The organism is Micromonospora sp. NPDC005291 (assembly GCF_040607415.1).
In the GTDB taxonomy this organism is placed as follows: Bacteria; Actinomycetota; Actinomycetes; order Mycobacteriales; family Micromonosporaceae; genus Micromonospora.
In genome coordinates this window covers 57,672-112,275 of the sequence record NZ_JBEXGR010000013.1, presented here as the reverse complement: position 1 = coordinate 112,275, position 54,604 = coordinate 57,672, and the positions used below count along the sequence as shown (strand labels likewise).

General features: G+C 69.1%; 61 protein-coding genes and 1 pseudogene (2 of these 62 only partly in view). 33 read left to right on the top strand and 29 right to left on the bottom strand.

Features of this window, described 5'->3' with window-relative positions; genetic code table 11:
• A protein-coding gene (locus ABZT18_RS18955) for an ATP-dependent Clp protease ATP-binding subunit (protein ID WP_354996028.1) crosses the window boundary here: on the top strand, positions 1 to 2,062 show its 3' portion. It extends 494 nt beyond the left edge of the window; 2,062 of the gene's 2,556 nt are visible here — the last part of the coding sequence; its start codon lies beyond the left edge, outside the window; it ends in the stop codon at positions 2,060 to 2,062.
• A gap of 200 nt (positions 2,063 to 2,262) precedes the next feature.
• Positions 2,263 to 2,613: a DUF3140 domain-containing protein gene (locus ABZT18_RS18950; protein WP_354996027.1), complete on the top strand. Its 351-nt coding sequence runs from the start codon at positions 2,263 to 2,265 to the stop codon at positions 2,611 to 2,613.
• A 53-nt stretch (positions 2,614 to 2,666) separates the two neighbouring features.
• Here the strand turns inward: ABZT18_RS18950 and ABZT18_RS18945 are convergent, their stop codons facing one another.
• The 3 genes from ABZT18_RS18945 to ABZT18_RS18935 all read right to left on the bottom strand — a co-directional run bounded on the left by ABZT18_RS18945 (position 2,667) and on the right by ABZT18_RS18935 (position 4,648).
• The gene (locus ABZT18_RS18945; RefSeq protein ID WP_354996026.1) at positions 2,667 to 2,912 is read right to left on the bottom strand and encodes a hypothetical protein; all 246 of its coding nucleotides are present in this window, start codon (positions 2,910 to 2,912) and stop codon (positions 2,667 to 2,669) included.
• Positions 2,913 to 2,968: 56 nt separating this feature from the next.
• Positions 2,969 to 3,952: a LysR family transcriptional regulator gene (locus ABZT18_RS18940; RefSeq protein WP_354996025.1), complete on the bottom strand. Its 984-nt coding sequence runs from the start codon at positions 3,950 to 3,952 to the stop codon at positions 2,969 to 2,971.
• An 87-nt stretch (positions 3,953 to 4,039) separates the two neighbouring features.
• Positions 4,040 to 4,648, bottom strand: coding sequence for a hemerythrin domain-containing protein (locus tag ABZT18_RS18935; RefSeq protein WP_354996024.1), 609 nt, complete (start codon positions 4,646 to 4,648; stop codon positions 4,040 to 4,042).
• 206 nt (positions 4,649 to 4,854) lie between these two features.
• On the opposite strand from ABZT18_RS18935, the gene ABZT18_RS18930 reads away from it, so the two are divergent.
• Positions 4,855 to 6,183 carry a M20/M25/M40 family metallo-hydrolase gene (locus ABZT18_RS18930; RefSeq protein WP_354996023.1) on the top strand — a complete coding sequence of 443 codons (1,329 nt, stop codon included), beginning with the start codon at positions 4,855 to 4,857 and terminating at the stop codon, positions 6,181 to 6,183.
• Positions 6,184 to 6,241: 58 nt separating this feature from the next.
• Positions 6,242 to 6,907, top strand: a complete 666-nt coding sequence (locus ABZT18_RS18925) for a hypothetical protein (RefSeq protein WP_354996093.1) — start codon at positions 6,242 to 6,244, stop codon at positions 6,905 to 6,907.
• Positions 6,908 to 6,982: 75 nt separating this feature from the next.
• Here ABZT18_RS18925 and ABZT18_RS18920 read toward each other — a convergent pair whose 3' ends face one another.
• From ABZT18_RS18920 to ABZT18_RS18910, 3 genes are all read right to left on the bottom strand, one after another.
• The gene (locus tag ABZT18_RS18920; RefSeq protein ID WP_030332768.1) at positions 6,983 to 7,174 is read right to left on the bottom strand and encodes a DUF5703 family protein; all 192 of its coding nucleotides are present in this window, start codon (positions 7,172 to 7,174) and stop codon (positions 6,983 to 6,985) included.
• 118 nt (positions 7,175 to 7,292) lie between these two features.
• On the bottom strand, positions 7,293 to 8,102 hold the full coding sequence (locus ABZT18_RS18915; RefSeq protein ID WP_355252011.1) for an SseB family protein: 810 nt from the start codon (positions 8,100 to 8,102) through the stop codon (positions 7,293 to 7,295).
• Positions 8,099 to 8,518, bottom strand: coding sequence for a YbaB/EbfC family nucleoid-associated protein (locus ABZT18_RS18910; protein WP_354996021.1), 420 nt, complete (start codon positions 8,516 to 8,518; stop codon positions 8,099 to 8,101). The genes ABZT18_RS18915 and ABZT18_RS18910 overlap by 4 nt, the downstream gene beginning before the upstream one ends.
• A gap of 92 nt (positions 8,519 to 8,610) precedes the next feature.
• Between ABZT18_RS18910 and ABZT18_RS18905 the strand changes: the two genes are divergently transcribed.
• The 3 genes from ABZT18_RS18905 to ABZT18_RS18895 are packed head-to-tail and all read left to right on the top strand — an operon-like array spanning position 8,611 to position 10,921.
• The gene (locus ABZT18_RS18905; protein WP_354996020.1) at positions 8,611 to 8,943 is read left to right on the top strand and encodes a hypothetical protein; all 333 of its coding nucleotides are present in this window, start codon (positions 8,611 to 8,613) and stop codon (positions 8,941 to 8,943) included.
• Positions 8,940 to 10,001, top strand: a complete 1,062-nt coding sequence (locus tag ABZT18_RS18900) for a hypothetical protein (protein WP_354996019.1) — start codon at positions 8,940 to 8,942, stop codon at positions 9,999 to 10,001. Before ABZT18_RS18905 ends, ABZT18_RS18900 begins: the two co-directional genes overlap by 4 nt.
• A 14-nt stretch (positions 10,002 to 10,015) precedes the next feature.
• Positions 10,016 to 10,921 carry a hypothetical protein gene (locus tag ABZT18_RS18895; protein WP_354996018.1) on the top strand — a complete coding sequence of 302 codons (906 nt, stop codon included), beginning with the start codon at positions 10,016 to 10,018 and terminating at the stop codon, positions 10,919 to 10,921.
• A 13-nt stretch (positions 10,922 to 10,934) separates the two neighbouring features.
• Here the strand turns inward: ABZT18_RS18895 and ABZT18_RS18890 are convergent, their stop codons facing one another.
• The gene (locus tag ABZT18_RS18890) at positions 10,935 to 11,906 is read right to left on the bottom strand and encodes an aldo/keto reductase (RefSeq protein ID WP_354996017.1); all 972 of its coding nucleotides are present in this window, start codon (positions 11,904 to 11,906) and stop codon (positions 10,935 to 10,937) included.
• A gap of 186 nt (positions 11,907 to 12,092) precedes the next feature.
• Between ABZT18_RS18890 and ABZT18_RS18885 the strand changes: the two genes are divergently transcribed.
• The 12 genes and pseudogenes from ABZT18_RS18885 (at position 12,093) to ABZT18_RS18830 (ending at position 24,050) form a co-directional block, all read left to right on the top strand.
• Complete coding sequence (locus ABZT18_RS18885; RefSeq protein WP_354996016.1) at positions 12,093 to 13,145, top strand: LLM class F420-dependent oxidoreductase; 1,053 nt, start codon at positions 12,093 to 12,095, stop codon at positions 13,143 to 13,145.
• A complete protein-coding gene (locus ABZT18_RS18880; protein ID WP_354996015.1) occupies positions 13,142 to 13,978 on the top strand; it encodes an undecaprenyl-diphosphate phosphatase in 837 nt (278 codons plus the stop codon). The genes ABZT18_RS18885 and ABZT18_RS18880 overlap by 4 nt, the downstream gene beginning before the upstream one ends.
• A gap of 191 nt (positions 13,979 to 14,169) precedes the next feature.
• Positions 14,170 to 15,633, top strand: a complete 1,464-nt coding sequence (locus ABZT18_RS18875) for a sugar porter family MFS transporter (RefSeq protein WP_354996014.1) — start codon at positions 14,170 to 14,172, stop codon at positions 15,631 to 15,633.
• A 174-nt stretch (positions 15,634 to 15,807) separates the two neighbouring features.
• A complete protein-coding gene (locus tag ABZT18_RS18870) occupies positions 15,808 to 16,110 on the top strand; it encodes an urease subunit gamma (protein ID WP_354996013.1) in 303 nt (100 codons plus the stop codon).
• Positions 16,111 to 16,152: 42 nt separating this feature from the next.
• A pseudogene (locus ABZT18_RS18865) lies at positions 16,153 to 16,488 on the top strand (urease subunit beta); the annotation flags it as partial.
• 174 nt (positions 16,489 to 16,662) lie between these two features.
• Positions 16,663 to 18,381, top strand: a complete 1,719-nt coding sequence (locus tag ABZT18_RS18860; protein WP_354996012.1) for an urease subunit alpha — start codon at positions 16,663 to 16,665, stop codon at positions 18,379 to 18,381.
• Between the two features lie 62 nt (positions 18,382 to 18,443).
• A complete protein-coding gene (gene ureE / locus ABZT18_RS18855) occupies positions 18,444 to 19,007 on the top strand; it encodes an urease accessory protein UreE (protein ID WP_354996011.1) in 564 nt (187 codons plus the stop codon).
• A 22-nt stretch (positions 19,008 to 19,029) separates the two neighbouring features.
• Positions 19,030 to 19,707 carry an urease accessory protein UreF gene (locus ABZT18_RS18850; RefSeq protein WP_354996010.1) on the top strand — a complete coding sequence of 226 codons (678 nt, stop codon included), beginning with the start codon at positions 19,030 to 19,032 and terminating at the stop codon, positions 19,705 to 19,707.
• A gap of 65 nt (positions 19,708 to 19,772) precedes the next feature.
• Positions 19,773 to 20,402, top strand: a complete 630-nt coding sequence (gene ureG / locus ABZT18_RS18845; protein WP_354979247.1) for an urease accessory protein UreG — start codon at positions 19,773 to 19,775, stop codon at positions 20,400 to 20,402.
• A complete protein-coding gene (locus ABZT18_RS18840) occupies positions 20,399 to 21,316 on the top strand; it encodes an urease accessory protein UreD (RefSeq protein WP_355252008.1) in 918 nt (305 codons plus the stop codon). Before ureG ends, ABZT18_RS18840 begins: the two co-directional genes overlap by 4 nt.
• Before the next feature lie 16 nt (positions 21,317 to 21,332).
• On the top strand, positions 21,333 to 22,358 hold the full coding sequence (gene yut, locus ABZT18_RS18835; protein ID WP_354996008.1) for an urea transporter: 1,026 nt from the start codon (positions 21,333 to 21,335) through the stop codon (positions 22,356 to 22,358).
• A gap of 27 nt (positions 22,359 to 22,385) precedes the next feature.
• Positions 22,386 to 24,050 carry an ammonium transporter gene (locus ABZT18_RS18830; RefSeq protein WP_354996007.1) on the top strand — a complete coding sequence of 555 codons (1,665 nt, stop codon included), beginning with the start codon at positions 22,386 to 22,388 and terminating at the stop codon, positions 24,048 to 24,050.
• 12 nt (positions 24,051 to 24,062) lie between these two features.
• Here the strand turns inward: ABZT18_RS18830 and ABZT18_RS18825 are convergent, their stop codons facing one another.
• Positions 24,063 to 24,791, bottom strand: coding sequence for a YoaK family protein (locus ABZT18_RS18825; RefSeq protein WP_354996006.1), 729 nt, complete (start codon positions 24,789 to 24,791; stop codon positions 24,063 to 24,065).
• A 160-nt stretch (positions 24,792 to 24,951) separates the two neighbouring features.
• Here ABZT18_RS18825 and ABZT18_RS18820 point away from each other — a divergent pair, with 160 nt between their 5' ends.
• From ABZT18_RS18820 to mshC, 4 genes are all read left to right on the top strand, one after another.
• On the top strand, positions 24,952 to 25,674 hold the full coding sequence (locus ABZT18_RS18820) for an MSMEG_4193 family putative phosphomutase (RefSeq protein WP_354996005.1): 723 nt from the start codon (positions 24,952 to 24,954) through the stop codon (positions 25,672 to 25,674).
• Positions 25,675 to 25,792: 118 nt separating this feature from the next.
• A complete protein-coding gene (locus ABZT18_RS18815) occupies positions 25,793 to 26,377 on the top strand; it encodes a DUF3090 domain-containing protein (protein ID WP_354996004.1) in 585 nt (194 codons plus the stop codon).
• A complete protein-coding gene (locus tag ABZT18_RS18810; RefSeq protein WP_354996003.1) occupies positions 26,374 to 27,192 on the top strand; it encodes an SCO1664 family protein in 819 nt (272 codons plus the stop codon). Before ABZT18_RS18815 ends, ABZT18_RS18810 begins: the two co-directional genes overlap by 4 nt.
• Positions 27,193 to 27,258: 66 nt before the next feature.
• Positions 27,259 to 28,497, top strand: a complete 1,239-nt coding sequence (gene mshC / locus ABZT18_RS18805; RefSeq protein WP_354996002.1) for a cysteine--1-D-myo-inosityl 2-amino-2-deoxy-alpha-D-glucopyranoside ligase — start codon at positions 27,259 to 27,261, stop codon at positions 28,495 to 28,497.
• A gap of 294 nt (positions 28,498 to 28,791) precedes the next feature.
• Here mshC and ABZT18_RS18800 read toward each other — a convergent pair whose 3' ends face one another.
• Together ABZT18_RS18800 and ABZT18_RS18795 are read right to left on the bottom strand one after the other, a co-directional pair.
• Positions 28,792 to 29,583: a GntR family transcriptional regulator gene (locus ABZT18_RS18800; RefSeq protein WP_354996001.1), complete on the bottom strand. Its 792-nt coding sequence runs from the start codon at positions 29,581 to 29,583 to the stop codon at positions 28,792 to 28,794.
• A gap of 123 nt (positions 29,584 to 29,706) precedes the next feature.
• Positions 29,707 to 30,576 (bottom strand): PAC2 family protein, encoded by an 870-nt coding sequence (locus ABZT18_RS18795; RefSeq protein ID WP_354996000.1) that lies wholly within the window; start codon positions 30,574 to 30,576, stop codon positions 29,707 to 29,709.
• 262 nt (positions 30,577 to 30,838) lie between these two features.
• Between ABZT18_RS18795 and metH the strand changes: the two genes are divergently transcribed.
• A complete protein-coding gene (gene metH, locus ABZT18_RS18790; RefSeq protein WP_355252005.1) occupies positions 30,839 to 34,354 on the top strand; it encodes a methionine synthase in 3,516 nt (1,171 codons plus the stop codon).
• A 57-nt stretch (positions 34,355 to 34,411) separates the two neighbouring features.
• On the opposite strand, the gene ABZT18_RS18785 is transcribed toward metH, so the two are convergent.
• From ABZT18_RS18785 to ABZT18_RS18730, 12 genes are all read right to left on the bottom strand, one after another.
• On the bottom strand, positions 34,412 to 35,653 hold the full coding sequence (locus tag ABZT18_RS18785; protein ID WP_355252002.1) for a site-specific integrase: 1,242 nt from the start codon (positions 35,651 to 35,653) through the stop codon (positions 34,412 to 34,414).
• Between the two features lies 1 nt (position 35,654).
• Positions 35,655 to 35,846 (bottom strand): helix-turn-helix domain-containing protein, encoded by a 192-nt coding sequence (locus tag ABZT18_RS18780; protein ID WP_355251999.1) that lies wholly within the window; start codon positions 35,844 to 35,846, stop codon positions 35,655 to 35,657.
• Positions 35,847 to 35,868: 22 nt separating this feature from the next.
• Complete coding sequence (locus ABZT18_RS18775; protein WP_355251996.1) at positions 35,869 to 37,665, bottom strand: replication initiator; 1,797 nt, start codon at positions 37,663 to 37,665, stop codon at positions 35,869 to 35,871.
• A complete protein-coding gene (locus ABZT18_RS18770) occupies positions 37,665 to 37,931 on the bottom strand; it encodes a hypothetical protein (protein WP_355251994.1) in 267 nt (88 codons plus the stop codon). The genes ABZT18_RS18775 and ABZT18_RS18770 overlap by 1 nt, the downstream gene beginning before the upstream one ends.
• The gene (locus ABZT18_RS18765; RefSeq protein ID WP_355251991.1) at positions 37,928 to 38,656 is read right to left on the bottom strand and encodes a hypothetical protein; all 729 of its coding nucleotides are present in this window, start codon (positions 38,654 to 38,656) and stop codon (positions 37,928 to 37,930) included. The genes ABZT18_RS18770 and ABZT18_RS18765 overlap by 4 nt, the downstream gene beginning before the upstream one ends.
• Positions 38,656 to 39,060, bottom strand: coding sequence for an RRQRL motif-containing zinc-binding protein (locus ABZT18_RS18760; RefSeq protein WP_355251988.1), 405 nt, complete (start codon positions 39,058 to 39,060; stop codon positions 38,656 to 38,658). Before ABZT18_RS18760 ends, ABZT18_RS18765 begins: the two co-directional genes overlap by 1 nt.
• Positions 39,057 to 39,356 (bottom strand): hypothetical protein, encoded by a 300-nt coding sequence (locus tag ABZT18_RS18755; protein ID WP_355251985.1) that lies wholly within the window; start codon positions 39,354 to 39,356, stop codon positions 39,057 to 39,059. The genes ABZT18_RS18760 and ABZT18_RS18755 overlap by 4 nt, the downstream gene beginning before the upstream one ends.
• Positions 39,353 to 39,793, bottom strand: a complete 441-nt coding sequence (locus ABZT18_RS18750) for a hypothetical protein (protein ID WP_355251982.1) — start codon at positions 39,791 to 39,793, stop codon at positions 39,353 to 39,355. Before ABZT18_RS18750 ends, ABZT18_RS18755 begins: the two co-directional genes overlap by 4 nt.
• Before the next feature lie 85 nt (positions 39,794 to 39,878).
• A complete protein-coding gene (locus ABZT18_RS18745; RefSeq protein ID WP_121655337.1) occupies positions 39,879 to 40,088 on the bottom strand; it encodes a hypothetical protein in 210 nt (69 codons plus the stop codon).
• Positions 40,085 to 40,951, bottom strand: coding sequence for an FtsK/SpoIIIE domain-containing protein (locus tag ABZT18_RS18740; RefSeq protein WP_355251979.1), 867 nt, complete (start codon positions 40,949 to 40,951; stop codon positions 40,085 to 40,087). The genes ABZT18_RS18745 and ABZT18_RS18740 overlap by 4 nt, the downstream gene beginning before the upstream one ends.
• Positions 40,952 to 41,033: 82 nt before the next feature.
• Positions 41,034 to 41,918, bottom strand: coding sequence for a hypothetical protein (locus ABZT18_RS18735; protein WP_355252054.1), 885 nt, complete (start codon positions 41,916 to 41,918; stop codon positions 41,034 to 41,036).
• 277 nt (positions 41,919 to 42,195) lie between these two features.
• The gene (locus tag ABZT18_RS18730; protein WP_089021118.1) at positions 42,196 to 42,516 is read right to left on the bottom strand and encodes a hypothetical protein; all 321 of its coding nucleotides are present in this window, start codon (positions 42,514 to 42,516) and stop codon (positions 42,196 to 42,198) included.
• Between the two features lie 138 nt (positions 42,517 to 42,654).
• On the opposite strand from ABZT18_RS18730, the gene ABZT18_RS18725 reads away from it, so the two are divergent.
• Genes ABZT18_RS18725 through ABZT18_RS18715 form a run of 3 tightly spaced genes read left to right on the top strand, consistent with a single transcriptional unit; the run spans position 42,655 to position 44,731 of the window.
• On the top strand, positions 42,655 to 43,878 hold the full coding sequence (locus tag ABZT18_RS18725; protein WP_355251975.1) for a helix-turn-helix transcriptional regulator: 1,224 nt from the start codon (positions 42,655 to 42,657) through the stop codon (positions 43,876 to 43,878).
• Between the two features lie 19 nt (positions 43,879 to 43,897).
• Positions 43,898 to 44,380, top strand: a complete 483-nt coding sequence (locus ABZT18_RS18720; protein ID WP_355251972.1) for an NUDIX hydrolase — start codon at positions 43,898 to 43,900, stop codon at positions 44,378 to 44,380.
• A gap of 36 nt (positions 44,381 to 44,416) precedes the next feature.
• Positions 44,417 to 44,731, top strand: coding sequence for a hypothetical protein (locus ABZT18_RS18715; RefSeq protein WP_355251969.1), 315 nt, complete (start codon positions 44,417 to 44,419; stop codon positions 44,729 to 44,731).
• A gap of 638 nt (positions 44,732 to 45,369) precedes the next feature.
• Here the strand turns inward: ABZT18_RS18715 and ABZT18_RS18710 are convergent.
• On the bottom strand, positions 45,370 to 46,056 hold the full coding sequence (locus ABZT18_RS18710; protein ID WP_355251967.1) for a hypothetical protein: 687 nt from the start codon (positions 46,054 to 46,056) through the stop codon (positions 45,370 to 45,372).
• Positions 46,057 to 46,531: 475 nt separating this feature from the next.
• Here ABZT18_RS18710 and ABZT18_RS18705 point away from each other — a divergent pair, with 475 nt between their 5' ends.
• The gene (locus ABZT18_RS18705; protein ID WP_355251964.1) at positions 46,532 to 47,101 is read left to right on the top strand and encodes a hypothetical protein; all 570 of its coding nucleotides are present in this window, start codon (positions 46,532 to 46,534) and stop codon (positions 47,099 to 47,101) included.
• Between the two features lie 64 nt (positions 47,102 to 47,165).
• Complete coding sequence (locus ABZT18_RS18700) at positions 47,166 to 47,906, top strand: hypothetical protein (RefSeq protein WP_355251961.1); 741 nt, start codon at positions 47,166 to 47,168, stop codon at positions 47,904 to 47,906.
• 246 nt (positions 47,907 to 48,152) lie between these two features.
• On the opposite strand, the gene ABZT18_RS18695 is transcribed toward ABZT18_RS18700, so the two are convergent.
• Both ABZT18_RS18695 and ABZT18_RS18690 read right to left on the bottom strand, forming a co-directional pair.
• Complete coding sequence (locus ABZT18_RS18695) at positions 48,153 to 48,962, bottom strand: PH domain-containing protein (protein WP_355251958.1); 810 nt, start codon at positions 48,960 to 48,962, stop codon at positions 48,153 to 48,155.
• Positions 48,959 to 49,330, bottom strand: a complete 372-nt coding sequence (locus ABZT18_RS18690; protein ID WP_355251955.1) for a PadR family transcriptional regulator — start codon at positions 49,328 to 49,330, stop codon at positions 48,959 to 48,961. Before ABZT18_RS18690 ends, ABZT18_RS18695 begins: the two co-directional genes overlap by 4 nt.
• 468 nt (positions 49,331 to 49,798) lie before the next feature.
• Here ABZT18_RS18690 and ABZT18_RS18685 point away from each other — a divergent pair, with 468 nt between their 5' ends.
• The 3 genes from ABZT18_RS18685 (at position 49,799) to ABZT18_RS18675 (ending at position 51,401) form a co-directional block, all read left to right on the top strand.
• Positions 49,799 to 50,128 carry a hypothetical protein gene (locus ABZT18_RS18685; protein WP_355251952.1) on the top strand — a complete coding sequence of 110 codons (330 nt, stop codon included), beginning with the start codon at positions 49,799 to 49,801 and terminating at the stop codon, positions 50,126 to 50,128.
• 156 nt (positions 50,129 to 50,284) lie between these two features.
• Positions 50,285 to 50,725, top strand: coding sequence for a VOC family protein (locus ABZT18_RS18680; RefSeq protein ID WP_355251949.1), 441 nt, complete (start codon positions 50,285 to 50,287; stop codon positions 50,723 to 50,725).
• A gap of 469 nt (positions 50,726 to 51,194) precedes the next feature.
• Positions 51,195 to 51,401, top strand: coding sequence for a hypothetical protein (locus ABZT18_RS18675; RefSeq protein WP_355251946.1), 207 nt, complete (start codon positions 51,195 to 51,197; stop codon positions 51,399 to 51,401).
• Positions 51,402 to 51,437: 36 nt separating this feature from the next.
• Here ABZT18_RS18675 and ABZT18_RS18670 read toward each other — a convergent pair whose 3' ends face one another.
• Positions 51,438 to 52,349 (bottom strand): NAD-dependent epimerase/dehydratase family protein, encoded by a 912-nt coding sequence (locus ABZT18_RS18670; protein WP_355251944.1) that lies wholly within the window; start codon positions 52,347 to 52,349, stop codon positions 51,438 to 51,440.
• Positions 52,276 to 52,578, bottom strand: coding sequence for a hypothetical protein (locus ABZT18_RS18665; RefSeq protein WP_355252051.1), 303 nt, complete (start codon positions 52,576 to 52,578; stop codon positions 52,276 to 52,278). Before ABZT18_RS18665 ends, ABZT18_RS18670 begins: the two co-directional genes overlap by 74 nt.
• Positions 52,579 to 52,604: 26 nt before the next feature.
• On the opposite strand from ABZT18_RS18665, the gene ABZT18_RS18660 reads away from it, so the two are divergent.
• On the top strand, positions 52,605 to 52,967 hold the full coding sequence (locus tag ABZT18_RS18660) for a hypothetical protein (RefSeq protein ID WP_355251941.1): 363 nt from the start codon (positions 52,605 to 52,607) through the stop codon (positions 52,965 to 52,967).
• A 59-nt stretch (positions 52,968 to 53,026) separates the two neighbouring features.
• Here the strand turns inward: ABZT18_RS18660 and ABZT18_RS18655 are convergent, their stop codons facing one another.
• Together ABZT18_RS18655 and ABZT18_RS18650 are read right to left on the bottom strand one after the other, a co-directional pair.
• Positions 53,027 to 54,205 carry a ThuA domain-containing protein gene (locus ABZT18_RS18655; RefSeq protein WP_354995994.1) on the bottom strand — a complete coding sequence of 393 codons (1,179 nt, stop codon included), beginning with the start codon at positions 54,203 to 54,205 and terminating at the stop codon, positions 53,027 to 53,029.
• A 268-nt stretch (positions 54,206 to 54,473) separates the two neighbouring features.
• Positions 54,474 to 54,604, bottom strand: the 3' portion of a protein-coding gene (locus tag ABZT18_RS18650; RefSeq protein ID WP_354995993.1) for an AsnC family transcriptional regulator. 850 nt of this gene lie beyond the right edge of the window; only the last 131 of its 981 coding nucleotides appear in the window; its start codon lies off the right edge, out of view; the stop codon is at positions 54,474 to 54,476.

Below are 54,604 nucleotides of genomic sequence, written 5' to 3'. Positions count from 1 at the left end.
GTCGTTGCAGGCGGCCAACGCCGAGCGTGGGCCGATGACCGGCCCGAAGCCCGACCGCGGCACCCCCACCCTCGACCAGTACGGGCAGGACCTCACCGACCTCGCCCGCAACGATCAGATCGACCCGGTTATCGGACGGGCCGACGAGATCGAACAGGCCGTGGAGATCCTGTCCCGGCGTACCAAGAACAACCCGGTGCTGATCGGTGAGGCCGGCGTCGGCAAGACCGCCATCGTCGAGGGGTTGGCCGAACGGATCTGCGACGGCGACGTCCCGCAGACCCTGCTCGGCAAGCGGGTCGTCCAACTCGACCTGGCCGGCCTGGTCGCCGGCACCCGGTACCGGGGCGACTTCGAGGAGCGGCTGAAGAAGGTGATCGACGAGATCCGGGCGCACCGGGACGAGCTGATCATCTTCATGGACGAGATTCACACGCTGGTCGGGGCGGGTGGCGCCGGCAGCGAGGGCGGAATGGACGCGTCCAACATGCTCAAACCCGCGCTGGCCCGGGGCGAGTTGCGGGTGATCGGCGCGACGACGCTGGACGAGTACCGCAAGACCATCGAGAAGGACGCCGCGCTGGCGCGGCGCTTCCAGCCGGTGCTGGTGCCCGAGCCGAGCGTCGACGACACGATCGCCATCCTGCGCGGCCTGCGCGACCGGTACGAGGCACACCATCAGGTGCGCTTCACCGACGAGGCACTGGTCGCCGCCGCCGAGCTGTCCGACCGGTACGTCACCGACCGGTTCCTGCCGGACAAGGCCATCGACCTCATGGACCAGTCCGGCGCGCGGGTGCGACTGCGTACCCGCACTCCCGCCTCCGACGTGCGGGAGCTGGAGCAGCAGCTCGACGAGGTGCGCCGCGACAAGGAACAGGCCGTCACCGACGAGCAGTACGAGCGGGCCTCCGCGCTGCGCGACCGGATCTCCGAGCTGGAGGAGGCGATGCGTCGGGCGAACGGCGACGACGGATCCGCCTCGCAGGTGCCCGAGGTGGGTCCACAGGAGATCGCCGAGGTGGTCTCCCGGGCCACCGGCATCCCGGTCAGCCAGCTCACCGAGGAGGAACGGGACCGGCTGTTGCGCCTGGAGGGTCACCTGCACCAGAAGGTGGTCGGCCAGGACGACGCCGTCACCGCGGTCGCCGAGGCCGTCCGTCGCTCCCGAGCCGGGCTGGCAGACCCGGAGCGGCCGATGGGCAGCTTCCTGTTCCTCGGCCCGACCGGCGTCGGCAAGACCGAGCTGGCCCGCGCCCTGGCCGAGGCGTTGTTCGGCGAGGCGGACCGGATGGTCCGGGTCGACATGAGCGAGTTCCAGGAACGGCACACGGTCAGCCGGCTGGTCGGCGCCCCACCCGGGTACGTTGGCTACGAGGAGGCCGGCCAGCTCACCGAGGCGGTGCGTCGCCGCCCGTACGCGGTGGTGCTGCTCGACGAGATCGAGAAGGCCCACCCGGACGTGTTCAACATCCTGCTCCAGGTGCTCGACGACGGGCGGCTCACCGACAGCCAGGGCCGGACGGTGAACTTCAAGAACACCGTCCTGATCATGACGAGCAACCTCGGCTCCGAGCTGATCACCGGTGCCCAGCGCTCGGTCGGCTTCGGCACCGGTGACGTGGGCAGCGAGCAGGAGAGCGAGGAGCTGCGTGAGCGGCTGATGCGCCGCCTGCAGGAGAACTTCCGCCCGGAGTTCCTCAACCGCATCGACGAGGTCATCATCTTCCGACGGCTGGAGGCCGAGCAGTTGCGCGACATCACCGCGCTGCTGCTGGAGGAGACCCGCCGGCGCATGCACGCCCAGGACCTCCAGGTGGAGTTCACCACCGCCGGCATCGACTGGCTCGCCGAGCACGGCTACCAGCCGGAGTTCGGCGCACGCCCGCTGCGCCGCGTGATCCAGCGGGAGGTGGACAACCACCTGTCCCGGATGCTGCTGGAGTCGGCGATCTCACCCGGGCAGAAGGTCATCGTGGACGTCCGCGACGGCGCGCTCACCTTCGACGTGACCGCGGGCGAGCGGGGGTACACCGCCGCCACGACCACGCACCCGCGATGAGTGGGCCGGCGCGACGAGGCGAACCCGAAGAGCCGCACGAGCCCGCGGAGACCCGGGACGAGGACCACCATCCCGACCCGATCCTGGCGTCGCCCACCGCGAACCCCCGCAGGACGCGGGTGCCCGCGGAGGGCCTGCATCCGAAGACCGACCAGGACGACCCGGAGACGTCCGGGCCGCCGCCTGCGAGAGGAGACCTGATGGTACGCGAAGCGCGGCTCGACCCCGAGGTGGAAGTGCTCTGGGAGGACTTCCACGCCGAGGTCAACGTCCCGTCGGAGCAGCTGCGCACCTGGCTGCTGACCCGGGGTTCCGGGGAGGAGGCGTTCAGCCCGAGCCCGAACCTCGACCTGCCCCAGCCGGGCCGGGAGATCCTCAAGGTGCTGAACAAGCGCAAGGTCGACCTCACCCCGGAGGACATCGAGGTGATGCGGGAGGCGGTCGAGCGGATCCGCGAGCTGATGGACGCCAAGCCGTCGCGCGGCAGCGCAGACGACAACTGGCGGCACTCGCTGCTCGACCTGGGTCACGACCCGCTCGTCGAACTCTGAGGTGCCACGCTCGACGGTGCCGTCCCGGGCAGGGACGGCACCGTCGCGTCACGCTACTGGCCCTGGTCGGGCTCCAGGCTGCCGATGGTCAGACCCGCCGCGTCGGCGGCGGCGTCCCGGTCGCCACGGGTCTGGTCCTCCCGGCTGAGCAGGTTGGCGTACTCGGTGACGTCGGCCGGGTCGGGAACCTCCGGCAGTCGGCGCAGGAACGCCTCCACCTGACGAGTGGCGGCGGTGTGCGCGGCAGCCGCCTGGCGGAGCAGTTCGCGGTCGTCGGCGGGCGGGTAGAGGTCGGTCATGTCCGCCAGATACCCGGACAACGGCGGTTCGCACCGCCACCGGCCGGGAATACCTCTCACTCAGCCCGGCTGGACCCCGCTGGCTGCCGGACGCCGAACCCCGGATTGCGCAGCAGCCAGGCCAGGTACGCGGGATGCGGGGCCAACGAGTCGACGTACGCCGCCTTGGCCGTCTCCAACACCAGTTCGGCCTCCCGGGCGGCGGGGGCGTCCGGGTGCCAGCCGAGCAACAGCCGCCAGCGCAGCGGTATCCCGGCGAGCCGACGGGTGACCAACCCGGCCACCGGGCGGAACGTCGCCTGGCACAGCGCCACTCCCACGCCGGCGTCCACCAGGTCGAGGCAGCCGCGGATGTCGGTCTCGTACACCTTGCGAGGGGTGAAGCCGGCGCGGGCGCAGGCGGCGGCGAAGCAGTCGCTGAAGCAGCCGTCGCCCGGCGCGGCCACCCACTGCTCGTGACGCAGGTCCGCCAGGCGCACCTCGTCGTGCGCCGCGAGGGGGTGCGTCTCCGGCAGCAGCACCAGCACCGGGTCGATGGCCACCTCCTGCCAGCTCAGACCGAACCCGACCGACGGGCTCGCGTCACCGCACACACCGGTGAGCGCGAAGTCCAGTCGGCCGCCGGTCACCAACTGCGCCAACTCGTCCACCGACCAGGAGGCGTACGTGGTGATCTGGGCGGGGGGCTGCTCGGCGGCCAACCGGTGCACCAACCTGCCGAGGATCGGGCTGTTCACCCCGCCGAACCGGTAGCAGGGCGGCGCGTCGCCGGCCCCGGCCAGACGGGCCGCCTCGTCCTGCAGCCCCTTCATCGCCGGCAGCAGCACCCGGGCACGGGCCAGCACCAGCTCACCGAGCGCCGTGGGCCGGGCACCGCGCCGATCCCGGTCGAACAGCGGGCCGCCCAGTGTCCGCTCGATGCGCTGGAGCTGGGCGGTGAGCGCCGGCTGGGCCAGGCCGAGCGCCGACGCCGCCTTCGTCACACTCCCCGTCTCCGCGATCGCGCAGACCACCCGCAGGTGACGCAGCTCCAGGTTCATACCGTGACGGTAGGACTACTAGTCAGCTGGCGGAATAGCCCGACCGGATCGGTGACAATGAATGCATTAGGCGGGGGTCGCCGCCCGTCAGCCGCGGGGCGGCTCCGGCAGGTCCGCCAGGTACGTCGGCCGCCGGGTCACCGCGTCGAGCACCTTGTCCACCACCCCGACCGCCGGCTCCACGATCCGGTTCCACGGAGGCGTGGCCGGCGTGCCCGGGTGCGGTCGGGTCGGCGCCGCCTCCTCGGCGATCTCCAGCCGGTTGCCGAGCCGGATCAGCTCCTCCTCGGTCGCGACCGTGCGCAGCTCGGTGACGAGTGCACCCACCCCGTCGACGTGCCGGCGGACGCGCTCGGTGACATCGATCAGCGCCTCCTCGGTCATCCCCTTGAGAGTGGACAGCAGGCCGGCGTCGGCGTTGATCTCGGCGTCCACCCGCTCGGTGGCGGTCGGCAGCGCGGCGCGCACCGCCGGCAGCAGGTACTGCTCCTCGGCGGACAGGTGCCGCGACAGCGAGGCGGTGAGCACCGCCAGCCCTTCCTGCGGCGTGGTGTCCGGGCCGGTCAGCTGGTCCAGCAGCGCCAGCAGTTGCCGGTGCTCGCGGTCCACGATGTCGGCGATGCTGCGGCCACCGGGCCGGTAGCCCTCCTCGGGTGCGGGCGTGGGCGGCAGCGGCGGCAGGGGAACGGCGGACATGGTGCCCTCCTCAACTGGCGGGCGGAAGCTCCGGCAGGGGATGTGCGGTCGTGGGCGGCGGTACCCGAACGAGGCCCCGGCGAAACCGACCCGTCGATGCGTTGGTGCGCCTGCGACAGGTGCGCCGGACTGTCGGCACCGGTACGCCGGACTGTCTGCGCCGGTGCGCCGGCCTGTCGGCCGTCTCGGGCTGGTATGAAGAGGCGATGACGAGCGATGCCGCCTCCGCCCGACCCGACCCCACCGCAGAGGTCGTGGACCTCTGCCGCGACCTGCTGCGTATCGACACCACCAACACGGGCGACAACGACACCAGTGTCGGCGAGCGCCGCGCGGCCGAGTACGTGGCGGAGAAGCTCGCCGAGGTGGGCGTCGAGTCCGTCCTGCACGAGTCCGCGCCGGGCCGGGCGAACGTGGTGGCCCGCATCCCGGGCACCGACCCGAGCCGGGGTGCGCTGCTGGTGCACGGCCACCTGGACGTGGTGCCCGCCGACGCCGACGAGTGGTCGGTGCACCCGTTCTCCGGCGAGCTGCGCGACGGCTACCTGTGGGGCCGGGGCGCGATCGACATGAAGGACTTCGACGCGATGGTGCTCGCCGTGGTGCGGCACTGGCAGCGCACCGGGGTACGACCCCCGCGCGACATCGTGCTCGCGTACACCGCCGACGAGGAGGCGGGCAGCGACTACGGCGCGCGCTTCCTGGTGGACAACCACCGGGGCCTCTTCGATGGCTGCACCGAGGCGATCGGCGAGGTCGGCGGCTTCTCCTACTCGGTCAACGACAGCCAGCGGCTCTACCTCATCGAGACCGCCGAGAAGGGCATCGACTGGCTGCGGCTGCACGCCAAGGGGCGCCCGGGGCACGGCTCGATGATGCACGACGACAACGCGGTCACCGCCCTGGCCGAGGCGGTGGCCCGGATCGGCCGGCACCGCTTCCCGGTGGTGGTCACCGACACCGTGCGGGCGTTCCTGGAGGAGGTCTCCGACCTGCTCGGCGTCGAGCTGGACCCGGAGGACCCGGAGACGGCCATCGCCAAGCTCGGCCCGATCGCCAACATCATCGGTGCGACCATCCGCAACACCGCCAACCCGACCCGTCTGAGCGCCGGCTACAAGGACAACGTCATCCCCGGTCGGGCCACCGCCACCATCGACTGCCGCAGCCTGCCCGGCCAGTCCGAGTTGCTGGAGCGTCAGCTGCGCGAGCTGGTCGGCCCGGACATCGCGATCGAGTACGTCCAGCGGCAGCCGGCCTTGGAGACCACCTTCGACGGTGATCTGGTCGAGGCCATGTCGGCGGCCCTGCGAGCGGAGGACCCGGGGGCGCGGCCGGTTCCGTACATGCTCTCCGGGGGCACCGACGCCAAGGCGTTCTCGCAGCTCGGCATCCGCTGCTTCGGGTTCGCCCCGCTTCGACTGCCCGCCGACCTGAACTTCTCGGCGTTGTTCCACGGCATCGACGAGCGCGTTCCGGTGGACGGACTACAGTTCGGCGTGCGGGTTCTCGACCGGTTCCTCCGCACCTGCTAGCCGTGTCCGGCAGCTGCAGCCGGCGCGCAACCTCCCCATCGTGAAGGGACTGCCCCACATGACCGACCAGAACGGTGAGCTGGACGCCGCTCTTGAGCGCGTGATCGAAGCGGCCCGCCACCACCTGGCCGCCGTACGTGCCGCTCAGGGCCGCGTCGACGACGACGACGTCTGGCAGGCGTACGTGGCGTTGAACAACGCCTCCTACGCGTACGACGAGCGGCTGCTCGACGCCTTCGGCGAGGTGACGCCATGGGACGTCGACTCGATCGACCCGGACGAGGCCGACGAGCGCTTCGGCGGTGCCGAGGGAGTCGAGGCCAGCGACCCGCACCCCCGGGTGATCTCGGTGCGCCAGCGCCGTGACTACCGGGTGCCGAGCGTCTCCGCGCTGCTGCGTGTGGCCGAGGCGGCCCGCCGCGAGGGCACCCCGGAGGACGACGAGCCGGCACCGGTGGAGGGCGTCGGCGAGGCGGTGCTGGAGCTGCTGCAGAGCGGCGACGGCTCGCTCGGCGCGCTGGACGTCCCCGAGTTGGAACCGCTCGACGGGGTGGTCATGGTCAGCGAGGTGGGCACCCCGGTCGACCTGGAGTCGTTCGAGGACGACGACGCGGTCGGCCCGTTCCAGCCAGCGGCCGACGACCGGCTGGTCGGCCGGCTCGACGAGCACCCGTTCCTGGAGCTCGACGACGACGACCACGACCACGCCGGGCACCAGCACTAGGCCGGGCACCAACACCAGCACCAGGCCGGGTGACGCCCGGGGCCCGCACGGGCCTCGGGCGTCACCGCCCGGCGCTCAGTACGACAGGCCCGGCTGCGGCTGGTTGATCCGCCGACGCCGCAGCACCACCTGCCGCGTGCCGTCCCGGTACAGCCGCACCCGGGCCAACTCCCATCCGGAGAACTCCGCCTGGATCGCCAACTGCGCCGCCGCGGTCAACCGGTCGACGTTCGGCGGCAGCCGCAATGGCGCGTATTCGTAGTCCATGCCATCCATGCTGCCCAGCCCAGCGGCTGTTCGCCACCCCCTCCGGGGTGACCAACGACGCTGCCGTGGGCGGTTCGTGCCATCCTGTGCGTGCCCGCGTGTTCTCAGGTGCGGGGCGTCAGCCGGTGGGGACGTTGGCCGTCAGCAGGGCCGCCAGCGCCGGCGCGGCCAGGGCGACCGCCCGCGCGCTGCCCGGGTCGACTGCCAGCCCCCACGACGGGTCCGGCCACTCCTCGAGCAGCTCGGCGCAGGGCAGCGCGACGAACGGCACGCCCTCCCCGGCGAACGCGGCGAGCGCCCGGGGGGAGGTGAAGACCGGCAGCAGCGGCGCGCCGGTCGCATCGCCGACCACCGTCCACGGGAAGTCGGCGTCCGCCGCCGGTTCCCCGGCCAGCGGGACGCACACCGTGGCGCCGGCCAGCACCGAGAGGTAGCCGGGCAGGTCACGCCGGTCGGCGGCCGCGGCGAGCAGCGCCACCACCGCTGGCTCCGCCGCTGCGGCTGACAGCGCCGCTGCGGCAGGTGCCGCCACCTCGGCAGGTGCCGATCGGGCGACGGTCGGCCTGGCCCGCCGCGCCGCCGGTCCGGGGTGGGTGGCCGGTGGCACCGTCCGGCAGGAGAGCGCGCCCGGCTCGTCGGTCAGCACCTCGGCGGCGGTACGGGCCACGAACACGCTGAGCCGCTCCAACTGGTCCGGAGTGCGCGGTGCCTCGTACCACCAGCCCGTGTCGTCGGTCGGACGGTGCCAGCCGAGCGCGGCCAGGCGTGCCTCGTCGTGGCCCGGGCAGACCACCCGGACCACCTCGCGGCGCACCAGCAGCCGGAGCCCGCGCGGACCGGCGGAGAGCTCCAGGTCGGTGTCACGGTCGCAGCGGGCGACTGTGTCCCGCAGCCGCGTGACGATCTCCGGCCAGGTCGGCGACGTCACGCCGGTGTGCCCGGCAGGCGGTCGTCCAACCGCCCGAGCCGGGCGACGGTCTCCTCCAACCGGCCCAGCGCCGAGAAGTCACCGGGCTTGCCGAACAGGTCGGTGAGGCCCGTGCCGAGCGCGGTCTCCAACCCGTCGGTGTGCTCCTCGACGTGCGCGGCGGCCGACCTACGGGCCCGCCGGTACGCATCGAGCACCAGCTCGGCCAACCCCTCCGTGCCGGCGCGCAGGGCTGCGGGCGCGACGGTGAGGCCGGTCAGCGCACCGGTGGCGTCGACGGTCGCCGAGACCAGCCCGCTCTCGTCGGTCGCGGTGCCGGACAGTTCGGCCAGATCGTCGCGGAGCCCCGCGAACCGGCTTTCGATGTCGGCGACCCGCCCGGCGAGCGCGTCGAACGCGGACGTCGGGTCAGTCATGAGATCCCTCCCCCGTGGACCGTGCGACCGGGTGGTGCCGGTGGCCGGGAGATCGTATCGTCGGTGCGCTCGACACATGGGGGAGGAACGGCATGCCGCCGGATATCGATGTCGACGTGCAGGCGGTCCGTCGACTGGAGACAGCCGCCACGCACGTCGCCAGCTCGCTCGCCGCGCTGGAGGGCCAGATCGTCTCGGCCGGCGACGTGCCCTCGGGTGCCTTCGGCCACCTGCCGTTCGCCAGCGACATGCTCCGCGCCAAGTACGCCGAGCAGGTCACCGGCGGCGTGGAGCTGTTCGGCGCCGCGAACGCCGCGTTCGGCCGGGTCGCCGGCGCGCTGGGTGACACGGTCGAGGCGTACGAGGGCACCGAGAAGGACCTCGACGCCGGGTTCAAGGCCATCCAGTCGGGGCTGCCCGGATGAGCGGGCCGGCCGGTAGCGCCGTCCAGCTGTGGAACGGCCTCGACAACGCGCTCTCCGGGGTGCAGGAGGCGGTCGACACCGTCTGCCGCACCCTGGCCTGGCCGCTCATCCAGGTTGTCGACATGGTCGACGGCGAGCCGGCAGTCCTGCGCGCGAAAGCCGCCGAGTGGGACGCGTTGGGCGCACAGGTGCGTGACCTGGCGCAGGGGCACCGCAGTGTGCGAGAGGCCGCGCAGCCCGGGTGGCGCTCGCCCGCCGGCGAGGCGTACGGCCAGCGGCTGGCCGAGGTCGAAGAGCAACTGCTCGGCGTCGCCGACCAGTTCACCGCCACGGCGGAGTACCTGCGCGGTGTCGCCGACGGCCTGCAGACCGTGCACGACGTGCTCGTCGACCTCTGCGTCGAGTTCGTCAACTGGCTCCTGGTGACGCTGGTGACGGCGCTTCTGATGGCGCCGGTGACCATGGGAGCCTCGTGGGCGGCCGGCGTGGGCGTGGCCGTGACCAGGGGCCTGATCGTGGTCACCCGGATGCTGAAGGTCATCCGGCCTCTCGCCGTGCACCTGCAGAAGGTCATCCGCCTGCTTCAGCGGGTCATGCTGTATCTGCGCAAGCTGCGTACGCACCTCGACAAGCTGGTCGACTTGCAGAAGGGGCTGCGCACCGGCCAGAAGTACGCCGACAAGCGGCAGGCCGCCGGCAAGGCCGACAAGTGGTTCCACAAGCTCGTCGACCCGACGAAGGGCACCTACAAGCTGGGCAAGTCCGGTTCGCCGTTCGACATGGGCGCTCTCGAACGGGCCGCCGCGCTGCGGACACATGGCGTCGCCGACGGCGCCCGGGTGATTGCCCGGGACTGGGCGACCAACCTGCCGTGGAACGTGCCGAATTCGGTCGTGCACGGCGTCACCTGGGGGGCCGTCGCGTTCACCAGCGGCCTCTCCGTTCCCGGTAGTGACCAGGTCAAGGACCAGGTCGACCAGGCGGTACAGGGCGGCGCCGACTGGATCGACCAGAATGTCTTCGGGCAGCCGCCGGCAGGCCAGCCGGCGGGCCGCTAGGGAGGGAACGCGTGATGTCAGGGGAGCGAAGCCGGCTCGGTCGGTTCACCGACGCGGTGCTCGGCGGCGCTCGGGCGGCCCGCGACAAGGCCCGTGAGCTGCGCGACGAGTTCCGTACCAGCGACGAGCCCGAACGTGCCCTCGTCGCGCCGGTGCTGCCCGGGCAGGAGCTCCGCTACGTGGGGCTCGCACCGGTCCGTGCCCCGGAGACGCACAGGGCCGGCCGGCAGCTCGCCGACGAGGTGGCGGGCGAGATGGCCGACGCGCTCGACCCGAAGGTGTTGTTCGGGCTGCTCAACATCGTCAATCCGGTGGTCTGGGTCGACGCGGTGCTGACGCCGGTCCGGCTGGCGGCTGGCGTGCTGCTGCTGCCCGGCAAGGCCGGTGCCGTCGCCGTGGGTCTCCCGGAGGCCGTCGCGCCGGAGCCGGGTCCGCCGCACCAGCCGGTGCGGCGGGAGCCGATCCCGCTCACCGAGGAGCAGGAGGCGTTCCGGGCGCTGTTCCGCCTCAGCCTGTATCGGCCGCTGGCCGACCAGCTCGCCGAGATCGCCTACCGGCGCCGGTACGTCTTCAGCGGCGACCTCGCCACCCTCGCCGGCAGCCTGCTGCTCTTCCTGGAGCGCTACACGGGCACACCCCTGGCGGTGACCGACACCCACCTGCACCTGCTGCGGATGGGGCCCCGCCCCGACGCCGACCGGCCCGACCGGCGCCAACCACGGGTGCTGTGGAGTGTGCCGCGCAGCCGGGTGGCCCGGGTCGACTCCGAGCGGGGTGTGGCCGGGCTGGTGCAGTTCTCGTCCACCATCGTCTTCGACGACGGCTCGTGGATCCGCATCGACCAGCCCGCACTCCGGGACGACCAGTCACGCTTCCTGGCCGCGATCCACGAACTCCCGGGCCAGCGCCCCGCGCCCTGACCCGGCCGGCGGGTCAGCCGTCGCGCTCGGGGTAGCCCACGGGCACCGCCGAGACGTCGTCCAGCGCGGTGGTGATCTCCTCGGGCAGTGTGATCCGTTCCACTTGCAGCGCGCCGAGCAGCTGCCCCACCGTCCGGGCGCCGAGGATCGGCGCGGTCACCCCGGGCCGGTCCCGGATCCAGGCCAACGCCACCTCCAGCGGCGACACACCCAGCCCACCGGCCGCGGTCGCCACCGCCTCGACGATGCTGGAGCAACGCGGCTCCAGGTACGTCGCGACGAACCGTTCGAAGTGCGGCGAGGCGGCCCGGGAATCCGCCGGACGGCCGTGCCGGTACTTGCCGGTGAGCACTCCCCGGCCCAGCGGTGACCAGGGCAGCACGCCGAGACCGAGCGCGTCACAGGCGGGCAGCACCTCCCGCTCCACGCCCCGCTCCAGCAGCGAATATTCCACCTGGGCGGCGACCACCGGTGCCCGCCCGGGCCAGGCGGTCTGCCAGGCGGCGGCCCGTGCGGTCTGCCAGCCGGAGAAGTTCGACACCCCGACATAGCGGACCTTGCCGCTGGACACCGCGTGGTCCAGTGCCGCGAGGGTCTCCTCGAGCGGGGTGTCCGGGTCGTACCCGTGCACCTGGAACAGGTCGACGTGGTCCGTGCCGAGCCGGCGCAACGACGCGTCCAGCGTCCGCAGCAGGTGCCCCCGGGAGCCGTCACGGCGTCGGCCGCTGCCTGGGCGCAACCCCGCCTTGGTGGCGATCAGCAGGTCGTCGCGGGGCACGAGGGTGCCCAGCAGCGAGCCGATCACCGACTCGGCGTCACCGTCGCCGTACACGTCGGCGGTGTCGATCAGGTTGCCGCCCGCGTCCAGGAAGCTCTTCAGCTGGGCGGCCGCGTCGTCGGCGTCGGTGTCCCGACCCCAGGTCATGGTGCCGAGCGCGAGCCGGGAAACCGCCAGCCCGCTTCGGCCGAGCGGTCGCTGCTGCATGGGTGAACCTTATTTCGAACCTGCCGATACGGATATCCTCGCTCCCGTCATCTCTGCCGGTTCTGCCGGTTCCGCCGACGGCGGGCACCGCGACGGACGGGGATCATTGGTGGAGAGCCGGTGATCGAGTCCGTTATCGGCATTGCGTAACCTGGTGCGACCTGTGCCACGGATGGGGGAGGACCAGTGCGACTCGGGCTCAGTCTTGGATATCAGACAGCGTGGAGCACACCGGCCGACCACTTGGCGCTGGCCCAGGAGGCGGACCGGCTGGGTTACTCGGTGGTGTGGGCGGCGGAGGCCTACGGCTCCGACTCGCCCAGCATGCTCGCCTGGATGGCCGGCCAGACCGAACGGATCGACGTCGGCGCCGCGGTGATGCAGATCCCCGCCCGTACGCCGGCCGCCACCGCGATGACCGCCGCCACCATCGACGCGCTCTCCGGCGGCCGGTTCCGGCTCGGCCTGGGCGTTTCCGGCCCGCAGGTCTCCGAGGGCTGGCACGGTGTGCGCTTCGCCAAGCCCCTCGCCCGGACCCGTGAGTTCGTCGACATCGTCAAGCTGGCCATCGCCCGTAAGGAGGTGGCGTACGACGGCGAGCACTACACGCTGCCGCTGCCGGACGGTCCCGGTAAGGCCCTGCGGCTGGGCTTCCACCCACCGCGCGAGCACATACCGATCTACCTGGCCGCGGTCGGCCCGAAGAACCTGGAGCTGGCCGGCGAGATCGCCGACGGCTGGTTGGCGGTGTTCTACTCCCCGGAGTTCGCCGACGAGCAGCTCGCCTCGGTGAGCGCCGGGCGGGCCAAGGTCGGCAAGGAGCTGGCCGGGTTCGACGTGGTGCCGTCGGTGCCCGTGGTGATCGGCGACGACGTGGCCTCCTGCGCCGAGCTGGTGCGCTGGTACGCCGCTCTGTACGTGGGCGGGATGGGCAGCCGCCAGCAGAACTTCTACAACCAGCTCGCCACCCGGATGGGCTACGGCGACGCCGCCCGCGAGGTGCAGGACCTGTACCTGGCCAAGCGGCAGCGCGACGCGGCGGCGGCGGTGCCGATGGAGTTCATCGACCGCACCTCGCTGCTCGGCCCGAAGGAGCGCGTCGCCGAGCGGATGCGGGAGTACGCCGCCGCCGGTGTCACCACCCTGTCGGTGACCCTGTTCGTGGCAGACCGGGACAGCGGTGTGCAGACCCTGCGTACCGTCGCCGAGGCACTCGACCTCTCGGGAGTCGGCGAGTGACCTGGGTCGAGGCCATCGTCCTGGGCATCGTCCAGGGACTGACCGAGTTCCTTCCGGTCAGCTCGTCGGGGCATCTGCGGATCACCTCGGCGATCTTCTTCGACCGCGACGCCGGCGCGTCGTTCACCGCGGTCACCCAGCTCGGCACCGAAGCCGCCGTGCTGATCTACTTCGCCAAGGACATCTGGCGGATCACCCGGACCTGGTTGGTCGGCATCAGGGACAAGTCGGTGCGTTCCAGCCTCGACTACCGGATGGGTTGGTACGTGATCGTCGGCTCGATCCCGATCGGGCTGTTCGGTTTCCTGTTCAAGGACCAGATCAAGACCGCCGGGCGCAACCTGTGGGTCGTGGCGACCACGTTGATCGTGTTCGCGTTCGTGCTGGCGTTCGCCGAGTACTGGGGGCGGCAGACCCGCACCCTGCAGAACTTCCGGATGAAGGACGGCGTGGTGATGGGCTTCGCCCAGGCCATGGCGCTGATCCCCGGGGTGTCCCGCTCCGGTGGCACGCTCACCGCCGGCCTGCTGCTCAACCTGACCCGGGAGGCGGCGGCACGGTACTCGTTCCTGCTGGCCATCCCGGCGGTGGTCATGTCCGGCGTGTTCAGTCTCGGGGACGTCTTCGAACCGTCCGCCGCGGGCACCTCAACGCCCTCCGTGGCCCAGATGGTCGTGGCGACGATCATCGCGTTCGGCATCGGCTACGCGGCCATCGCCTGGCTGCTGCGGTACGTCGCCCACCACACCCTGTACGTCTTCGTGCTGTACCGGGTCGCGCTGGGCACCCTGGTCCTCGCGCTGTTGATGACCGGTGCCATCAGCGCCACCTGATCCGCCCGTACCTTCGGCCCCCGGCCCCCGTAAGAGGGGACGGGGGTCGGTCCGTCGTGGGTGACCGTCACCCGGACCTGCCTGTCCTTCTGGTCATTCCGCACTAGCCGGATATAGCGCACATATCCTCTTGATATCGGGCTGTCTCCCGGACGGGATCTGCCGGTGGCTCGCGTCAGAGGGGGGCAACCGTGACTGCCAGCGGCGGTGGGAAGCGCGGGCGGGGCAGGCCACCGAGACGCAACCTCATCGCGGTTGTCTCCATCGTCGTCCTCTCCGGCGCGTTCTTCGGCTACGACCAGGGCGTCATCAGCGGTGCGCTGCGCGACATCCGCCAGACCTTCCACGCGGACACCTTCGCCGTCGAGGTGGCGGCGAGCTGGGTGACCCCGGGGGCGCTGGTGGGTGCGCTGCTCGGTGGTCACCTCGCGGATCGGATCGGTCGCCGGGGGGCGCTGTGGGTCGCCGCCGCCACGTTCGCGGTGGGCACCATCCTGCAGGCTGCCGCGCCGGTGATAGGGGTCATGTTCGGTGCGCGGTTGATCCTGGGGCTGGGCATCGGGGTGGCCTCGGTCGCCGGCCCGATGTACGCGGCGGAGGCCGCGCCGGAACGGATCCGCGGCAGCCTCCTGGCGATCTACCAGTTCTCCACCACGTTTGCGATCTTCATCGGCTACCTGGCCGACGAGCTGTTCGAGGCGGGCAACTCCTGGCGTTACCTGCTGGCGGCGGCGGCGCTGCTGGGGGTGGCCCTCGCACTGGTCACCACCGTGATCCCCGACTCGGCCGTCTGGTACTTCGGGCGGGGGGACAAACGCCGGGCGGAGGCGTCGCTGAAGGCGACCGTCCCGGAACAGAAGGTGCCCCAGCGGCTGCATGCCATCGAGGAGAGCCTTTCGGCCGGCAAGGCGGGCTGGCGGGAGGTGCTCTCGTCGCAGTGGCGCCGTCCGTTGGTGCTCGGTGTCGGCCTGGCCCTGTTCCAACAACTGACCGGGATCAACGGCATCATCTACTATGCCGACTCGATCTTCTCGGCAGCCGGGTTCCACACCCCGCAGGCGCAACTGGCCGCGACCACGTGGGCGATCGGCGGGGTCGACTCACTGTTCACGCTGGTCGCGGTCGCCTTCCTGGACCGGCTCGGTCGCCGGCCGCTGCTGCTGGTCGGGCTGTTGGGCATGGCGGTCTCGCTCGTGGTGGTCAGCATCAGCTTCGCGAAGATGGCCCCGGCGGCGCAGACCGCCGGAGCGACCGGGCACCATCCCACCGACGCGGGCATCTTCCTGCTGGTCGGTGTGGTCATGTTCGTGGCGTTCTACGCGATGTCGATCGGACCGGCCGCGTGGACCGTCATCAACGAGATCTTTCCGGGCCGCATCCGGGGTCGGTGCGTCGCGATCGCGTCCGCCACCCACTGGGGCACCGAGTACCTCATCACGCAGTTCTTCCTGAGCATGCTCGACGCCCTGGGGAGATCGGGGGTGTTCGCGCTCTTCGCCGGCACCTGCGTGCTCGGCTTCCTGTTCATCTGGCGGTACCTGCCGGAGACGAAGGGCAAGACCCTCGAAGAGATCCAGCAGATGTGGCAGAACGACGATCGTGCTCGTCACCCGCACCGTGCAGGCGGCCGGTCTGCCGGAACGACGGGGACGTGATTCTCGGTTCTGACCCGCGACGCAGGGGGCAGGCGTACCTTCGATCCGAAGCCGCCCAAAAAGGATCTGTCGGACAAAGTCGGTCATTTGGGTAGGACGCCAGCGCTCACCCTGTGGCGAGTCCGCTCGGCTCGATGGCGGCTCCCGACCGAACAGTCGCGAAGGACCAGGACAGTGCATCTGACACCAAGGGAACTCGAAAAGCTGACGATCCTCTCGATGGCCGTCGTCGCCAACGCCCGCAAGGCCCGGGGGGTGAAGCTCAACCACCCCGAGGCCGTCGCGGTGATCTGCGCCGCTGCCCTGGAGGGGGCCCGGGAGGGCAAGACCGTCGAAGAGGTCATGAACGACGCCCGCAGCACTCTCAGCGCCGACGACGTGATGCCGGGCGTGCCGGACATGCTGCCCATGATCCAGGTCGAGGCGGTCTTCACCGACGGCTCGCGACTGGTCACTGTGCACTCGCCGATCCGATAGGCGCAGAAGCCCGGACACGTCTCCAGGAAGGTGGAGCAGGACATGGCCAAACAACATCCCGGCCCCAATTCGAAGCACGTGCGACCCATCGGCGGCTACGTGCTGAGCGACCAGCCGCTGGAGTTGAACGCGGGTCGGCCGGTTACCGAAGTCGTCGTCCAGAACACCGGCGACCGACCGATCCAGATCGGCTCACATTTCCACTTCTTCGAAGCCAATCGGATGCTCGCCTTCGATCGCGAGGCGGCCTTCGGTAGGCGGTTGAACATTCCGGCGACGACCTCCATCCGCTTCGAGCCGGGCGACAAGAAGACGGTGGAGCTCATTCCCTTCGGCGGGCAGCAGCGCGTGTACGGGTTCAACGGGCTGGTGCAGGGGTGGAGCGGCAGCGAGTCGACTCCCAGTTACCGGCCGGACCGCACCGAGGCGATCCACAACGCCAAGACCCGTGGCTTCAAGTTCGGCCCGGAGCAGCAGGACAACCCCAAGGGCAAGAAACAGTAGATCCACTATCCCGCAGGGCTGCCAGCCTCGGGCAGGAGAGATGATTCGATGAGCCAGATTTCGCGGCAAGAGTATTCCGGCATGTTCGGCCCCACGACGGGCGACAAGATCAGGCTCGGCGACACCGACCTGTACATCGAGATCGAGAAGGATCTCCGGGTCCTCGGCGACGAGGTGATGTACGGCGGCGGCAAGACGCTGCGCGACGGCATGGGCGTCAACAACCAGTACACCAACGCCCAGGGTGGCCTGGACCTGGTCATCACCAACGTGACCATCCTCGATGCGACTCTGGGCGTGGTGAAGGCCGACGTCGGTGTCAAGGACGGCAAGATCGCCGGCATCGGCAAGGCCGGCAACCCGAACATCATGGACGGGGTCACCCCGGAGCTGGTGACCGGTCCGGGCACCGAGGCCATCTCCGGCGAGCACCTCATCCTGACCGCCGGCGGCATCGACGCGCACGTGCACCTGGTGACGCCGTTCCAGGCGCAGACCGCCCTGAGCAACGGTGTGACCACCCTGTGGGGAGGCGGCACCGGCCCGACCGACAGCACCAACGGCGTCACCATCACCCCCGGTCCGTGGAACATCCAGGCGATGATGCGGGCCTTCGAGACCATCCCGATCAACATCGGCCTGATGGCGAAGGGCAACAGCACCGGCCGTGCGCCCCTGGTGGAACAGATCATGGCGGGCGCGCCGAGCTTCAAGATCCATGAGGACTGGGGCGCGCCGCCGGCGGTGATCCGGGCCTGCCTGGACGTCGCCGACGAGTTCGACGTGCAGGTCAGCATCCACACGGACACCCTCAACGAGAGCGGCTACCTCGAGGACAGCATCGCCGCGTTCGAGGGCCGGACGATCCACACCTTCCACACGGAGGGCGCCGGTGGTGGACACGCACCGGACGTCATCAAGATCGCCAGCCAGATGAACGTGCTGCCGAGCTCGACGACGCCGACGGTGCCCTACGGCATCAACAGCCAGTCCGAGCTGTACGACATGATCATGGTCTGCCACAACTTCAACCCCCAGGTCCCCTCGGACGTGGCCTTTGTCGAGAGCCGGATCCGGACGGAGACGATCGCGGCCGAGGACGTCCTGCTCGACGAGGGCGTCATCTCGATGATGCAGAGCGACTCGCAGGCCATGGGGCGCGTGGGCGAGACCTGGCTGCGGACCATCCAGCTCGCCGGGCAGATGAAGAACGTCCGCGGCAAGCTCGCCGAGGACGCCGACGGCAACGACAACTTCCGGGTGCTGCGGTACGTGGCCAAGATGACCATCAACCCGGCGATCACCCAGGGGATCTCGCACGTGCTGGGGTCGGTCACGCCGGGCAAGATGGCCGACCTCGTGCTCTGGGAGCCGGCGTTCTTCGGTGCGAAGCCGAAGCTGGTCCTCAAGGGCGGCATGATCGCCTGGTCGATCATGGGTGACCCGAACGCCTCGCTGCCGACGCCGCAGCCGGTCACCTACCGGCCGTCGTTCGCCGCGTACGGCAACCAGCTCGCCAAGACCTGCGTGACCTTCGTGTCCCGGGCCGCGCACGAGTCCGGCATCGCCGAGCAGCTCGGTCTGCAACGGCAGGTCATGCCGGTGTACCGGACCCGGGGCCTCACCAAGCGGGACATGGTCCGCAACGACAGGACCCCAAAGCTCGAAGTCGATCCGGAGACCTTCGCCGTGAAGATGGACGGCGTGCACGCGACCGTGCCACCGGCCAGGAACCTGCCGCTGAGCCAGCTCTATTTCTTCAGCTGACATCGCCGGGACCGGTCGCACACGCGCCCGGTCCCGGCACACCCACCCGAAAGGAGAGGCCCGTGCTCGTCGAGACGGTGCTGGGCAACATGAACGAGCCGGACTGGACGCTGCGCCTGAAGGAAGCGCGCATCGACGACCTCGTCCTCGACCAGTGGGACGCCCAGAAGAGCCGCATCCGCAAGATGACCAGCTCCGGGGCGGAGCTGTCGGTCTCGCTGGAGCGGGGCGTCCGGCTGCGCGACGGCGACGTCCTCGCCTGGGACGACCTGAGCGCCACGGCGGTGGTGGCCCGGGTGCAGTTGGGCGAGGTGATGGTGGTGCACCTCGACAAGTTGCGCGGCGAGTCAGCGGAGCTGCTCATCCGCTCGGCCGTCGAGCTCGGTCACGCCATCGGCAACCAGCACTGGCCGGCCGTGGTCAAGGGGACCAAGATGTACGTCCCGCTGACCGTGGACCGCAAGGTCATGGACTCGGTGATGCGTACCCACGCGTTCACCGGGATCACCCACGAGTTCGTCCCCGGCACCGAGGTCATCGCGTATCTCGCGCCGCACGAGTCGCGGCGGTTGTTCGGTGGCGCCGACTCCACGCCGCACTCCCATCTCCCCGCCGACCTCAACTGAGCGGGGCCGGACGATGCGCACCATGGCCGAGACCCTGAAGTTGTTGCAGTTCGGCGATTCGGTCTTCCCGGTCGGCGCCTTCTCCTTCTCCAACGGGCTGGAGATGGCCGTCGAGCACGGCGTCGTCCACGACCGGACGACGCTGCAGGACTTCGTCCGGACGGTCACCCGGCTCGCCGCCACCGGGGACGGTGTCGCCCTGCTCGTCGGGCACCGTGCCGCCACCGCCGGGGACCTCGACCGGATCCGGCGCGCGGACGAGGCCGTCCACCTGCGCAAGATCAACGAAGAGATGCGCACCATGTCCGTACGCATGGGTCGCAAGCTGGCAGAGGCCGCGACCCGGATCGTCGGGGAGTCCCTGCTCAAGAAGCGGCTCGGTGAGTCGGCTACCGGCGTGCCGGTCACCTATCCGGTCGCGCTCGGGGTGGTCTTCGCCGATCTCGGCGTGCCCGAAGAGGACGCTTTCGCGGCCCACCAGAACGGCGCGGCCTCGACGGTGCTCAGTGCCGCGATCCGGTTGATGCGGATCGACCATCTCGACGCGCAGTCGATCCTCTTCGCGGTCAACGAGCAGGTCACCGACGACTACCGCGACGTACGCACCGCGGACCTCGACGACATGCAGACCTTCGGGCCCCACATCGACGTCCTGGCCGCCGCGCACCAGCACACCCACGTGCGGATGTTCATGAGCTGAGAGCCGGACTCCGCGATCCACATCTCCCTGAACCTGAAACGTCTCCCAGAAGGACAGGTCACATCATGAAGTCGGCAAGTCGTATCGGCGTCGGCGGCCCGGTGGGCAGCGGCAAGACCGCGATCATCGAGGCTGTCGTGCCCCGTTTCGTGGACAACGGACTGCGGGTCCTGGTGATCACGAACGACGTCGTCACCACGGAGGACGCGAAGCACGTACGACGCGCCCTGACCGGGGTCCTGGTCGAGGAACGGATCCTCGGGGTGGAGACCGGTGCCTGCCCGCACACGGCCGTGCGGGAGGACCCGAGCATGAACCTGGCCGCCGTGGAGGACATGGAGTCCCGGTTCCCCGACAGCGACGTGGTGCTGATCGAGAGCGGCGGAGACAACCTCACCCTGACGTTCAGCCCCGCCCTGGTCGACTACTTCATCTACGTCATCGACGTCGCCGCCGGCGACAAGATTCCGCGCAAGAACGGCCCGGGGATCTCCAAGTCCGACATCCTCGTGATCAACAAGACCGACCTGGCGCCCTACGTGGACGCCGATCTCGACCTCATGGCGAGGGACGCGGACGTGACGCGCAACGGCAAGCCGGTCATGTTCACCAACTGCAAGACGGGCGAGGGCATCGACGAGCTCGTCTCGTTGATCCGCCGCAACGCGCTCTTCGACGCCGAAGTGGTCGCATGATCACACTGGACAGTGCGCGGGAACTGGAGCCGTACCAGGACCAACCGGCCCAGTTACCCGCCGCTTCCAACGGCAAGGTCGGCGTGCTGCGCCTCGGGTTCGAGCGGCGCGGGGACCGCACGATCCTGCATGACCTCTACCGGCAGTCGCCGCTGCTGGTCCAGCGGGCGCTGTACTGGGACGAGGAGATGCCGGAGCTGCCCTGCGTCATGATCCTCACCACCTCCGGTGGTGTGCTGCAGGGCGACCGTCTGCACCTGGACGTCGACCTGGCACCCGGTAGTCAGGCGCACCTGGTCACCCAGGCCGCCACCAAGATCCAGGAGATGGACGCGAACTACGGGTCGCAGATTCAGACGTTCACCCTCGCCGAGGACACCTACCTCGAGTACCTCCCGGAACCCGTGATCCCGTACCGGGCCAGCCGGTTCGTCACCGACAGCCGGGTGCGGCTCCCGGAGAGCGCCACCATGCTCTACGGGGAGGTCCTGCAGCCCGGCCGGAAGTACTACCGCGACGGCGAACTCTTCGCCTACGACCTCTTCTCCTGCTCCGTGCGGGCGGAGCGTCCGGACGGCCGGCAGTTGTTCGTGGAGAAGTTCGTGGCGACGCCGGGGCAGTTCCCGGTGGCGCGGGTCGGTGTCATGGATCGCTTCCACATCTTCGGCAACGTCGTGCTGCTCACCAACCCCGAGCGGGCCGCCCGCGTCTTCGACCGGACCTCGACGCCTGTGTGGGACGAGGAGACGCCGCTGGCCAGCGCCGTCAGTCGGCTGCCGAACGACGCGGGGCTCATCTTCAAGGTCCTGGGGCAGGAGACGGAGCCGGTTCGTGCCGCGGTACGCGCCTTCTGCGTGGCCGCCCGCGAAGAGGTGACCGGCCGGACCTTCCCGCCGGCGTTCAGCTGGCGATGAAGCAGAGGAGACTGCCGTGACCGGAGTGACGCAGGGCTGGGACAGGCTGAGTGACCGCAACCCGCTGGTCGGGTTCGTCGACGCCTGCCTGCGCGGGCCCGCACAGGTCGTCCTGCAGAACAATCCGCTCACCGGCCTGCTCATTCTCATCGCGGTCGCGTGGGGAGCGTTCGATGACGGGCAACCACGGATCTTCGGGGGTGGTGTCCTCGGTCTTGTCGTCGGCACCGCCACGGCCGTCGCCCTCCGGGTGGACGATGCCTCGCTGCGCAAGGGTCTGTTCGGCTTCAGCCCGTTTCTGACCGGGATCGCCGTGCCGACTTTTCTCGATGACCGGCCGCTGATGTGGCTCTACCTGGTGCTCGGCGCGGTGGCCACGACGGTGGTCACGCTGGCCCTGAACGCGATCTTCAAGACCTGGGGCCTGACCGCGTTCACCATGCCGTTCGTGCTGACCACCTGGGTGCTGCTGCTGGCCGCGTACCAGTTCGACAGGTTCACCGTGCTGACCAACCTGAAGCCGATGTTTCCCGGTGAGGGGCAGTTGACCGGTGGCCGTTTCAACTGGGACCTGGTCCCCACCTTTCTGCGCGGGGTGTCCCAGGTCTTTCTGATCAACAGCTGGGTCACCGGGTTGATCATCCTGGTCGCGCTGCTGGTCAACTCCCGCTGGTCGGCGCTCTTCGCGGTGATCGGCGCCGTCGGCGCGACCCTGCTGGCGCTGTGGTTCGGCGCCGACGCGTCCTCCCTGGACAAGGGCCTGTTCGGCTTCAACGCGGTGTTGACGGCGATCGCCGTGGGCGCGGTGTTGCACCGCCCCGGCGCGCTGGTGACCGTCTACACCCTCTTCGGAATCGCGTTGACGCTCTTCGTCCAGTTGGCCCTGGCCAGCGTCCTCGCCCCGCTGGCCATCCCGGTGCTGACCGGGCCGTTCAACATCGCCACCTGGTTGCTGTTGCTGCCCAAGCGGCACTTCGCGCCGGTGCCCAACCACGAACGCGCCAAGGAGACCGTCGTCTCGACGGTAGAGCGCTCCGTCTGACCGTACCAAGAGGAGAGGTGAGCTTCCGTGCTCGCTCAGGACGCGGTGAACTCGGGCGACACCGCCTGGGTGCTGGTGTGCACCGGCCTCGTGTTGTTCATGACCCCCGGCCTGGCCGCCTTCTACGGCGGGATGGTCCGCACCCGCAACGTGCTCGCGATGTTGCAGCAGAACATCGTCGCGCTGGGGGTCGTCAGCCTGACCTGGGTGCTGGTGGGCTACACCATCGCCTTCGGCGACGACGCCGGCACCGGCCTCTTCGGCAACCTGGAGCTGTTCGGCCTGACCGACCTCCGGGTCCCGCCCGCGCCGCACCTGCACGTCGTCGCCAGCCAGGTGACCATTCCGACCCTGGCCTTCGTCGCGTACCAGATGATGTTCGCGGTGATCACCCCCGCGCTCGTCACCGGGGCCACGGCCGGTCGGCTGAAGTTCGCCGGCTGGGTCGCGTTCCTGGCGATCTGGTCCATCGTGGTCTACGCGCCGATCGCCCACTGGCTCTGGCACCCCGATGGTTGGCTGGCCCGCTTCGGCACGCAGGACTGGGCCGGTGGGATGGTGGTCCACGCCTCGGCGGGAGCCGCGGTGCTGGCCCTGTTGCTGGTCGTCGGCCGCCGCCGTAACTGGCCACACACCGCCGCCCCGCCCAACTCGATCCCGTTGACCATCCTCGGGGCGGGCATCCTCTGGTTCGGGTGGTTCGGCTTCAACGGCGGCGACGGGCTCCAGGCCAACGGGGTGGCAGCCCAGGCGGTGATCAACACCCACCTCGCGGCGGCGGCCGGCCTGCTCGTCTGGCTGGTGGCGGAGCGGGTGAAGGACGGCCACAGCACCGTGGTGGGCAGCGTCTCCGGTGCCGTCGCGGGCCTCGCGACGGTCACACCGGCCGCCGGGTACGTCAACGCGGTCTCCGCCATCGCCATCGGAGCGATCGCCGGAATCGTCTGCCACACCGCGCTGCGGTTGAAGTACCTGCTCCGGCTCGACGACGCGCTGGACGTCCTCGCGGTGCACTTCGTCGGCGGCATGCTCGGCTCGCTGCTGCTCGGCTTCTTCGGCAGCAGTGGCATCAACCCGCTCGGCAAGGACGGGCTCTTCTTCGGCGGGGGCGGCTCCCTGCTCTGGCATCAGATCGTCGGCGTGGTCGCCGTGGTGGCCTTCTCCTTCGTGCTCAGTTGGGCGATCGCCGCCGCCGTGCAGGCCGTCATCGGGCTCCGTGCCCCGACCGACGTGCAGGAGAACCTCGACCAGACCCAGCAGGACACCGGCGCGTACCACCTGGGTGGGGTGGCGGGTCTCAGCGGCACGGGCGGACCGCAGCGACGGCGCGACACCGAACGGGAACGCGGCGCCGGACGGCCGATCCGGCCGGGCCAGCAGGTCCAGTTGGTCACCGCGACGGTGAACCCGACGCTGCTGCCGACCACGCGGGAGCTGCGCGACGCCCTGCTCGGTGCGGGAGCCACCTCCATCGTGGTCTCCGACGCCACGGTCTCCACCGCCGAACCGGGCGGCGCCCGATCGCTGCCCCGCGGCTACTGGCAGGACCAGGATCTCGTGGACCGGGCCCGGGTCGAGGTCATGGTGGAGCAGGCGGCGGTGTCCGCGGTGCTGGACGTGCTGGGCCGGTACGGCGCCGACCGGTCGGAGAGCTTCGTGCAGGACGTCCAACTCGCGACCGACGTGCGCTGAGGTCAGCTTCGGTCACTGTCGGGTCCGGCCGGAGCGGACGAGGAGAGACAGCGTGGACAGAGCCAGCGCTCCCCAGGCCGGCACCCAGAGGGGACGTCCCTGGGCCACCGTTCCGAGGCCGCCCCCGGCGGCATAGCAGGTCAGTGCCAGGAGTCCCAGAAACGTGCCCTGCCTGGCTCGACTCCGGCGGTTGTCCGGTCCGGCCAACCAACGACCGATGCGTTCACCGATCTTCGCCACCGTGCCGGACTGGTAGGTGATGTGGGTGACGATCCCGGCGGTGCGGACGAACAGGGTCGCCAGGGCGCCCATGGCGAATCCGCCCGCGGCGGCCAGCGCGATCCGTGGCCACCCGCCGTGCTGGCCGTGGTGCAGCAGGGCGTTCAGTGCCGCCCAGAGCGCCATCGTGACCACGGCGCAGGCGAGCCCCCGGGAGGACGGCGACCATCGGCTCCGGGCCGCTCGTACCTGTGAGACCACGCCCGTCCCGGCGGCGAACGCGACCAGTGAGGCCCCGGACTCGGGCCAGGCGGCGTGTCTTCCGGCCAGGCCGATGCCCAGGAGGACGGCGTTGCCCGACTGGTTGGCGACGAATGCGCCGTAGCGCAGGAAGGCGAAGGCGTCCACGAAGCCAGCGATCCCGGTGGTGAGGGCGAGGACCAGGAGGGGGTGCCGGAACTCCCGGTACACGTCCTGCGGGTCCGACGTGATCGAGGGCTGCGCGGCTGCCGAGTCGCCCATCGCGTTCCACAACCTCCGATAAGGACCCGGACAAGCCGGGCATTGAGGTATTTTACCGCCGCGCTGGCGCTTCATCCCGTTTTCGCCCGTCCCGACACCGGGCGGCACGGACACGGCACACGCCGGAGGGCGACGACTCCGGTCGGGCGCAGGTCATAGGGTGGTGCCCGTGGCGACCCTTCTGCTTCTGCGACACGGCCGGACGACCGCGAACGCGGACGGCGGCCTGGCCGGCCGCCAGCCGGTCGAGTTGGACGAGACAGGCCGGGCCCAGGCGGGCGCGGTCGGCGAGCGGCTGCGGCCGGTGCCGCTCGCGGCGGTGGTGACCAGTCCGCTCATCCGGTGCCGGCAAACCCTGGAGCTGGCGTTGCCCGAGGCCACCCCGCTGGTGGAGGAGGGGCTGATCGAGTGTGACTACGGTGCGTGGGAGGGGCAACCGCTGAAGAAGCTGGCCAAGGAGCCCCTCTGGCCGGTGGTCCAGCAGCGCCCGAGCGCCGCGGTCTTCCCGGACGGGGAGGCCATGGCGGCCATGGCGGCACGGGCGGTCGCGGCGGTGCGGACGTGGGACGCCCGGATCACGGCCGAGCACGGTCCGGAGGCGGTCTGGCTGGCGTGCAGCCACGGCGACGTGATCAAGGCGATCGTGGCCGACGCGCTCGGCGTACACCTGGATCTTTTCCAGCGGATCGTGGCGGACCCGGCCTCGGTGACGGCGATCCGGTACACCCCGTTGCGGCCGTTCCTGCTGCGGCTCAACGACACCGGTGGCGACCTGGCCGGGCTGGTGCCGCCGCCGGGCAAACGGCGTCGCCGCGCGGCGCGGGCGGCCGGGGTGGCCGACTCCGACGCGCCGGTCGGCGGCGGCGCGGGGGCGGGCCGGTGACGGGCCGACGGTCCGCCACGCCCGGGTACGGTGGCCGTTGCACCGGGCGCGGCGGGCGCGTGGTGATTCGCGTCGGTGGGGTGCGCGATGCCATGGCGGGCCGGATAGGGTCGTGGGTATGACCCACCAGGTGCACGCCTTCGAACCGCCGGAGCGGTTCGTCGCCGGGACTGTCGGGCCGCCGGGGGAGCGCACGTTCTTCCTGCAGGCCCGCGGCGGCGGCAGGCTGGTCAGCGTCGCGCTGGAGAAGGTCCAGGTGTCTCTGCTCGCCGAGAAGCTGGAGGAGCTGCTCACCGAGGCGCAGCGTCGCTTCGGCGCGGACGTGCCCACGCTGGCGCCGGTGATCGGCGACAACGAGCCGCTGGACACTCCGGTCGACGAGGAGTTCCGGGTCGGGACCCTCGGGCTGGCCTTCGACGTGGACACCGCGACCGTGGTGATCGAAGCGATCGCCGCCGGCGAGGTGGAGCCCGAGGTCGAGCTGGGCGACGAGGACGACGACGAGGATGACGACGACGAGGACGACGAGCCCGACGAGGACCTGGACCGGCTCCGGGTCCGGCTCACCCCGCAGGCGACCCGCCAGTTCATCGAGCGGGCCCGGCGAGTGGTCAACGCGGGCCGGCCGCCGTGCCCGCTCTGCGGCCAACCGTTGGACCCCGCCGGGCACCTCTGCCCGCGGCACAACGGTTACCACCGGTGACCTCGTCCGGCCTCCAGCCCCGCCAGGACGGCGACGCCGCGCTGCGGCTGCTGCGTGACGGCGTGCTCGACCTGGAGGGTCGGCTCGTCGACGCGTCCAACACCACGCTGCGCGGCATCCTGACCCTGGACGGGCTCACCGCCCGCTGCGTCTACAAGCCGGTCCGTGGCGAGCGCCCGCTCTGGGACTTCCCGGACGGCACGCTCGCCGGCCGGGAGGTCTCGGCGTACCTGGTCTCCCGAGCCACCGGTTGGGGCCTGGTGCCGCCCACCGTGCTGCGGGACGGCCCGTTCGGCCCCGGCTCCTGCCAGCTCTGGATCGACGAGCCGGAGGACGCCGAGCCGCTGGTCGGGTTCCTGCCGGCCGACGAGCTGCCGCCGCGCTGGTTCCCGATCGCCGCGGCCCGTGACGACGACGGCGCCGCGTACGTACTGGCGCACGCCGAGGACCCCAGGCTGGCCAGGCTCGCGGTGCTCGACGCGGTGATCAACAACGCCGACCGTAAGGGCGCTCACGTGCTGGTCGGGGCCGACGACCGGATCTACGGCGTGGACCACGGGGTGAGCTTCCACGTGGAGGGCAAGCTGCGTACGGTGCTCTGGGGTTGGGCCGGCAAGCAGCTGCCCCCGGACGCCGTGGAGATGCTCGACGGGCTCGCCGGGCAGGTCGCCGGGGCGCTCGGCGCGGAGCTGGCCGACCACCTGACGATCAGCGAGATCGCCGAGCTGACCGCCCGCATCGACGGGCTGCGGCAGACTGGCCGCTTCCCGCAACCGCCGGAGGACTGGCCCGCGGTGCCCTGGCCGCCCATGTGACCCGCTGTCATCTTGATCACCCGTGTGGCGCTCCGGCGTCGTCGTCGGGCTGGCTAGGCTGATCCCATGGAGTCTTGGGCGGGACACGAGGTGCCACGGCTGCCGGGCAGGGGTGAGCCGCTGGCGTTGTACGACTCGGCGCGGCAGGGTGTCCACCCGAGTGAGCCGGTCGACGCGGGAAGCATGTACGTCTGCGGCATCACCCCGTACGACGCCACGCACCTCGGTCACGCCGCCACCATGATCACGTTTGACCTCGTGCAGCGGATGTGGCGCGACGCCGGCCGCCCGGTGCGCTATGTACAGAACGTGACCGACATCGATGACCCGCTGCTGGAGCGGGCCGCCCGCGACGGCGAGGACTGGGTGGTCCTGGCGATGCGCGAGACGGCGCTGTTCCGGGAGGACATGGAGGCGCTGCGGATCATCCCGCCGGCGCACTACGTGGGCGCGGTCGAGTCGATCCCGGACATCGCCGACAAGGTCGAGGTGCTTCTCAAGGACGGCGCCGCGTACCGGCTCGACGACGGCACCGGCGACGTCTACTTCGACATCTCCGCCACCGGCCGGTTCGGCTACGAGTCGAACCTGACCCGTGAGCAGATGCTGGAGATCTTCCCGGAGCGCGGCGGCGACCCGGACCGGGCCGGCAAGCGTGACCCCCTGGACCCGCTGCTCTGGCGTGGGGCCCGCGAGGGCGAGCCGTCCTGGCCGGGCGGGGAGCTGGGCCAGGGCCGTCCGGGCTGGCACATCGAGTGCGCGGTGATCGCGCTGAACCTGCTCGGTGACCGCATCGACGTGCAGGGCGGCGGCAACGACCTGCTGTTCCCGCACCACGAGGCGTCCGCCGCGCACGCCGAGCGGCTCACCGGTCAGGCGCCGTTCGCCGAGCACTACGTGCACGCCGGGATGATCGGCCTGGACGGCGAGAAGATGTCCAAGTCCCGCGGCAACCTGGTCTTCGTGTCCCGGCTGCGTGCCGACAAGGTCGACTCGATGGCGGTCCGGCTGGGGCTGATGTCGGGGCACTACCGCAGCGACCGCACCTGGACCGACGAGCTGCTGTCCACCGCCCAGGAGCGACTGGACCGCTGGCGGCGGGCCGCCGCCGCGCCCGCCGGGCCGTCCGGGGCCGAACTGCTGGCCGGGGTACGCGAGCGCCTCGCCGACGACCTCGACACCCCCGGTGCCCTGGCGGTGGCAGACCGCTGGGCCGACGCAACCCTGGCCGGCGCAACGGATGACCCGGCCGCCCCAGCCCTCTTCGCGAACACGGTAGACGCTCTCCTAGGCATCCACCTCTAGCCCTGTTCGGGCTTGCCCTGTTCGGGCTTGCCCCGCCCCGCCCGTTCGCGCCGGCCTCGCCCGTCCCGCCGGTCAATCTTGCACTTTCGGCCGCGCTTGTGGCATGGTCCGCCCCTTTCGTAAGGGCAGGAACTGCAAGATCGTGAGAGTTCGGGCGCCAAGGCCTGGGGCGCTCCGTCGATCATGGACTTGTGGTGCCTCACGAAAGGCGCGTAACACCGTATATCGGCCACCACAACTCCTAGATCGGCGCGGGGCGGCGCGGCGCGGGGTGGTGTGGCGGGGTGCGGGGGATCAGCCTAGGACTAGGCCGGGGTTGGGGTCGGGGTCTGGGGTTGGGGCGGGGATCTTGTATTCCTCGGTGAGGGTGGTCATGGGGCCGGGCCAGGTGGCCTGGGACACCTCGATCGGCTTGCGGTTCGCGTCGAACGCGACGTGCAGCAGGTGCAGCACGGGGGTGTCCGGCCGGATCTGGAGCGTCTCGGCCTCCTCCCGGCTGGGCTGGCGGGCGCTGATCGTGTCGGTGGCCGAGACGTACTGCCGCCCGGTGACTTCCTCGGCCTCCTGGTAGAGGGGTCGGCCGAACGCCTCGGTGCGCTCCAGCGAGGTGCCGGCGGTGTCGGCGGGCAGGAACCAGGAGGCGCCCACCTCGACGGGGGAGTCGTCGGTGCGGACGAGGTGCCGCCGGCAGAGCAGGTCGGTGCCGTCGGGCACCCCGAACGCGTCGGCCACCTCGGCGGGGGCGGGGGCGCGGCCAACTGAGACGAGTTGCTGGCGGTACCGCGTGGCGAGGTCGGTGTGGTAGCCGCGGAAGCCGCCGTACCGGCCCCGGGAGAGGCGGTTGAGTCGGCGGCGGGTGCCCCGGACGTACGTACCGGAGCCGGGTTTGGTGATCAGGATGCCCTCGACCCGCAGTTGGTCGACGGCGCGTTGCGCGGTCTGCTTGGCGACGCCGAACATTTCGGCGATGGCCGGGATGGACGGCAGTCGCTCGCCCGGGCCCCAGTCGCCGCGGCGGACCTGGGCCTTGAGCTGCGCGGCGATCTGTCGGTGCGGGAACTCTGCGGCCCCGGGGTTGATCTGCATACCCGCCTCCTTGATCACATCTAGGTTCCTAGGATGCCTTAGCGGGTGTGACGGCGCTACCCCTGACACGCGAAAACGGGCCCCCGGACCACTAAAAGGTCCGAGGGCCCGCAGTAGACAGCGTTACCAGGAGCCGGCGGTGGGGCCGGCCGAACCGCCCCGACGGCGCAGGTACTTCTCGAACTCCTGGGCGATCTCGTCACCGGTCAGCGGGGTGATCCCCTCGTCGCCGACCCGTTCCTCCAGCTCGCGGACGTACTCGCCGAGCTCGGCGTCCTGCTCGGCGGCGCTGCGCACCCGCTGCTCCCACTCGGCGGACTCCTCGGCCAGATCGGCCATCGGCACCGGCAGGTCGACGACCTCCTCGACCCGGTGCAGCAGGGCGACAGTGGCCTTGGGACAGGGCGGGTTGTTGGCGTAGTGCGGCACGTGCACCCAGAACGAGACGGCGTCCACCTCGGCGCGGGTACACGCGTCGTGCAGGACACCGACAATGCCGGTCGGCCCGTCGTACCGGGTGGGGGTGAGCTGGTAGCGCTCCGCGGCCTGCGCGTCGGACGCGCTGCCGCTGATCGGCAGCGGTCGGGTGTACGGAACGTCCGCCAGCAACGCGCCGAGCAGCACCACCCGTTCCACCTCGAGGCTGTGGCAGATCTCCAGCACCTGCTCGCAGAATGTCCGCCAGCGCATGCTCGGCTCGATGCCGCGGATCAGCACCACGTCGCGCTCGGTGCCCTCCGGGCTGGCCACCATGAACCGGGTCGTCGGCCACTCCACCCGGCGGGTCTCCCCGTCGGCCATCGTGATGGTGGGTCGGCTGACCTGGAAGTCGTAGAAGTCCTCCGGGTCCAGCTCGGCGAGCTGCCGCGCGTTCCAGACCTGCTCCAGGTGCTCGACCGCGGCGGTGGACGCGTCGGCGGCGTCGTTCCACCCCTCGAAAGCGGCGATGGCCACCGGGGACCGCAGCACCGGCAGTCCGTCGAACTCGGTCACGCCGTCACCTCACCCTGCTCGTCGCGGTCGGCGCCGGGATCGCGCCCGGTCGTCATACCGTGGGGCACGGTGGCGTCCCTGTTGTCCTTCACGTCCGTCAGCCTACGTGCCGAGCGGGGGCGGGGCCCGTCGGCCGCGCCGGTCGGCCGGACCGACCACCGGTCATACGTCGACGAACCGGACAGCGTGATCCCGCTGACACAATATGGGATCGCGTGCGGAGGGTCGTTGGGCGCGGTCGGTGCCGCACTAACCTGAACGGGTGCGGACTTCGTTGATGGATGTGCTGGCCGACCGGATTCTCATCGCCGACGGGGCGATGGGCACGATGCTGCATGCTGCGGACCTCACGCTCGACGACTTCGACGGGCTGGAGGGCTGCAACGAGATCCTCAACGTCACCCGGCCGGACGTGGTGCGCGGGGTGCACGACGCCTATCTGGCCGCTGGCGCGGACTGCGTGGAGACCAACACGTTCGGCGCCAACCTCGCCAACCTCGCCGAGTACGACATCCCGCAGCGCATCCGGGAGTTGTCCGAGGCGGGCGCCCGGATCGCCCGGGAGGCCGCCGACGCGGCCAGCACCCCGCAGCGGCCCCGGTTCGTGCTGGGCTCGATCGGGCCGGGCACCAAGCTGCCCACCCTCGGGCACGCCGACTACGCCACGCTGCGCGACGCGTACCAGGAGAACGCCGCGGGGCTGATCGCCGGCGGCGCGGACGCGCTGATCATCGAGACCTGCCAGGATCTGCTCCAGGTCAAGGCAGCGGTGGTCGGGTCCAAGCGGGCGATGGCCGAGTTGGGCCAGTCGGTGCCGATTATCTGTCAAGTTTCCGTGGAGACCACCGGCACCATGCTGGTGGGCAGCGAGATCGGTGCGGCCCTCGCCGCGATCGAGCCGCTCGGGGTGGACCTGATCGGTCTGAACTGCTCCACCGGCCCGGCGGAGATGAGCGAGCACCTGCGCTACCTGTCGCAGCACTCCCGGATTCCGCTGTCGGTGATGCCGAACGCCGGCCTGCCGGTGTTGACCGCCGACGGGGCGTACTTCCCGCTGACCCCCGTGGAACTGGTCGACGCTCTGGAGCGGTTCATCACCGAGTACGGCGTGGGGCTGGTCGGTGGCTGTTGCGGCACCACACCGGAGCACATCCGGGTGCTGTCCGAGCGGTTGCACGGCGTCACCGCCACCGCCCGTGAGCCGCGGCACGAGGCGGGTGTCTCGTCGGTGTACCACCCGGTGCCGTTCGCCCAGGACGCGTCGGTGCTGATGGTGGGGGAGCGGACCAACGCCAACGGCTCGAAGGCGTTCCGGGACGCGATGCTGGCCGGGGACTGGCGGGCCTGTGTGGAGATCGCCCGCAGCCAGGCGCGCGACGGCTCACACCTGCTCGATCTGTGCGTGGACTACGTCGGTCGGGACGGCACCCAGGACATGCGGGAGCTGGCCGGCCGGTTCGCCACCGCGTCGACCCTGCCGATCATGCTGGACTCCACCGAGCCGAACGTCGTCGAGGCCGGGCTGGAGATGCTCGGCGGCCGGTGCGTGGTCAACTCGGTGAACTTCGAGGACGGCGACGGCCCCGACTCCCGGTACGCGCGGGTGATGCCGGTCGTCCGCGAGCACGGCGCGGCGGTGGTGGCGCTGCTCATCGACGAGGAGGGGCAGGCGCGTACCCAGGAGTGGAAGGTCCGGGTCGCGGCGCGACTGATCGACGACCTGACCGGCCGCTGGGGCATGGACCGCGCCGACATCCTGATCGACGCTCTGACCTTCCCGATCGCCACCGGGCAGGAGGAGACCCGCCGCGACGGCATCGAGACGATCGAGGCGATCCGGGAGATCACCCGCCGCTACCCGGGGGTCAACTTCACCCTGGGCGTCTCGAACATCTCCTTCGGGCTCAACCCGGCGGCCCGACAGGTGCTCAACTCGGTGTTCCTGCACGAGTGCGTTCAGGCCGGTCTGACCTCGGCGATCGTGCACGCCAGCAAGATTCTGCCGATGTCGAAGATCCCCGAGGCGCAGCGCGAGGTCGCACTGGATCTGGTGTACGACCGGCGCCGCGAGGGGTACGACCCGGTGCAGCGCTTCCTCGAACTCTTCGAGGGCGTCGACGTGACCAGCGCCCGGGCCAGCCGCGCTCAGGAGTTGGCCGCGCTGCCGCTCGACGAGCGCCTCAAGCGGCGGATCATCGACGGTGAGCGCAACGGCCTGGAGGCCGACCTGGACGCGGCGATGACCGGTGGCCGACCGCCGCTGTCGATCATCAACGACATCCTGCTGGACGGCATGAAGGTGGTCGGCGAGCTCTTCGGCTCCGGGCAGATGCAGCTGCCGTTCGTGCTCCAGTCCGCCGAGGTGATGAAGACCGCGGTGGCGTACCTGGAGCCGCACATGGAGGCCACGGAGGACGGCGGCAAGGGTCGCATCGTGCTGGCCACCGTGCGCGGCGACGTGCACGACATCGGCAAGAACCTGGTCGACATCATCCTGTCCAACAACGGCTACGAGGTGGTGAACATCGGCATCAAACAGCCGATCAACGCCATCCTGGAAGCCGCCGAGCAGCACCGCGCCGACGCGATCGGCATGTCCGGCCTGCTGGTCAAGAGCACGGTCATCATGAAGGAAAACCTCGCCGAGATGGCCACGCGCGGGGTCGCGGAGCGGTGGCCCGTCCTGCTGGGTGGGGCGGCGCTGACCCGCGCGTACGTCGAGGACGACCTGCGGGCGATGTTCCCCGGGCAGGTGCACTACGCGCGGGACGCGTTCGAGGGGCTGTCCCTGATGGACAGGGTGATGACCGCCAAGCGCGGCGGCGCGCCGGTGATCGACCCGGAGCGGGAGGCGGCCCTCGCGGCGCGGCGGGCCCGCCGGGAACGGCAACGGTCCATGGTCACCGAATCGCTGCCGGAGCTGCACGACTCCTCGATCCGCTCCGACGTGGCCGCGGACGTGGCCGTGCCCACCCCGCCGTTCTTCGGCACCCGGGTGGTCAAGGGCGTGCCGATGGCCGACTACGCGGCGCTGTTGGACGAGCGGGCCACGTTCCGCGGGCAGTGGGGGCTGAACGGCGCCCGGGGCGGCAGCGGACCGTCCTACGACGAGCTGGTCGAGACCGAGGGCCGGCCGCGCCTGCGCTACTGGCTGGACCGGCTGATCGCCGACCAGGTGCTGGAGGCAGCCGTGGTCTACGGCTACTTCCCGGCGTACTCCGAAGGCAATGACCTGGTGGTGCTCGACGAGAACGGGCACGTCGAGCGGGCCCGGTTCTCCTTCCCCCGGCAGCGGCAGGAGCGGCGGCTCTGCCTGGCGGACTTCTTCCGACCCAAGGGCGACCAGCTCGACGTGGTCGCGTTGCAACTGGTCACCGTCGGTCAGCCGGTCAGCGAGTACGCGGCAAAGCTGTTCGCCCGCAACGAATACCGCGACTACCTGGAGGTGCACGGGCTCTCCGTGCAGCTCACCGAGGCTCTCGCCGAATACTGGCACCGGCGGATCCGTTCCGAGATGACCCTGCCCGACGGCCGTCCGCTGGGCCACGACGACCCGGCGGACCTGGCCGGCCTGCTGCGCAACGACTACCGGGGCTGCCGGTACGCGTTCGGCTACCCGGCCTGCCCCGACCTGGAGGACCGAGCGAAGATCGTGGACCTCCTCGGGTCGGAGCGGATCGGCGTGGAGTTGTCCGAGGAGTTCCAGCTGATGCCGGAGCAGGCCACCGACGCCATCGTGGTCCACCACCCGGAGGCCAGCTACTTCAACGCCAAGTGACGGGCGCAGGTGCCCTGAGCTGCACCATAGGTCGCCCGGCAGGCCGCTGAACCATGATCATGCCGTGTCCAGGCCGTCAACGGCTTCCGGGCTATCCTCGGCGGCCTGGTCCTCACCGAATGCCTTGTCGATGGCCCGGCGCGTGCGGCCCTCGCTGGTCGGTAGGAGGTGTGTGTAGGTCCGCAGGGTGAACCCGGGGTCGGCGTGGCCGAGGTAGGTCGACAGGGCCTTGATGCTCTCCCCGGCGTCCAGGAGCACTGAGGCGTAGGTGTGCCGAAGGACGTGCATCCCGTTGCGCCGGTCGTCGCGGATGTCCGTGGCCCGGATCGCGGGCTTCCAGACGCCGGGGTTGAACTTCGAGCGGCTGAGTGGCAGGCCGTCAGCGGTGGTCAGGTAGAGCCGAACTGTCGCGGGGTCGCCGGTGAGGGTTCCCCAGGGCAAGGTGACCTCTACGGGCGCGTACTGCTTGGCGTGGTCGCCCAGGCGGCGAGCTACGGAGGCTGGGAGGGGAACCTCCCGCGTCTTGCCGCCCTTGGGCGGGGCGAAGATGAGCGCGCCGCGCACGAGCTTGACCTGACGGACGACTCGGAGGGTTGGCCGGGTCGCGTCCAGGTCGTCAGGGCTTACGCCGAAAATCTCTCCCTGCCGCAGTCCGCAGCCCGAGCCCAGGTCGACAGCGACTCGGTAGCGGCCCGGCAGTTTCGCGCGGAACGCCGTGAGCTGGTCGACTGACCACGGCTGGACCTTGGTGGGGACGTGTCGGGGACGTTGAATGCTCTTGGCTGAGAAAGGATTGCTGACGATCTTTTTGTCGTCCATGGCGGCGTTCAGAATCATCGACACGTCGCTAAACAGAACACGGCGGTAGCCGGCCGACAGTCCCTTCTCCTGCAGCCCGCGCGCCCATGATCGGATCGTCGCCGGCTGGATCGACGCGATCGGCTTGTTACCGATGGCCGGATACACGTGCAGTCGGAGTTCGTACTCGATACGGTCCCGGGTCAGGACGTCGGTGGTTGCAGCGGCGAGCCATTCGTCGGCGTACTGCTTGAAGGTGGTGCGGCCGGCGTCGGGGTCGACGTAGGTGCCCTTGAGGATGTCGGCCTGGACGTTGGCGAGGAACGCTTGCGCCTCGCGCTTCTTCTTGTCGGGGAACGACTGCGACTTTTCCTTGCCGTCCGGGGCGAGGTACCGGACGCGGTAGCGCATTCCCTGTCCACATTCCGGCTTTGGTTCCTGCCGGGACTTCCCGTCCGGACTGGCAACCGTCTTGTACCAGCGGTCAACGATGTGGCCCATCTCAGGCCGCCTTGGACTGGTCGGCGAACCACGCGCGCACCACGTCAGGGTCGTAGCGCAGATGCCGACCGACGCGGCCGGCGGGCGGACCTATGCGGCGCTTGCGCCAGGTGTAGAGGGTCTGGACCGGGACGCCGAGGTAGGTCGATACGTCTTCGACGGTCCAGAGCGTGGGGGGTTGTGCGGTGGTCATGTCGTCTCCCGTGGTCGAGGGGTCAAGCGGCAGCCGGCGCGGTGCCGGCGGGGGTGGTGCCGAGTTCGTGGGCGAGTTCTTCGCGGCCGGTGGTTCGTCGCTCGCGGGCCAGGGCGGCGGCGGTGTTGGCGAGAAGTGCGTCTCCGGTGGTGTGCCAGCCGACGCCGGCGAAGGTGAGGGTGCCGACGATGAGCGTCGTGTCGTCCTCGTCGAGGTGGTCGACAGCGCGGAAGGTGCCGGGCTGCTCGTCGGCCTGGTGCTCGTGCTCGTGGCGCCGGAAGCTGACGCGGGTGTCGCGCAGGAGTTGGAAGGTGACGGAGTATCGGCGGGCTTTGGTGAGGAAGTGGCCGCCGAAGCCGAGCATGTGCGCCCAGCGCCGCAGCCGGGCGTAAGGGTTGCCGCCCGTTGGTTTCGCCGGTTCGGTGTCAAGGCTGGCTTGACGGTGGGCGACGCAGACCGGGCAGGCGGCGTAGCGGGTGTGGGTGCCGCAGTCGGGGCACTCCCAGCGCTGCACGAAGCCGGGTGCGGGCCGGTGGTCCCGGGGCCGTTCCGAGAGGGGGACCGGGGTGGTGGTGGGTCGGCCGGTGTGCCAGCAGGCGTCGATGAGGCGGGCGGTGTGGTCGCCGTCGGGGTCGGCGTAGTCGCCGATGGAGTCGGCGTCGAGCCTGACGGAGCGGTGCCCGGTTACCTCGGTGCTTTTGGTGGCGTACTTGGCAAGGTAGCCGGCGACCATGCCGTCGGTGACCTCGCCATCCCCGGTCAGGCTGATGGGTCGAATGTCGAGGCCCTTGCCCGGGTCACCCCACGCGATCGACCAACCGGTGGGCCGGTCGGGATGGCTCGGGGTGGCGAAGGCGACCTGCTCCACGGCGGCCCGGATCGCGTCGTCCAGGTCCGCGACGGTGAAGCCGGCCGGTGGCGGCACGACGGCGGTGGGGTCGGTGGGGTGGACGCCGTCCAGGCGCACCAGGGCGTGGAAGTGCACTGCCGCGCGTGCCTGAAACTCGGCCACCTTGCCGTGCGACAGCCGGACCGGGGAGACGGTGCGGATGTTGCCGGAGGCGGTGACCACGTGAGCGCGGGGGATGCCGCGGCGGCGGGCGAGTTTGGCGAGCCATCGTTCCGCGGCTTGCTTGGTGCGGTGCCACAGCTCGCCGGAGAACAGGTTCCACACGACTTGGTGGGTGTGGTCGTAGCAGTCCAGACACAGCGGCTGCCCGAGCACCTGGTCCCCGGTTTCGTGGCGTGCCCAGCAGACGGCGGGTCGGCCGTGTTCGCACAGGCCGGTGTCGCGGCGGGCGTGGCACGGCTCGGCCCGGCAGTCGCAGCGTTTGCGGTTGCCGCAGGTGTGCCGCTTGACCGCCCGGGTGTGCACGGTCCCGAAAGACGGTGCGGTGAAGGTGGCGAACACCGCCGGGTGTTGGGCGACGGTATCGGGGACGCCTTTGCCGCCGATGAGGCCGGCGCGCAGGAGTTGGTAGGCGTCGCGTTGGTAGGTGTGGGCGCAGGCGGGGCAGACGGTGGCGCGTCGGTTGCCGCAGGCGGTGTAGATGGCGGCGTCGGGCATGGCGTCGGTGTGCCGCTGGTCCAGGACCCGTCCGGTGCCCTGCTCGACGGTGAGCAGGCTGCCGGCGAGGCGGATGGGTCGGGTGCAGCCGGCGGCGGCGCGGACGTGTTCCAGCCATCCGAAGTAGTCGGGTTGGGTGGCGCGGGTGAAGGCGGAGCCTTCGGCGGTGTAGTCGTAGGTGGGGATGGTGTCGGCGTTCGAGCCCACACCCCGGGCCGAAGCGCGGGGTGTGAGGTCCAGCGTCGAGGCCATCAGCCGCCAACCTCGGTGAGGTGGCGGGTGGTGATGGTGCGTTCGGTGACGATGGCCCGGCAGGCACCGCACTGGCGCTTGGCCGGTTCGTGCCGGCGGCACGGGATCACGGCGGTGGTGTCGCCGCAGTGGATGGTGACCGGTGCCCGGCAGGGACCACCGGGGATGACGTCGACCAGGGTTCGGCGGATGTCGAACGGGTGCGCGTCGGGGTAGGCGGGGCAGGTGTGGGTGACCTGCTCGATGTCGACCAGGTAGATGGTCATCGGGCACCACTGATGGTGGTGAGGAGCTGCCCGGCGATGGTCGGGGTGACGTCGAGGCGGTTGGCCAGCTCGGCGGCGGTGATGGGTGCTCCGGTGGCCTGTTCGTGCTGCACGGCAGCGAAGCGGGCAGTGGGCAGCAGATGAGCGGGGACGTCGACCGGCTCGGATGCCGGCACGGTGACGAGTTCCGGCTCGACAGCCGGGGTCGGCTCTGGGGCCGGGGCGATGGCGGCCGGTGGTGCCGGCTCGGTGGTGACCTGCTCGGCCATCTGAACGCGGATCGGCTCCATCGACTCAGCAGCGGCCGGTTCGGCTGTCTGAGTGGCGGGTGCGGGGGCGAGGACGAGTTTGACCAGGGCCATGAACGCCAGCGCGGGAACAGCGGACAGGAGCCACCCGGACGGGCCGGGTTTGGCGACCGCCAACTGTGCGGCGAGGGAGAGGCCTGCGGCGGCGATGAGCAGGGTCATCGGGTAGCCGATGGGTGCGCCGGTGCGGCGGCGTCGGCGGATGGTCAGCAGGGCGGCGATGGGGACGAGTTCGGAGATGACGGCGTTGGCCCAGCCGAACCATCCCGGGGTGTTGGCGGGACTGTTGGCCATGGTCCAGTCGTGGACGTGGGTGAACGACGCGGCCCCGGCGGAGCCGCCGACAGCGATGAGGATGAGGACCAGGACCAGGCCCTCCAGTCGGGTGCCGGCGCTGGCCGGAGTGGTGGTGGGCATCAGTGGCCTCCGTGGCAGTCGAGGCAGCAGCCGTAGCGGCGGGGGATGTAGTAGGGCTTGACCTGGCCGCAGTAGCGGCAGGTGCGGCGAGCCAGCAGGGCTTTGGCGATGGCCTCCCGTTGCGCGGGCGTAGCGGTGCGTTTCGGTGCGGCGAGGTCAGTGCGGTAGAGGTAGGCGACCCGGCGGTTTTTGCGGTGTCGCCAATAGATTTGGGCGACCGGGTCTTGTCCTCCGGGGCGCAGGCCGGCGGCGCGGAGCTGTCGCAGGGTGGCCAGGCCGGTGGGTGCGCCTTGGTAGGGGAAGGTGGGGAACCCGTAGCGGGTGCCGAGCGGGTCGTAGAACTCGACCCGAATGCCAGTGCGGCTGGCCAGGTTGTCGAGGTCGACGCTGCGAAGGTCGGTCATGGCTTGTCTCCCCACCGCTGTTGGGCGGCTTGGCGGGAGATGCCGAGACGCTGGCCGATTTCGGCCCAGGAGTAGCCGAAGGCCCGCAGCCCGATCACGGCTTCACCGATCGCGTCATCGATCACCGAGGACAGGGCGACCAGGTCGCGCAGTGCTTCCACGTCTCCGGTGGCAACGCGGCGTCCGTGGGCGCGGATGATGCGCCGAGCGAAGCCGGCGAACTGGTCGTTCTCGACGACATCCCGACGCCGCTGCCTGGGGATGGATGGCGTCAAGGACGCCTTGACGGTGCTCATGCGTTCTCACCTCCGGCGGTGCGGAGGGAGTCCCACTCTTTGGCAGCCGCCGTGAGGGCGGTGATGACCTGCTCGGCCGTGCGGGCGGGGTCGTCGTTCCACGAGTAGGGGGAGGTGTGCTCGTCGAGTAGGTAGCCGTCTTCGTCGATGAAGAAGACCGGGGCGGCGGCGTCGAGGTAGTCGACGAACACGCCCAGGGCGGCGAGGTAGTCGGCGAGGGCGTCGGGGTTGAGTTGGGAGAAGTGCTCGATGCGGTGTCCGGCGCAGGCGATGCCGATGGCCCCGGCGGCGCAGGCCGGCGGGGTCGGGTTGTCGGTGGTGTGGGCGTAGTAGGTGCCCTGGTGCCAGCCGTGCCGGCGCAGGTAAAGGGCAGCCATCCGCAGCAGGTCAGCAGGTGTGACCGATGCTGTGGTGGGTGGGTTGTGGGTAGCCTTCATGGCAACCACGTCCTTTCGGGGGCTGTCGGTTGGTGGTCGGCAGGACCGGCGAGCTTGCGAGGCAGATCCGGTCCTGTCGGCCGTGCTATCGGGCGCGTAGCCGCAGGTAGCGGCGGTGCCTGTTGTCGTCACCCGGCATCTGGGTGGGTGCGGAGACGTAGACGAGTCGGCCGCTGCGGGCGACGGCCTGGACCATGGCGGCGATGTCCTCGGGACTGCCGGTGATCCACAGTTCGGTGAACTGCGCGGCCCGCTGGTTGTTCGCACGGGCGTAGGTGCGCTCGCGGGTGGTCATGCCGCCATCTCCCACTCGGTGGGGTCGGCCGTCGGGGTGTTGTTGGTGGGGCGGCGGGTCCAGGCGGCGTAGTCGGCGATGTTGTAGATGTCGGTGTCGGTGAGGTAGGCGGCCTTGATGCGGCGGGGAACGCCGCCTTCGGCCAGGAGGTAGGCCGCGCCCTGGTTGGTGGGCGCAATGTCGGAGGCGGTGTAGCCCTGCTCGGCCCAGCCCTGCCCGAGGATGATGTTCGAGCTGTTCAGCGAGGTGCACCGGAACGCGGCCCGGTAGCCGAACAGGTCCCGCAGCGAAGCGGGGATGATGTCCCACGACGGGCGCTGAGTCGCGGCGACGACGGGCATGCCGCAGGCCCGGCCGAGGGAGACGAGCCCTCGCAGGAGGGTGGAGAACTCTTCCTGCTGTGCCTTGGTGCCGAGCACGGTGGAGTACATGGCGAGTTCGTCGATGATGGTGACGATGACGGACATGCCGTCGCCGTCGGCGAGCTTGCGGCGCCGGTTGGCAAGCAGCCAGGCGTAGCGGTTGGTCGCGACGACCAGGAGGCGACGTAGCACGTCGATGCCGTGGTCGATGTCGGGGCCGATGAACGCGTCGGCGAGGTCGCGCCAGGGGCCGAGTTCAACGAGTTTGGCGTCGAAGAGCACGAGGCGGGTGTTGTCGCACAGGGCGGCGTGGCCGCAGATGTTGTTGATGAGCCCGGATTTGCCGCCGCCGGGTTCGCCTGCGGTGAGCAGGTTGCGGTAGATGACGTCGAGGTAGACGGGTTGGCCGAACTCGTCGATACCGATGAAGATCGGGTCGAACATCGACAGGCCAGGACCCACCGGAACCGCCTCAGCAGTGGTGGGAATCGTGGTGGTCATCAGGTGCCCTCCTGGGCGTTATGGGCGCGAGAAGCCACACGAACGAGCCGCCATGGCTCCTCGCGTCCCGAGTGGGTTGGGGTCAGATCCAGTCGGAGGTGTCGTCGTCCGGCACGGACGACGAGGAAGCCGCGGGCTTGCTGCCGTTGGCGGTCGTGGCCGGCTTCTTCGCCGGCTTGCCCTGGGTGGGGAGGGTGACCGTCGGCATGTCGATGTCCGGCAGGTCCAGGGCGGTGGGGACTGTCAGCGGCGAGGCCGAGACGGGTGCGGTCGGGTCGATGACGTCGACCAGCGGGGAGCTGACGTGGGCGGTCAGCACCTCACGGCGTTTGATGTCGAACCGCAGATAGGCGGCGTTGTTCTCCGAAGCGCGCTCGATGAGCACGGTGGAGGCGTGGCAGGTGACCGCGATCTTGTCGAGGCGGCCTTCCAGGTCCTTGGCGGACAGGCCGGGGCGCAGGTAGACCCAGACCCGCTCACCGACGGGGGTGGGCTTGGCCCAGAGGATCAGCGGCAGCGAACCGGACTGGTTGGCGATGATGAACTGCGCGAAACACACGCGCAGCCGATGGCGCACCACGAGGCACCATCCCCAGGCTTTGACCTGACGGCGCACCGGGCGGATAGCGGCGGGGACGCCGACGACCAAGGCGACCACCAACAGGGTCACCAGGGTTGGGGTGTGGTTGGCCAGCTGCACCCACGCGGTGAGCAGGAGCACCGCCATGGCGGTTTCGAGGCTCCACCACCACAGCAGCCGAATCACCGGCCAGATGCGGACGAGCAGCCACACGGCGGCACCGGTCGGAACGCCGATCAGCGCGCCGACGAACAGGGACACGATGGGGTGCCAGTAGGAAGCGGCCACCACGGCCGCGAGAAGGCCGACGATGACCGCCGTGAGGATGAACGCCATCTTGGCGTTCCGCGCGGAGGAACGGTGAACCTTGGCCTCGATGACCGTCACCGTTCCGGTTGACCTGCCGGCGAACCGGCGGGGGCTAGACTTGGACACGACGAGTCCTCCCTTGCACGAGGGTGGATGAGTTGGAGGGCACGGGGTCGGCAGATGTAGGAGTCGGACCGACCCCGCGCCAGCTCTTGCGGGGATGCCACCACCATTCGTGGTGACGGACCGGGAATGTAGGAGTCGGAACCACTCCCGGACCATGAATCTCAGCGGACCGTCAGGCCGCTTTCGTGCGTCAGACACCAGGGCTCACACAGCGCGGTGAGCGAGGGACCTACTTAGCCGCCGAGTTACCAGCCTTCGGCTTCAGCGAGATCGCACGGAACGCGACGCCGTTACGCCCGTTGGTCGCCCACGGAATAGCCTCCAACTGCTCGACAGCGACGAGCTGTCCCACCGTCACGCCCGGCTTCTCACCCGCCGTGGTGATGGTGATGATCTCGCCGCCAGTCTCGTCGAGCACGAAGACCTGGGTCGACCACATGAGCCGGCCAGTGTTCTTCTCCGACCGCTGATTGCCGTTCTGGTCGTTCTTCGGCTCCGGGTCCTTCGTCACCTGAACCTGCTTGCTCTGGGTGTCCACGTACAGCTTCACGAGATACCTCCGAGGGTTGTCGAGCGCGTCCCCTATGGACGACTGCTCGGTGCTGAACCCAAGGTAGGGCCAGGTTGCGGGCCAAACCCGGAATACTTTTCCGGGGGTCGAGGGCCGTCGACATGAGACACTGGACGCATGCGAGGCATCGGTCAGGATCTAACGGTTGGCGAACGGATTGCTTGGTATCGCCGCCGGCGGGGCATGTCACAGGAAGTGTTGGCGGGCATCGTCGGACGCACCGTCGACTGGCTGAGTAAGGTCGAGAACAACCGGATTGATCTCGATCGGCTGTCTGTCATCCGCTCGGTAGCGGGTGCGTTGGACGTCAGCATTGGCGATCTCGTTGGAGAGCCAACCCTCCTTGATTGGAACGCCGACAGCGGGACGAAGACAGTCTCCGCTCTGCGAGATGCCCTCCTGAACTATCGGCAGCTCTCACCGTTCGTCCCGGGGCCTGTCGCGGAGGCACCAGACGTAGCCCAACTGCGTACGGAAGTCACCCAGGTGTGGGATGCGTACCAAGCCTCTCGATACGGATACGTCGTCGCGCGATTGCCGCAGGCGCTCGCAGATGGACAAGCCGCGACCCAAACTCACGAGGGCGAGGACCAGGAGCAGTCGTTCGCACTTCTGGCGCTCACCTACCAGGCGACCGCAGTCCTGCTCACCAAGCTCGGGGAAGCGGACCTCGCATGGATTGCTGCCGAGAGGGGCTTCACGGCGGCCCAACGATGCGGCGATGTGGTTGTCATCGGGTCGCTCTTCCGCTCAGTCACTCATACCCTGCTCTCGACAGGTCGATTCCGTGAAGCGAAGCAGCTCACCGCCGATGCGGCGGCATACATGCAGCCCGGCTTGGCCGGGGCGACGCCGGAGTACCTGTCGGTATACGGCACCCTGTTCCTGGCCGGTTCCGTAGCCGCAGCACGCGACGAGGACCGTACCGCCGTCCGATCCTTCCTCAGCGAGGCGGACGAGACCGCGCGGCGACTTGGCCGCGACGCGAACCACCTTTGGACCGCGTTCGGGCCAACCAACGTGGCTATCCACCGCGTGACAACCGCGATGGACTTGGATGACGTACAGGTTGCGATCGACCTTGGTCCCCGTATCGACACGACCGGCCTTCCTGTCGAACGGCAGGCGCGGCATGCGCTCGAAACAGCGCGGGCACTGACTGCCTGGAACAGAACAGATGAGGCCATGGCGGTAGTGCTATCTGCTGAGCAGCAGGCGCCCGAGCAGATTCGCCACCACGCGATCAGCAGGCAGCTCGTCCAGAACTGGATGCGCCGCGGTCGAGGCCGACCCAGCTACCAACTCGCCAGCCTGGCGCAGCGCGTGCACGTCACGGCCTAGATCCGTAGAGTCCGTGGATGTGACCAGCCAAGCCAGCAACGTGCGTCCGCAAGCTACTCCCAAGGTGGCGGCGGGCGCGCTTTTCGTTGATGAGCAAGAGCGCATGATGCTCGTCAGGCCAACGTACAAGGCGCACTGGGACATCCCAGGCGGGTACGTCGAGCAGGGCGAGAGCCCGCTACAGGCCTGTGCGAGAGAGGTCTACGAGGAACTGGGCCTCCGAGTCGCGATCGGTGCTCTCCTTACGGTCGACTGGGCTCCGAGGCCAGACGAGGGCGACAAGATGCTCTTCGTCTTCGACGGCGGCATGCTCACGTCTGACCAGCTCGCGTCCGTTGCCTTCCGCGATGGCGAGATCGCAGAGTGGGCGTTCGTGGAAGACCGCCAGCTCGACGAGCTGACCATCCCCAGACTCGCTCGACGCCTGCGGGCGAGCATGCACGCCCGGAGAGAGGCTCGTACCGCCTACCTCGAAGAGGGCGTCTTGCCCCGCACGGACTGAGACTAAGGTGCAGCCTGGGATTCCGAGGAGGATTAAGTGCCCAAGCGTGTCAACAACGGACCGGGAGACGACCCGGACGAGTACTGGTTCGAGTGCGAGGACTGCGAGGGCACCGGGACCGTAAACGTCCCAGACGGACTCGACGAGTCCACCACTGTTAGCGGCAAGTGTCCCGGGTGCGAGGGCTTGGGCTTCTACGAAGGCGACGCTGACGACGTCGAACCGTGCAACAAGCGCTTCCACCCGAAGGGTGGTGGATCTGACCCCCGGAGCTACTGGTACTTCTGCCGAGAGCCAAAGGGTCACGCGGGAGACTGCGACTGCCCGGCAGTTCACGAGCAGCTACTTTGATCCGCGCTCAGGATGTCGCAGATGAGTTGGCGGACGAGTGTCGTGCATCAGTCGACGGAGGACAAGCTAGCTGCCGGCCGGCTGCCGGCGAAGTGGTTCAAAGTTTCTGTACGTCTTCAAGGCGGCCCTGAACGGGCCGCACGCGCCGCCGCCTGGGCGCGCGTCTGACCCCTCCCTTAGCCGGTCGGGGCCAGCCACGCCATCGCCCGTCGGCTGGCGCGGAAGCGGGAAGCCCAGGGGGCCGCCGCAGCACGACAGGGCGTTGATGAGTGAGGTGGTGGGCCGGCAGCCGGCCGGGCCGCGCGGCCCGCACCGCGCGGCGTAGGGGAGCGCACGCCGGCCGCGTTGGCGAGTTGGCGGTGGATCGCGGGGTTGCGGTTACTTCGCCTCCGGCGGGGGCGCTCGGGCTCCGAGATGGTTGCAAACCCGTCGGCGCGTTGCGGTCCGTGGGTGGTTGCGCTGGCCATCCCGCCAGCCGGCGACCCGGGCGAGCCGAGCAGACCACCGCCCGACCCGCCAGCGTCCGACCGTGCGTCAAGGCCGTCTTGACGTGGCGGGCCGGGTGGTAGCCCGCTCCCACAGGAGGGCGGGTCGACGGCAGACGGGATGGCAACATCGCTCGGGGCTGCTGCCGCCGGCTAGAGCATGGTGGGTGCGTCGTCGTACATGGGGCTGTTCTGGTGGGCGGCGCAGCGAGCGCCGCCGGTGGCATTGCCGCAACGCTGGCCGTTCTTCATTCGAGCACCGCACTGGACCGCTGGGTCATGCACGTGGCAAAGGCCCGATGGGCGGGGATTGATGGGGCAGGGAGCGCCCTTGCGGGTGACGGAGCGGCAGTGGGGCAGCAGCGTTGGTGCGGTAAGAGCAACGGCCACGTCCGCCTCCGCGCGGGAGTAGAGGAAACGGCCGGCGATGCGGCGGCGGGTGGTGGGTATGTCGACCAAGGCGACCGGATGCGGCACGATCCAGGTTCGAGGGCTACCCCAGCGAACCCAGACTGCGACAGCTCCCGCATCGGCTTCGCAGAGCAGTTTGCGTGACGACCATTGCTTATCGGTCCTGTCGATCTCGACGGCGATCGGTGGCGCTCCCAGGCGCTCGCAGACAACGTCGAGGTAGCCAGGGCGATCCGGATGAGCGCCGGGTAGGCCCGCGATACTTGGCACTTCTCGCCGGACTCGCCAACCGTGCGCGACGCCCCAGTTCACCACGCCTCGTGTCAGTGCCGAGGTGACCCGTGGTGCAGACCAGTCGGTGAAGGTGAGGGGGGCGAGCCACTTGGTCAGGGACTCGGCCGCCCGTGACGAGCGAAGCGCCAGATCCATAGACAGAGGGTAACTTCTCTGGGTGACGGTGTCGCTACCGCTTGACTTCGGTCTATCCTCGGAGAGGATGGCTGCATGGCGAAGCGGCTAGATGAACCCGAGTTCGATTGCGTGGTTGCTACAGAGTGGGGCTACTCAGGCCAGCAGCTCTGGACGCGAACATCACACGACGCGTGGACCAGCGAAAGCAGTCGTGAGTACCTGAGTTGGGACAAGCTGCTGGACATGGGAGAAGTTGTGGTCCTGACTCCTGCCAATCTCGATGCACACCAAGTCGGACGACGCGAGGGGCGATTCGAGGTACTTCGGGAGGTCGACGCCACTCTCCGAAGAGTTAGCGAGGCAACGTATAAGATCGGGAAGCGGTAGGTAAGAAATGACGGGCATGCGGCGAGGAATCCCGGCGTCCGTTGAGGCAGCTCTGTGGACAATTAGTAATGGCCGATGCTACGGGCCCGGATGTCCCATGCCCGTCATGTTCGAGACACGCCCCGGAGTGTACCGGAAGAATGTTCAAATTGCTCATATTTATGGTGTTAGGCCGAACGCATCCCGGTACAAAGACGGATTACCCGACCCTGAACGTGATTCTTTCAGGAACCTGCTACTTCTCTGTCTGCCCCATCATTCGGAGGTAGACGACAAGAGGACCGGAGAAAAGCTTTATCCGCCGGAGATCTTACTTGAGTGGAAAAGGAGACACGAGGGTAATCTCAACGCCGAGCTAAGTAGAATTGGCCCGGTGGATGAGGATGTGCTTATGGATTTTATCGCGGACATTTTCGAACCTCCGCTAAAGCGGCTGGAAAGCATTGCGGAACAGCTCGAAAAGACGGGGACTGTCAACGCAAATAGCGTTGCAGACCTTCGAGGAATCATATCGGCTCTAACTGATAATCCAGTCGGGCTGGATGCGCGGACGGTTGCAACCCTGGCGGATTCAGTGGAGAAGCTAGGTGGACAAGGATTCCGGCGGGCCGTTAACAGGCTCTCTGATGCTGCTGACATCATGCTGCGGGCATCCCGGCGAATGCCAGAACGCTGAGGGGTCATCGACGAGGTAGATCGCCCCAGGAGGACTGGTAATAGGCGCGTTGAATGGAGGTGTCGTGGGCGATGCAGTGACCCAATTGCCAGACGATGGGACGGACCAAGTCCCTGACGAATACACGCTCGAAGGGGATGTCCGCCAGTTTCTTGACTCCGAAGAGGCAACGCCAGAATTTCTGCGCGAGTGCCTGTGGCGAATCGTGGATATCTTGCGGGACCTCGCGATGTCTCAACGACGGGCCGTTGTTGGAATCCTATCGCTAATGCTTGTATTTGAGCTATTGAATCGTAGTCTTGTGAATGAGGCTTCGTTGGTTGGAGTCAAGCTTGCTCGACTTGATTTTCTTCAGACCCCAATCCCAGCTGCCGCTTGTTACTTATTCCTTCGCTCTACCGCAGTGGCGAAGGACCGAGACATCTACACCTCTGTCTACTACGCCATCGTGGGGCAACGGTTTCCAGGTCTTTATGCGTCGCAGATAGATCGTTTGTTCACTACTTCGCGGGGGCTAACGTTCAGCAGCGTCCCTAAGCGCTACTATATGCGCGGCGATCACATCTGGCCCTTTGCCCTGCCCGTCGCCGAGGGGAGGGTAACAGTTTTAATTACGCCTGCCTTTAGCTTTTATGCGTATTGGCAAATCTTCGCTAGGAGTGGAATCGGTAGCCTTGCGACTTGGCTCTCACTTATTGTCGCGGTCGCCTTGCTCCTGGTGGCCTTCAAGCTCGCCTACGCCTTTCTCAACACTAGTGACATGGCGGACCAGCGGTTGCTCCATGACATGTTCAGGCCTCGATAAGAACTGGCAGCAAGAAGGCGGCGCGGACTGTTTCAACCGGTCCCGAGGCGTATCGCCCTCCGGCTGGGTGACTAACTGAGTGACGACAGGAGTGGGTTGTGGCGGACTGCCACGGACGCCGGTGGACGAGTTCCCGCAGAAGGCGGTAAGGGCTAGGCAGGTCACCGAGCTACGCATGTTGCCTGGGGGTCAAGGGGTCGCGGGGTTGCATCCATGGGAGCATCGGGATGTCAGGAAGCGATGATTTTATTCAGTCTGTGCGACCGTGTTTCTTTCCATTCGGGTCTTCACCAAAGCCCTGACTTCGAGCATGACATTTCCTACCAAATATTCTTCGACTAGCCACGGGGCAGGCACACTCTTGACTTGGATTGCCTCACCCGATTTCAACCGGATGTCGACAGTGCCGTAGTTGAGAATTCGGCCTACTCGTGACTGTCTAGCGGTGACGCTTTCGACTTCGTTTAGCGACCAGACCTGGGCCTTGCGGGACTCCACGATCGCGAAGGAATCGTCGGTAATTAAGATTGGTGGCCTCCGCCATCGCAGGAAACTTCGGATAAATACTCCCTGAACTCCTAGCCAAGCGGTTATACACAAGCTAAGCCAGAATCCTCCCAGATCAGTGCCGTCGAGGTAGCCCGACAAAGAGCCCAGGGCGAAGGTTCCAGCAAGGCCCACTGCAGCCGGCGAGGTCAAGCGAATCCAATGTGGCTTCCAAGCCCAAAGGATCCGATCAGTCGGGAAAGGTTTACCAATGAACGAGAGTTGGTCGAAGTTGGTCATATCGAGCCAAGCCAACAGTCGACATTTCACGTCAAAGGCTTGGGCGGACGCGGCGAAGCCGAGCGCCGTTAGAAGCTTGAAGAGCTTTCCCGGACGTTCGTCGATGAGCGCGATAAGTTCCTGGGCACGCGTGCTTGCCCATTGTGGATCGCTGTAGCGGCGAAATGCTGCCCACGCGACGAGCCGTCGTGCGAGCCACGGGGAGATGTCGCTTGCTTCATTGATGAGTAGGCCCGTCACTACACCGAAAAGCACTTCTCCCGCTCTCACCTGGTCTCACCGTCGGCGAGGCGACACCCTAGCGACCGCAGCGTTGCAACCGGCTTCCAGCCGGCGGCTCTACCCCGGCGCGCTCCCCGTCGCTCGATCAGAAGTTGCTGACCCGAAGCTAGGCCGTTGGGGGTTAGCCGGTAGAAGCGGCGAGGCGGACGGCCGACTTCTGGGTTTTGCGCCTCCCAGTAGCCTGAGATCCACTCTGCACCTTCGAGGCGATCAAGCACCCCGTAGACCGTTGGTCCGGACCGCTTTGCCTGCTTCATGATGGTCCAGCCGTGAACCTCCTCGTCGTTCTGCCAAGCGGTCAGGAGCACCTCGATCACGTCGAGTAAGGGCTGCGTGATCCTCGCGGGTGAGGTCATGCCGCTTATCTTACCTATGTCGAGCAAGGGCCTGTGCGGACGCGCGGGTGCACGTTGCCCGTTGCTTGCAACCTCTGGTGGACCCGGAAGTTTTCTGGATACAGGCCGATCGACGGATCAAGATCATGCCGTCGCCAGGCCGTCGAAGGTGGACCGGTAGCGACAGAGGCTGACCAACGTCGACCGCCTACGTCCGAGGTCGGGAGGTGTGATGCCCGCTTTGATCGCCGCTGCCCGCCACCGAGATCAATACAACGCCAAGTGACGACCGCAAGTGCCCTGACCTGCACCTCAGGTCGCCCGAAAGGCCGCCTATCGATGCGGCGAGCCGCATCGGTCGACAGACGCAGGCGGCCGCCCAGGTCCGCCGGGGCGTCGTGGCCGGCATCCTGCGCGACGACTACCGGGACCAGACCTACCAGTCCGAACGCGGGAGTGGTGAGGTTTCGCCGGCGGGGACACGCAATCGTGCGTATCGACATAAACGAACCAAGAGCTGCCGAACAGTTTTGGGAGGGCATGCAGGTGGTGGCCGCTGCCGCCACGCGGCACCAGGACTATGACTTGTACCGGGCGATTGTCACGATCGGCCGAGCGGCGCTGGCTCAAGGTGTTGAACTCGTGCCGTCCAGCGGACTGTTCCTCCAGTGCCCGGTGTGCAACGCCCTCGCGGCCCAACGGTGCATCAATGTGCCTGGGCACCCGCTGGGAGGCGACGGCGCTCTCCATTTCCAGCGCGTCGATCTGGCCGAGAAGGCGATCAGCGGGGAAGTTCCTCTTCCTCCTCCACTGAGCTGATGACCTCTCGGGCACGATGACCGAGGAACCGTGGTAGAGCCGCTTACCTGCAACTCAACTAGAAGATGCGGGCGCAAGGTGTCGAGAACGGTCGGGTGGCTCCGTCTCAGGTGAGGACACGGCCACCGTGGTCGTAGCACACCAGGGAGATCCAGCATGGCGATCCAGCGGATGGACAACGTCCTCATCGTTGTCGACGACCTTGACGCTGTCATCTCGTTCTTCGTCGAACTTGGCATGGACCTGGAGGGGAGGGGACCAGTCGAGGGACGGTGGGTGGAGCGGGTCATCGGGATCGATGACGTCCGGCAGGAAGTCGCGATGCTGCGGACCCCGGACGGGCATGGCAAGGTCGAGCTGGCGATGTTCCATACGCCAAAGGCGATCAGCGCCGAGCCGAAGGATGCACCCGCGAACACGCTGGGCATTCGTCGCATCATGTTCGCCGTCGACGACATCGAGGACGTCATTGCCCGCCTGCGCACCCACGGGGCTGAACTCGTCGGGGAGCTGGAGCAGTACGAGAACGCCTATCGCCTCTGCTACGTCCGCGGGCCCGAGGGCATCATCGTCGGACTGGCCGAACAGCTCATCTGAACGCCGTGGCAGCAACTTCAGGGATGTAGGGGCCTCACGAGCGACGGATACCCCTACATCCCTGAAGTTGTGCGGATCTTGGCCCAGCGGAAGTGACGCGCTGAGCTGGGCGTACATCTGCTCTCGGGTTTCTTCCGGCAGCGAGTCCCGGAGGGGCGAGCGGATCACCCCGGCGGAGACGGCGTTGACCCGGATCGGGGCGAGTGCGCGGACCAGCGCGTCGATCGCCCCGGTGATGCTGGCCGCCACCGATCAGCCCGCGCGGTGCCGGTGGTGCCGAGGGTAGCCGGTCGCCTCTGGTGCACGAGTTCGTCGACATCGCCGTGCGGCACGCCCAGTCGTAGTACCAACTGATGAGGCCACTCTCGTTCCCCGTGGCGATGGCACGGCATCTCGTGTGGGACAGAGTGGATCAAGCGTCGTTTGGCCGACTGGGGCCCTGACACTGAGATCGGAAAGAGGCCGTTCCGTGAGCCCCGAAAAACAACAGAACAGCAAGTGGGCACCGTGGTGGGTGTACCTGGTCGTCATCCTGGGCTGCAACTACGGGAAGCAGTACCTGGTTCAGGATCTGCCCGTAGCGGTCAATGCCGCGATCACCGTCGTGCTCGTTGGTGCCCTCTTCCTGGTCATCACCGTGGTGTACCGCCTCATACAAGGCGCCGACCGTCAGTGACACCGAAGCAGTCCCGTCCGGGCACCAGAAGAGGTGCTACGCGGCTCGGAAGGTCTCGCGCAGTGCCGGGTCCAGCGATCGGCCGGTCGTCGGCTCGATGAACAGTTCGGCGAGCAGGAGGTCGGCGAGGTGGGTCGGGTTGACGCCCGACTCCTTGCGGCTGAGTGCCTGCAGCGCGCCGCCGAGTCGTAGGGCGGCCTTCACCGCGCCGGCCGGCAGGCGGGCGACCCGGCGGCGTCGGCCGACCGCGTCGGCGATGCGTCCGATCATGTCGTTCCAGGTGAGGTTCTCGTCGGCGACCGGGATGTCCGCACCGCTCGCCTGCTCCAGAGCGTCCACCGCGACGTCGGCCACGCTGCGCGCCGACGCCGCGGCGGTCCCACCACCGGGGACGGCCAAGGGTGTACGAGAGCGCGCCCACCGGTCCAACGGGCCCGCCCAGTTGGGCAGCCGATCGCCGGCGCGGCCGAAGACGAACGGCAACTCGAGTACGGCGACCGGCAGATTCGGGCCGGCGGCCTCCCGTCCCTCCCGGGCCTGCTCCAGGCGGCAGCGGATGTACGTGTGACGCTCCGCGAGTCGCCACTGCGGATGCAGCCGGTCGAAATAGGTGTAGTACGAGCCCATGACGACCCCGCGGGTGAGACCTTCCCGGCGGGCGGCGGTGAACAGGCGTACCACCGGCTCGACGTTGTCCCGGCGGAAGACGGGATAGATCGGCTTGGGCAGTGGTCGTTGCTCGTCGGTGCGGGTGGCGTAGACCACGCCGTCATGACCGGCGAGCAGCGGCCGCAGTTCGTCGATCGAGGCAGACTCCACGTCGAGCAGGTGGTCGACACCGGGACGGGCGGTACGCGCCACCGTGGTCGCCGTATTACCTCGCTCGCGCAGCACGTCCACCACGTGAGCGCCGATCAGACCACTGCCACCCACCACAAGAATTCGCACGCCGCATCGTCCACCGTGGAGACCGCTGCTTGTCAAGGGGCGATCGATACCCGTCGGAATCAGACTGTGCCCGAAGACCCGGTCGGGGTGTCCTCGACCTGGGCGGGAGCGGCATTGGATTCGCCGGTCGTTGAGGCGTACCGGTGCTGTTGATGGTCAGCTCGCCGACGAGCTCGTTGAGCTGCGGGTCGTCGGGGTACCGGCCGGGGTAGAGGCGGAGGGTGCCCACGACGTCAGCCGCCACGGTGGCCCATGATGTCGGGTAGGCCGGGCCAGGTCGACAACCTCGTCGAGCCCGGCTACATGCGGACCGACTTTCTGCGGACCCACTTTCTGCGGACCCACTCCCTTGGCCTGCCGCCGACCACCGTGTCCGGCTACGAGTCGATCCGGGAGATGACCGCAACGCACCTGGCGATGCCGGGCACCCAGCTCGGTGACCCGGTCAGGGCCGCAACCGCCATCATCGAGGTGGTCGTCTCGGGTAGGGCGCCCCTGCACCAACTGCTCGGTTCGGGCTCCTACTCGCCCGCCAAGTCCCGGATCGATTCGCTGACCTTCGACGTCGAGGCGGGCCGCGAGTTGGCGCACACGACGGACATCCCGCAGCACAGCTGAGGCTATCCGTTGTGTGGCGGACCCGGCCTGGTCACTGTCCAGGCCGGGCCCGCCGCCGGTCAGCCAGTGACGAGGTCGAACTTCTCCCACTGGCCGATGGAGGTCCGGTTCGCGATCAGCGCGGACGCGCCCGCGTTCTCGGCGGCGACGTACCGGTTGTTCACCGTGGCTCGCAGGCTCACCGTGCCGTCGGAGTTGCGGACGAGCTGGAACGTCTCCCAGGCGCCGGCGGTGGCCCGGTTGGCGATCAGCGCGGCGGCCCCGGCGTTCTCGGCCGCGACGTACTGCCCGTTGCCCTTGGCGCGCAGCGCCACGTTGCCGCTGCCGAGGTCGACCAGGTCGAACCGCTCGGTGGTGCCGACGGAGCTGCGGTTGGCGATCAGCGCGGTGGTGGCGTTGAGCGCGCTGACGTACTGGTTGTTGGCCCGGGCGCGCAGGCTGGAGCCGGTGGGCGGCGGGGTCGTCGTGCGCGGCGAGCAGTCGGCCGTCACGGCGCCCGCGGCGACGCGGAGGCCGCCGAGCAGCATCCGGGTGAAGTTCGGGTCGCTGTACGACGCCTCGGTGTGCCCGAGGCCCGTGTACCAGGCCCGCCCGCCGCCGTAGGCCTTGCACCAGGTGATCGGGTGGTCGCCGCCCATGTTGCCGCCGCTGTACGACGACTCGTCGAGGCTGGCGAGGACCCGCACGCTCGACCGGGGGTTGGTGCGGTAGTTGTACCACTCGTCGGTGCGGACCCAGGTGTCGCCCAGGTGGGCGGTCGACGGGTTCGTCCGGTCCTCGACCCGTACGGTGGCGGACTGGATCGCCGGGTGCGAGTCGAACCACGCCCCGACCAGTCCGCCGTACCACGGCCAGCTGTACTCGGTGTCGGCGGCGGCGTGCACGCCGACGTATCCGCCGCCGGCGGCGATGTACGCCTCGAACGCCGACTGCTGGGTGGCGTTGAGGACGTCGCCGGTCGTCGACAGGAAGACCACCACCTGGTACTGAGCCAGGTTGGCGGTGGTGAACTGGGCGGCGTCCTCGGTGGCGGTCACGGTGAAGCCGTTGGCGGCGCCGAGCTGCTGGATGGCGGCGATACCGGTCGGGATGGACGAGTGCCGGAAACCGGCGGTCTTGCTGAACACCAGGACCTTGGTCAGCGGTGCTGCCGAGGCCGGAGTGGGGAGGGTTACCAGGGAGGCCAGCACCACGGCCAGGCCGGTGACGAGTGCCAACAAACGGGAACGGGAACGCATGTCGTGCTCCTCTGCTGAGCGTCGACCCTGGCGCGCACGTCACTGACCGTGCGGGCTCGCCGGGAGCCGGGTTGGCGGTGGTGCGGAGCCGGGCCGCCGATGCTCGGCTGAGATGGTGCGGGGTGGCGCGGTGGTGTCGACGACTCGCCAGTGTGGACGATCGGAGCGCATCGACGTGTATCGCTGAGGCAGTAAACCTCCGATGTCTCCGCTCCGTCAAGCCCGCGCTCGTCGGATACCACAGGCTGGAAGAGCCCAGCGGGATTCCTCAGCCCAGGACGGCTGGCGGTACGAGCGCCAACTGTTTGACCTGGCGCAGCATCAGCGCGGTCTCGACGGTGCGGATGCCGTCCAGCGCGCCGATCCTGTCGTTGAGGTACGCGTACAGCTCCTCGGTGC

Excerpts from the sequence above, each read along its gene's own strand:
- ABZT18_RS18740 (WP_355251979.1), bottom strand. The coding sequence starts at position 40,951 with ATGACCACCACGATTCCCACCACTGCTGAGGCGGTTCCGGTGGGTCCT.
- ABZT18_RS18785 (WP_355252002.1), bottom strand. The coding sequence starts at position 35,653 with ATGGGCCACATCGTTGACCGCTGGTACAAGACGGTTGCCAGTCCGGAC.
- ABZT18_RS18750 (WP_355251982.1), bottom strand. The coding sequence starts at position 39,793 with ATGAAGGCTACCCACAACCCACCCACCACAGCATCGGTCACACCTGCT.
- ABZT18_RS18910 (WP_354996021.1), bottom strand. The coding sequence starts at position 8,518 with ATGACTGACCCGACGTCCGCGTTCGACGCGCTCGCCGGGCGGGTCGCC.
- ABZT18_RS18905 (WP_354996020.1), top strand. The coding sequence starts at position 8,611 with ATGCCGCCGGATATCGATGTCGACGTGCAGGCGGTCCGTCGACTGGAG.
- ABZT18_RS18840 (WP_355252008.1), top strand. The coding sequence starts at position 20,399 with ATGATCACACTGGACAGTGCGCGGGAACTGGAGCCGTACCAGGACCAA.
- ABZT18_RS18930 (WP_354996023.1), top strand. The coding sequence starts at position 4,855 with ATGACGAGCGATGCCGCCTCCGCCCGACCCGACCCCACCGCAGAGGTC.
- ABZT18_RS18775 (WP_355251996.1), bottom strand. The coding sequence starts at position 37,665 with ATGGCCTCGACGCTGGACCTCACACCCCGCGCTTCGGCCCGGGGTGTG.
- ABZT18_RS18815 (WP_354996004.1), top strand. The coding sequence starts at position 25,793 with ATGACCCACCAGGTGCACGCCTTCGAACCGCCGGAGCGGTTCGTCGCC.
- ABZT18_RS18890 (WP_354996017.1), bottom strand. The coding sequence starts at position 11,906 with ATGCAGCAGCGACCGCTCGGCCGAAGCGGGCTGGCGGTTTCCCGGCTC.
- ABZT18_RS18950 (WP_354996027.1), top strand. The coding sequence starts at position 2,263 with ATGGTACGCGAAGCGCGGCTCGACCCCGAGGTGGAAGTGCTCTGGGAG.
- ABZT18_RS18945 (WP_354996026.1), bottom strand. The coding sequence starts at position 2,912 with ATGACCGACCTCTACCCGCCCGCCGACGACCGCGAACTGCTCCGCCAG.
- ABZT18_RS18755 (WP_355251985.1), bottom strand. The coding sequence starts at position 39,356 with ATGAGCACCGTCAAGGCGTCCTTGACGCCATCCATCCCCAGGCAGCGG.
- ABZT18_RS18780 (WP_355251999.1), bottom strand. The coding sequence starts at position 35,846 with ATGACCACCGCACAACCCCCCACGCTCTGGACCGTCGAAGACGTATCG.
- ABZT18_RS18770 (WP_355251994.1), bottom strand. The coding sequence starts at position 37,931 with ATGACCATCTACCTGGTCGACATCGAGCAGGTCACCCACACCTGCCCC.
- ABZT18_RS18800 (WP_354996001.1), bottom strand. The coding sequence starts at position 29,583 with ATGCAGATCAACCCCGGGGCCGCAGAGTTCCCGCACCGACAGATCGCC.
- ABZT18_RS18765 (WP_355251991.1), bottom strand. The coding sequence starts at position 38,656 with ATGCCCACCACCACTCCGGCCAGCGCCGGCACCCGACTGGAGGGCCTG.
- ABZT18_RS18760 (WP_355251988.1), bottom strand. The coding sequence starts at position 39,060 with ATGACCGACCTTCGCAGCGTCGACCTCGACAACCTGGCCAGCCGCACT.
- ABZT18_RS18745 (WP_121655337.1), bottom strand. The coding sequence starts at position 40,088 with ATGACCACCCGCGAGCGCACCTACGCCCGTGCGAACAACCAGCGGGCC.
- ABZT18_RS18900 (WP_354996019.1), top strand. The coding sequence starts at position 8,940 with ATGAGCGGGCCGGCCGGTAGCGCCGTCCAGCTGTGGAACGGCCTCGAC.
- ABZT18_RS18690 (WP_355251955.1), bottom strand. The coding sequence starts at position 49,330 with ATGACCTCACCCGCGAGGATCACGCAGCCCTTACTCGACGTGATCGAG.
- ABZT18_RS18895 (WP_354996018.1), top strand. The coding sequence starts at position 10,016 with ATGTCAGGGGAGCGAAGCCGGCTCGGTCGGTTCACCGACGCGGTGCTC.
- ABZT18_RS18710 (WP_355251967.1), bottom strand. The coding sequence starts at position 46,056 with ATGGATCTGGCGCTTCGCTCGTCACGGGCGGCCGAGTCCCTGACCAAG.
- ABZT18_RS18860 (WP_354996012.1), top strand. The coding sequence starts at position 16,663 with ATGAGCCAGATTTCGCGGCAAGAGTATTCCGGCATGTTCGGCCCCACG.
- ABZT18_RS18940 (WP_354996025.1), bottom strand. The coding sequence starts at position 3,952 with ATGAACCTGGAGCTGCGTCACCTGCGGGTGGTCTGCGCGATCGCGGAG.
- ABZT18_RS18850 (WP_354996010.1), top strand. The coding sequence starts at position 19,030 with ATGGCCGAGACCCTGAAGTTGTTGCAGTTCGGCGATTCGGTCTTCCCG.
- ABZT18_RS18825 (WP_354996006.1), bottom strand. The coding sequence starts at position 24,791 with ATGGGCGACTCGGCAGCCGCGCAGCCCTCGATCACGTCGGACCCGCAG.
- ABZT18_RS18935 (WP_354996024.1), bottom strand. The coding sequence starts at position 4,648 with ATGTCCGCCGTTCCCCTGCCGCCGCTGCCGCCCACGCCCGCACCCGAG.
- ureG (WP_354979247.1), top strand. The coding sequence starts at position 19,773 with ATGAAGTCGGCAAGTCGTATCGGCGTCGGCGGCCCGGTGGGCAGCGGC.
- ABZT18_RS18920 (WP_030332768.1), bottom strand. The coding sequence starts at position 7,174 with ATGGACTACGAATACGCGCCATTGCGGCTGCCGCCGAACGTCGACCGG.
- ABZT18_RS18925 (WP_354996093.1), top strand. The coding sequence starts at position 6,242 with ATGACCGACCAGAACGGTGAGCTGGACGCCGCTCTTGAGCGCGTGATC.
- ABZT18_RS18680 (WP_355251949.1), top strand. The coding sequence starts at position 50,285 with ATGGCGATCCAGCGGATGGACAACGTCCTCATCGTTGTCGACGACCTT.
- ABZT18_RS18705 (WP_355251964.1), top strand. The coding sequence starts at position 46,532 with ATGTTCGAGACACGCCCCGGAGTGTACCGGAAGAATGTTCAAATTGCT.
- ABZT18_RS18655 (WP_354995994.1), bottom strand. The coding sequence starts at position 54,205 with ATGCGTTCCCGTTCCCGTTTGTTGGCACTCGTCACCGGCCTGGCCGTG.
- ABZT18_RS18725 (WP_355251975.1), top strand. The coding sequence starts at position 42,655 with ATGCGAGGCATCGGTCAGGATCTAACGGTTGGCGAACGGATTGCTTGG.
- ABZT18_RS18660 (WP_355251941.1), top strand. The coding sequence starts at position 52,605 with ATGTCGGGTAGGCCGGGCCAGGTCGACAACCTCGTCGAGCCCGGCTAC.
- mshC (WP_354996002.1), top strand. The coding sequence starts at position 27,259 with ATGGAGTCTTGGGCGGGACACGAGGTGCCACGGCTGCCGGGCAGGGGT.